The organism is Campylobacter porcelli (genome assembly GCF_002139855.1).
GTDB lineage: Bacteria > Campylobacterota > Campylobacteria > Campylobacterales > Campylobacteraceae > Campylobacter > Campylobacter porcelli.
The window spans coordinates 1-57,671 of record NZ_CP018789.1 but is presented as its reverse complement, the minus strand read 5'-3'; the positions used below and the strand labels follow the sequence as shown (position 1 = coordinate 57,671).

The following is a 57,671-nucleotide window of genomic DNA, read 5'->3' as shown; positions in this document are numbered from 1 at the left end:
TTTTCTCTAGCAAGGTTACCCCGATTTCAGGAGTAGACATTTCACGACCTTTTAAAAATACTCTAAATTTGACATATTTGCCTTCAGATAGAAACTCTTGTGCGTGTTTTACCTTGTAATTTATATCATTTTGTGCGATTTTAGCAGAGAGCTTAATCTCTTTAATCTCAATTACCTTTTGTTTCTTTTTAGCCTCTTTTTGCTTCTTTTCTTGCTGATAGCGGAACTTTCCATAGTCCATTATCTTACACACTGGCGGCTTAGCATCAGCAGCTATCAATACTAGATCTAACCCCATCTTACTAGCTATGCTTAACGCTTCATCTTTGCTAATGACACCATAAGCCGTGCCATCATCTCCTACACATCTAACCTCGCTTGCACGAATCTCTTCGTTTAGATAAACCTCTTTATCTTTACTCAAATACTCACCTCGTTTAATTTGGTTTGGACTAAGCTATAAAATTCATCTAAGCTTATATCCTTTTGCTCTCTAGCCCTACGATCTCGCAAAGCTACACCTTTATTTGCTACTTCATTATCGCCAAGCACTATTATCATAGGTACTCTTTGTTTTTCTGCATTTCTAATTTTTTTATTTAATGTCTCATTTTTGCTAAAAATTTCGCTATCTACATTCATATCAAGTAGTTTTGTATAGATCTCCTTAGCATAATCCAAATGCGTCTGATTAATTGGTATAATCACAACTTGAGTTGGTGCGATCCAAAATGGCAACTCCCCAGCTGTGTGCTCAAGCAAAATTCCAATAAATCTCTCAAAACTTCCTAAAATTGCACGATGAAGCATTACTGGCTGCTTTCTTTCGTTATTTTCATCAATATACTCTAAATTAAATCTAGCTGGTAAGTTAAAATCCACTTGTATAGTTCCGCACTGCCACTTTCTTTTTAGAGCATCAGTAATTTTAATATCGATTTTTGGACCATAAAATGCCCCGCCACCTTCATCAATGCCATATTTTAGCCCTTTTTCATCAAGGGCATCTTTTAAGGCTTTTGTAGCAATCTCCCAAACCTCATCATCGCCTACAGCCTTAGCTGGTTTAGTCGAGATCTCCATCTCATAGCTAAACCCAAAAGCCCCCATAAGCATATCAACAAAGCTTAAAATTTCATACACATTCTCTTTAATCTGGCTTGGCATACAAAATAGATGAGCATCATCTTGAGTAAATTCACGCACCCTAAAAAGCCCGTGCAAAACACCGCTTTTTTCATGTCTATGCACCACACCATACTCAAAAAATTTAAGCGGTAAATCCCGATAACTTCTAATTTCGCTTTGATAGACTTTTATATGACCTACGCAATTCATCGGTTTTATGCCATATTCTTGCTCATCAATTATCGTAAAATACATATTTTCTTTATAATTTGTATAGTGACCGCTGATTTTCCACGCATCGCTTTTTAGGATTTCAGGGCCACGAACTGGCTCATAGCCACGAAGTCTATGAGTGCGATATAATTTATGCTCCAAGCGACTTCTAAGCCTTGAGCCATTTGGTAGCCAAATAGGGAGTCCCACCCCCACGCTATCATCAAAGGTAAAAAACTTCATCTCGCTTCCAAGCTTTCTGTGATCTCGTTTTTTAGCCTCTTCTATGATCCTAATATGCTCATTTAAGCTCTCTTTATCAGCATAAGCCGTGCCGTAAATTCTAGTTAGCATTTCACGATTTTCATCACCGCCTAGATACGCCCCAGCAATTCTAGTAAGCTTAAAAAATCTAGCAAAAATCGTATTTGGGATATGAGGCCCACGGCAAATATCCTCAAATTCGCCTTGAGAATATAAACTCACATCGCCATCTGGTATGCGTTTTAAGACCTCTTGTTTTAGATCATCATCTGCATATTTGACCGCTACTTCACTTTTGGTTGAGCCGATTTTGATAATTGGCGTCTTAGCAAGAGCTAGCTCTTTCATCTTCTTTTCTATTACTGCTAAATCATCTTCGCCAAGCTTACTTCCATCGCTTTTACTTACACGCATATCGTAGTAAAAGCCATCTTCAATGGCTGGACCAACAAAAAATTTAACATCTGGATAAAGCTCTTTAATCGCCGCTGCCATCAAATGCGCACAGGAGTGGCGTATGATCTCAAGTGCCTCTTTGGAGTTATCAAATTTAATTTCGCTGCCACCGCCGGTGTAGCTTTGTGTATCTACTATTTTACCATTTACATTATATCCGATTATTTCACTCATATACTCTCTTTTCAAAAAAAAACGAAATACTAAATTTTATCTAATTGTATTTTAACTTAAACTGAATTTTAATAAAATTTAAGCTAATGCTAAAAGTTAATTTAGACTTCAATTAATCAATATTATTGCTAAATTTAATATTTTTCGATGAATTTAGATAGTCTAAATATCTGCTTAAATTTGGCTTTTGTAAGCTACTCAAAGCTATAAAATTATCATTTAATGTCTCCTTTTTAGCATAATTTAAAGGTTTTAAATCACTTAAAGATAGCATAATTCCACCACTTTGATGAAGTAAAAAATCCCCAGCAGCCGTATCCCACAAACTAGAGCCATATAGCCTGATAAATACCCCAGCAAAACCTTGAACTAGATATGGAAATTTGATAGCTGAGCTGAGTTTAATAATATCTAAATTAAAATTTTTAGCAAATTTATCTATATCGTTTTTAGATTTTCCGCTTATTAATGAGCTTTCATTCTCATTTATACTGATAATCTCGCCATTTTTATATATGCTAGAGCCTTGATAGCTACTATATATTTGATTATGAACTGGAGAGTATATCACTCCTAAAATTGGTCTAGAGCGATAAATCAACGCTATACACACACAGAATTCTCCACTCCTAGATACAAATTCCCTAGTCCCATCAAGCGGATCAACTAGCCAAAATATAGAGCTTTCATCTCTTTGATTAAATGGCAAAATACTCTCTTCAGAGCATATTGGAATTTGAGTTTTGCTTAAGATTTTATATATAGCCTCATTAGCTAATAAATCAGCCGTTGTAAGAAGTGAATTATCTTTTTTATAATAAATTTGAAACTTGCTATAAGATTTTAAGATCTCTGCCCCAGCGGCAAGCGCCGCCTTTAGGGCAATTTGATGTAGATTACTTAGGTTGAGATGCTGGTCCGACATATAGCTGTCTTGGGCGAACAATTTTGATATTATCTTGAGATTTTAGCTCCATCCATTGACTTAACCAGCCAGGAACCCTACCCATCACAAAGATAGCCGCAAACATCTCATTTGGAATTCCTAAAGCTTTTAAGATTACGCCACTATGGAAATCAACATTTGGATAGAGATTTCTTGATACGAAATACTCATCATTTAATGCTATCTCTTCAATTCTAGTAGCGACTTTTATTAGATTGCTATCGATACCGATTTCATCAATTAATTTATCTCTTAATCCTTTTAAGACTTTCGCTCTTGGGTCAAAGTTTTTATAGACTCTATGCCCAAAGCCCATTAGACGGAATGGGTCATTTTTATCTTTTGCTTTTTTGATGAATTCATCTACTCTATCTGGAGTGCCTATCATCTCAAGCTGTCTTATAACGCCCTCATTAGCACCACCATGAGCATGCCCCCAAAGCGCACCTATACCAGCACTTATACAAGAGTATGGATGAGCGTGAGTTGAACCAACAGTTCTAACTGTGGTAGTAGAGGCGTTTTGCTCGTGGTCTGCGTGTAGCATTAGTATGGTATCAAAGGCTTTTACTTCGATTGGTTTTAGATCTACTTTATCGTGCGGGAATGCTCTTAACATATATAAGAAATTCTCTGTAAATCCGCGATCCAAATCTGGATAAATCACAGGGAAGCCTCTTACATGGCGATAGTGAAATGCTATCATAGTAGGGATTTTAGCTACCATTCTTTTAGCTAATTCCATATAATCTTTCATATCATCAAAGCTCATATCCCTTTTGTAGTAGGCACTCATAGTAGCCACACTAGCTTGTAAAACTGCCATAGGATGAGCCTTATCAGGGAAACAGTCAAATAGCTTAATCATCTTCTCATTTAGATAACTTCTCTCTTTTAACTCTTGGCGAAATGCGTTTAATTCATCATCGCTTGGGAGTTTGCCGTTAAATAGTAGATATACTAAATCTAGATATTTTTTATTCTCAGCAAGCCACGCTATATCATAGCCCCTATGCATCAAAGTGCCAGCCTCGCCATCGATATATGTAATAGCTGAGCGACACATCGCAGTGCTAGTATATCCACGGTCAAATGTAAACATACCAGTATCTTTATATAAAGTAGATATATCTATAACGCTAGGCCCTAAAGTACCATCAAGAATAGGAAATTCATAACTCTTTCCATTTCTGTTGTCAGTTAATGTTACTGTGTTACTCATTTTGATCCTTTTATTAAAATTTTTTATATCTTATCTAAATTTTATTTAAATTAAATTGCCCTTAAATATCTAACTTAATTATTTAAGGCGAAATTTAAGATAATTTGTAAATTTTATTAATATCATAGACAAAATCACCTCAAAAATACTAGCAATAATAAAAGCAAAATATAGCTCTTTTGGTATATTCCCAGCATTATAAGCCACAGTAGCTACTGCCACTAAAAGCGTAAGTGGCATTGAGAGCGATAAACCAAAAAGAATGCTATCATACAATCCAAAACGCTTTATAAATATCATAGAAGCCATCACACGCACAATAATCATAAATATCATTAGTTTTACAGCATTATCAATCACTCCAGGCGTTAAAATATAGCCAAGCTCCACGGTCGTGCCAATATATACAAAAAATATAGGCACTAAAAAGCCAAACCCAAAGCTACCAAGCTTATGTGGGAGATCTTTTTTATGATTAAAAAATGTCGCTATAAAACTTCCAGCGATAAACGCACCTAAGACAATCTCTAAATTTAGATATATCATCACTGCTACAGTGCTAAAAAATAGAGCCATAGAAAGGCGAATATCCTTCTCGCTCTTATCATCGTGTGGCATTAGTAGAATTTTAAGATTTGGATACCACCAAAATAGCACTTCAAGCCCCTTAAATCCAAGCATACAAAGCACAATAAATAATATAAGATAGTATATACTGCTAAATAATTCAGCCGAGCTACCAAATTCAATATACGCCGACATAAGGGTTAAAAGAGCGATACTTACCACCTCTCCTATGCCTCCAGCTATCATAGCTGTATTTAGCCAAGGCTCATTTTTACCATACTCTTTAAACAGGGTAGATAGTATCCCAACAGACATAAGTGGCACCACCACAATAACCAAAAATGTTGGCGATATAAATGCCCCGATAATCCCAGCTATAATGTATAAAATAGCGATATAAGAAAGGACTAACTTTATAATGCTTTTTTCGATTTTAAAAAACGATTTTAGATCTATCTCTGTCCCAGCTAAAAACATAAGATAGAAAAACCCAACTTCTGCTACTATCTTAAATGGCTCACTATGCGGGATAAAACCAAAAAACCCACAAAGAATTCCCAAAATAATCTCTATAGGAGCAATTGGTATCTTTGTTATTTTGGAAATATATGGCGATATGAAAATTATAAACGCCAAAACTAATAAAATAGAAAGCTCATTAGTGGCACTGTGATGCAAACTCAAAGCCTCTTTTTCTTAGCTCAGCTATATCCTTACTAGCAACCTCGCCACTAGTAGTAAGATAATCACCAACCACGATGGCACTAGCGCCATTTTCTAAAATTTCATACTGTCTATCTCCTAGCACCACCTCTCTACCACCAGCTACCATTATTCTAGTATTTGGCAAGGCTTTGGCTGTATCTTTTAATATGCCTAAAGCCTCATCGGCACTAAGCTTTGGCTCTTTGATTTTTAATGCGGGATTTGGTATGAAAAAATTAATAGGGCTAGTAAATGGATTTAGCTCTTTGAGTGAATTTCTAAAGCTTATCCTATCTTCATTACTCTCTCCAAGCCCATAAATCCCACCGCAGCATAGCTCAAGACCAGCTTTTTTAGCATTTAAATTCGTCTCAAATCTCTCATCCCAGCTATGAGTGGAGCAAATTTTAGGGAAAAACTCGCGACTAGTTTCAAGATTGTGGTTATAGCTGAAAATTCCAGCATTTTTAAGCTCTTTTAAGCTCTCATAACTCGCACTTCCATTACAGGCTATAAGCATTAGCTCAGGCACCTCTTTTTGCAAAGTTTTAGCAGTTTGGCAGATAAACTCAAGCTTGTTATCATCAAGCCCCCTACCGCTAGTTACAAGGCAAAAGCCAAGAGCTTTATTAGCTCTAGCCATTTTGGCTTCAGTTAGAATTTGCTCTATGCTTTTTTGTTTATATCTATTTATATCAGCTTTTACATGAGCGCTTTGAGTGCAATACGCACAATCTTCAGGACAATTTCCACTACTAACATTACATATCGCACAGAGCATTACTACCTTATTTGTCATCTTTCACCTCTTCTTTAAATTTACACTGCAAACACTCGTTAAAATCGCCTTTTTTTAACTCTTTTAAGATCATAGGAGCGTTGCAACTTGGGCAATTCTTGCCAGCTGGTTTATATTTGCTTATAAAATTACATTTTGGATAGTTTAAACAGCCATAAAATTTCCCTTTTTTTCCAAATCTCTCTACCAATTCACCACCGCATTCAGGGCATTTTATACCTATTTTAGCGGGTTCTTTTTTCTCTAATTTATCAGATTTACCCAAATTTCTACTATATTTACATTTTGGGAAATTTAAACAGGCTATAAACTCGCCAAATCTACCCTTTCTCTTAACTAGCTCCCCACCGCATTCAGGGCATTTCTCGCCTATTGGTTCGGCTACTTTTTGGCTTTTTATATTTGTCTTTCCATCATTGATTTTTTGGATAAAAGGGTTATAAAAGCTAGATAGCACCTCTTGCCAATTGGCTTTATTCTCAGCAATATCATCAAGCTTTTTCTCCATTTTAGAAGTAAATTCGCTATCTACAATATCATTAAAATGCTCTTCAAGCACCGAAGTCATGGTAAATGCAATATCATTTGGTATTAGCTGCTTTTTCTCTACTTTTACATAATCACGGCTTGTTAAAAGCGAAATAGTCGGCGCATAGGTGCTAGGTCTGCCAATCCCAAGACTCTCTAGCTTTTTTACCAGTCCAGCCTCAGAGTAGCGACTAGGTGGCTCGGTAAAATGGCTACTGCTTTGCATACTTTGGACGCTTAAATCATCGCCGATATTTAAAGATGGCAAGACTATATCCTTGTCTATATCGCCATAAACCTTATAAAATCCATCAAATATCACCTTTCTGCCTGAGAGTTTAAATTTAGAATTATCGCTTTTTATGATGATATTTTGCGTTTGAGATATGCTAGGATTCATCTGGGAGGCTAAAAATCTATTATAGATAAGGGTGTAAAGCTTTAAAAGATCTTTATCTAAAAATTTAGCAGCAATATCAGGAGTAAAGCTCAAATTTGTCGGTCGAATGGCTTCATGAGCCTCTTGAGCGCCCTTGCTTTTAGTCGCATATATTTGAGCCTTTGATGGCAAGTATTTATCACCAAATTCGCTCTTTATAAGCTTCCTTGCAGCTTCTACTGCTTCTTTGGCTAAATTTAAACTATCAGTTCTCATATAGGTTATAGCACCCATAAATCCACTATTTGTCTGCACACCTTCATATAGAGTTTGGGCTAACATCATAGTCTTTTTAGGGCTAAAGCCAAGCCTATTTGACGCACTTTGCTGAAGAGTTGAAGTCATAAAAGGCGGTTGTGGGCTAGTTTTTCTCTCTTTGGATTCAATATCGCTAATTTTAAATTTATCTGCTTTTAAAATATCTAAAATATATTGAGCCCTTTGAGGGTTGGTTATAGTGAGTTTTTCTATTTTTGAGCCTTGAAATTCGATAAGCTCAGCTTCTAAATCATCTTTAAATTTAGTATCAATGCTAAAGTATTCAATGCTTTTAAATTCCCTTATCTCTCGCTCACGATCAACTAAAATTTTAAGAGCTGAGCTTTGGACGCGTCCAGCACTTAGGCCCCTTTGAATTTTGATATTTAAAAGCGGACTTAGCTTATATCCTACTATTCTATCTAGAAGTCTTCTTGCTTGTTGTGCATTTACGCTATTCATATCTAGCTCTCTAGGATTAGCTAGAGCTGCTTCAATGGCACTCTTTGTGATTTCGTGAAAGACTATTCTAGGTAGAGTTTCAGGCCTTTTACCAATTGCTGTTGCGATATGATAAGCAATCGCCTCGCCCTCTCTATCCTCATCGGTCGCAAGATAGATGGTATCAGCACTCTTAGCAAGCTCTTTAATCTCTTTTACTATAGCGGAGTGGTCGCTGCTAATCCTATACTCTGGAGTAAATTTATCCCCTTCTATCTTAATGCCAAAGCTAGATTTAGGCAAGTCTCTAATATGCCCTTTACTAGCTATAACCTTATACTCAGAACTTAAGAAATTTTTTATAGTTTTAGCTTTAGCTGGAGATTCAACTATTATTAACTTACTCATATATCGCCCCAAATTCAGTTAGGCGTAATTTTACCAAAAAACTATAAAATAGATATAAAACAGTCTAACAATAGCTAAATTTAGCCCACTATCAAAGATAAATAGCCTAAAATTGAGCTAATCCCAATCCCCTCTAAAATCACAAAAGCAATCGCTAAAATACTTAAAATTCCTATCCAGACAGCTCTACATTTTGGGATTATGATAGCTTGATTTGGCGATTTAAAATATATGCTAATTATGATTCTTAAATAGTAATATACTGATAAAATGGTATTAATGATACCAAAAATTGCCAAATACGCATTACCAGCTTCAAAAGCACTTGAGAATACATAAACCTTACCCAAAAATCCCACCGTATATGGAAATCCAATATATGAAAGGCAGATAATAGTAAATGCTAAAGCGCCAAGCGGTGAGCTATGATATAATCCTGCGATGGAGTCTATGGTAACTTGTTTATCGCCAAAGAGTGAATTTAAAAGCAAAAAGCCAAATCCAGTTGTAATAGCATAAATCGTGATATAAAACACCCCAGCAAATAGCGGATTTTCGACATTCAAACTAGCTAAATTTATAAAAATATACCCAGCATGAACGATCCCAGCGGCTATTAAAATCTTTTTGACATCAATCTCTTTTAGGCTTAAAAAGTTGCCTATAAACATACTAAATATCGCCACAACGCTAAATATAATGGCTAAAATCTCATCCCAGCCACCGCTATAAAGCAAGGCAAATTTAATCAACATTCCAAAACTAGCTAATTTAAACGCTCCGGCTAAATATCCAGTTATACTCGTGCTTGCTCCATAATACACATCAATGCTCCAGCGATAAAAGCCAAAAATCGCAATCTTAAAAAACATCATAGAGATAATTAGCATAGCGCCAATTGTAGCAATAAGTGATGGGGATATTAATCTGCTTATTATCTCATATTTTGTTGTTTGCGTATCGCCAAAAATCAGTGCTGCACCAAGCAAATAAAACGCACTCATAAATGATGAAAGCAAGAAGTATTTAAAGGCCGCTTCAATGCTTTTGGTGTTTGAATTTAAAGCTATCATAGCATATATGGATATGGAGGCAATCTCTATAAAAATCAGCGTGGTTATAATTTCGCTTGAGATTATCATACCTATCATACCAAATGAGGCTAAATTTGCTAATGCTATAAGCTCAGGCTTAAAATAGCTCTCATCATCGCTAAAATATAAAGTAGCTAAAAATATCATCATAAGAAAGGCTATAACAACGCAAAATATAAACTCAAATTGCCCAAGAATTATAAATTCATTAACAAAAAATGGTATATCACTACTAAATATCTGAACTCTAAAAGCAAAAAATGAGATTAAAATAACAGCCCAAAAAGCTAAATTTAACCCTAAAAGTAGGGCTTTATTAATCCTTGTAACGCTTAAAAATATATTAGCTATAATAGCGGCTATTGATAGTAAAAAAGGTGTTAAAGCTATCATTCTTGCCCCTTTAAATTTGATTTTATATATTTTTCATAGTGGCTTTGGATTGTGCCTTGAGATAGATCTAAAATTGGTTTAGGATATATACCCATCACAAATATCACAATCGCCACAAGGCTAAATGCTATAATTTGAGATTTTCTAAGCTCTTTAAATTTATCTGTAATTTCATTTACGCTTTGTAAAATTGCCTTGCGATAGACCACAAACATATACACAGCACCAACTATAATAGAGGTTGTAGCGATAATGCCATATATTAAATTTGTTTTAAATAGACCAACTAAGATTAAAAGCTCTGCTACAAAGCCAATTGTCGTAGGAAGTCCCACGCTTGAGAGCATCATAATGCCAAATATCGTAGCAAAAATAGGAGCCTTATGAGCTATACCACCAAGATTACTAATCTTGCGAGTACCTAGCTGAGAGCTGATAATGCCTACCATCAAAAACATCGCACCACTAGTTAAGGCATGAGCTACAATCTGATACATTGCCCCACTCATTCCCACTACATCAAGGCTAAAAACCCCAGCTAAGATTAATCCTAAATGCGAGGCTGAAGCAAATGCCAAAAGTGTTTTAAAGTCATCACACCTAAGCGCAATCACCCCAAAATATATCATAGAAAATATCCCAAGTGCCACAAAATAGCTAGAAAATTCCACAAAACTAAGAGAAAATATCGGCAATACAAATCTCAAAATCGCAAATATAGCCACCTTAGACGCAATGGCTGAGAGCATAAATGTAGCCACGCTAGGAGAATGAGTATATGCCCCACTAAGCCACATATGAAATGGAAACAAAGGAAGCTTAATCACAAAGGCTATCATAAAGCTAAAAAATAGTATTCGCTCTGCCATCAAGCTTAAATTTAAATTAGCCAAATCAGCTAAAGCAAAGCTATAAAAGCCAAATTCAAAATAGTGAGCCACGCCAAGATAGATAATCGCCCCAAGCATAATCATCGATCCAAATATCGCATAATACATCATATCAAGCATAGCCTTAGCTCGTTTAATGCTTTTACCATATAGTCCAGTCATTATAAATATCGGCAAGAGCATCATCTCCCAACCAGCATAGAAAAATATCAAATCAAGTGAGCTACAAACAGCCAAAAATCCACTCTCTATAAAAAGCAAATTCGCCCAAAAGCCCCTCTCTTGATCCCTAAGCACAAAAAACAAAAATGGCAAAAATAGAGTAATAATCAAAATAAGATAGATATTAATCCCATCAACGCCAACCATATATGTAATCCCATAGCTTTGCACTAGCGGGATAATATCTACAAACTGCAATCCACCAGCTGGGTCAAAACCAATAGTCATAATAACAGCCAAAATCGCCACAAAAACAGAGCCACTAAAAGCTATAATCTTACCCCAAAAATTATTACAAAACAGAGCTATAAAAACCCCTAATAAAAATGGTATAAATATAATCAAACTCAAGATACTACTCATAAAATAGCCTTTGAAAATATAATAATAACACAGATGAAAAATAGCATATAAAACGCATATGAACTAGCTAAGCCACTTTGAGTGTATCTAGCATAAATTTGGCTAAATGCCCTAAATGCTAAAGCACTAAGCTCAACAAGCGGATATAAAATTTTATCATCTACAATCTTGCGTAAAAAGCAGCTAATTCGTTTTAAATTTTCTACAAAAACAAAATCATATATCTCATCTATGTAGAATTTATTTGCTACGATACTCTCAAATTTACCCATTTTCTCCTCGCAGTTTTTGTAGTTATAAAATTTCTTATAAGCGATGAAAATACCAATAGCAGATACCACCATACTCACCACTCCAGCGATGATCTCCACCATCAAAGTCGGATGATTAATATCTAAAAATATAGCCATAAATCCACCACCTAAAGCAAATAAACAAAGTATATAATTCACCCCAAGCATACTAAATGGCACCTTATGCTGTTTTGGTGCTGGATTTTGTGAGTAAAATACTAAGAAAAATAGCCTAAAGCAATAATATGCCGTAAGACCTGCGGTAAATAGCAAGATGGCAAATATCGTATAATGCCCTGAGAGCAACGCCCCAAGGATAATAGCATCTTTAGAGAAAAATCCAGCAAAAGGAAATATCCCGCTAATTGCAAGCATACCAAATAGCATTGGGTAATATAGAGATTTATTATCCTTTAAATTCCCCATTTTAAAGATATTTTGCTCATGATGAAGTGCTATGATTATAGCTCCAGCACTCAAAAATAAAAGTGCTTTAAAAAATCCATGGGTAAATAGATGATACATAGCAGCCCCAGAGCTATAGCTAAGTGCGGCAAACATATATCCTAATTGGCTCATTGTAGAGTAGGCTAAAATCTTTTTAATATCAGTAGCCTTTGTCGCAATAATCCCAGCAAACAACGCTCCAGCCGCACCAATCCCTGCTAAAACCTCCACTGGCAAACTAAGCCCAGCAAATAAAAACTCAAACCTAACCACCATATAAACCCCAGCTGTAACCATAGTCGCAGCGTGGATTAGGGCTGAAATCGGCGTTGGACCAGCCATCGCATCAGGTAGCCAAGTGTATAGCGGAATTTGAGCCGATTTAGCCAAAGCTCCAGCGATAAAACAAAATGCGATAAATATCGCCACACTAGGGCTAAAGCTAACTTCATTTAAGCCAATATAATCAAATTTAACCCCACTACTAGCAAGATATAAAGCAATAAGCCCAATCAAAAAGCCAAAATCACCAATTCTATTTAAGATAAAGGCTTTATTACCAGCTTTTACATTATCTTTATCATTAAAATAAAAGGCGATTAATAGATATGAGCATACGCCCACACCCTCCCAGCCAACAAACATTAAAATAGGATTATTAGCCAAAACCAAAATCAGCATTGAAGCTAAGAATAAATTCATATAACAAAAAAACTTACCAAAGCCCTCATCGCCATCCATATATCCTATAGAATAAAAATGGATAAGCATACCCAAAAATGCTACAAATATCGCCATCACAAGGCTAAGGCTATCAAGGTAAAATCCCACATTTATGCTAAATCCAGCAATATCTAGCCAGTTAAATAGCTCTAAATTTAGGCTATTTCCATAGCTATTAGCAAACAATAAAGCCATAGCTACAAAGCTAACTACAGGTCCAGCCATACCCAAAAAGGCAAAAAACCCTTGAGATAAGCCAAGAACTCTTCTAGAAAGATATAAAATTCCAAGCAAAAAACTACCGATAATTGGTGCTAAAATTACGATATTAACTAGCATTACCATCCTTTAACTCTTTAAAGCTATCTATATTTAGAGTCTGTTTAGACTTATGCAATAGCGTAATGAGCGCTAGACCAAAGCTAGCCTCAGCTGCGGCTATAGCGATAACTAGCATTACGATGACTTGACCATCTAAATTTAAATTAACCCTAGCAAATATCGCAAAAAGCAAAGCAACAGCATTTAACATCAGCTCAATAGACATAAAAATAGTAAAGATATTCTTACGCAAAATAACACCGCAAATCCCAATCACAAAGAGCAAAATCGCTACAAATATATAGTTCTCAACCATTATTTTTGCCTTTTAAAATCGCCACAACCCCCACTAAAGCAGCAGTTAAAAGTAGCGAAATCATCTCAAAACTAAATCCCCAGTTAAAAAATAGATATTTTCCAAGTAGAGCAATATCCCCAAACCCATCAGGCACAATCTCAAAGCTACTAGGCATTAACGAAAGCCAGTAAGCCAAAAAGCCAAAAACAACTAATGGCAAAGCGACTTGGAGCATTTGAATAAAGCTAAATTTAGCCCATAAACTATCAGATTTTATATTAAAAAACATCATCACAAATACCGATAAAACCATAATCGCCCCAGCATATACTACTATTTGGATTAAAAATAGAGTTTTAGCATATAATAAAAGATATAACCCAGCTATAGCCACAAGAGAGACAATCATAGATAATGCCCCATGGATTGGCGCTTTAAAGCTAATTAGCCCCAAAGCTCCTAAAATAGCTAAAAATGAGAAGTTAATAAACAAAAAATTCTCCATCAAAACTCTCCCCTTTTTCTACTACTAAGCTCATTTATATCGCTAATAAAGCTATCTTTGCTACCTTCAACCTTAGTAAATATCCCACTATCCATTCTAATGGCATCTTTAGGACAAGCCTCCACGCAAAGCCCACAAAATACACACTCCAAAAGATCTATATTAAAAACCTTTGGAGCTTTTTCTTTGCTATTAGGTACTTCACAAGCTTCTATAAATATACACTTAGCAGGACAAGCCGTAGCACACATATCGCACGCAACGCACTTTAGCTCTCCATTATCATATTTTGTTAGCCTATGAAGACCACGATACCTAGGGCTAATATCCTCTGGCTTTTGCTCTGGATACTCTAGAAATTCAATATTTTTTGTATTTAGCAAATTTCTAATAAAATGCTTAAAAGTCCTAGCCATTCCAGCGATGATATAAAATATATAAATTCGCTCTAAAAATGGCATTTTCTTACGCTCAATCTTCTTAATCTTAATTGCCATAAACCACCACCAATGCTGTAATAATAATATTTAAAATTGCCAATGGCATGAGCTTTTCCCAGCCTAAGCGTTGAATTTGGTCATATCTAAATCTAGGCAAAGTCCATCTTACCCATATAAATACAAGTAGCACAATAAAAGTTTTTAAGGCAAATACTATTAAATTCACCGCAGTAGCCACAATCTCAGCACCAAATTCACCCAAATTTCCATAAAAATATAAGCTTATAATATCTATAATCGCCACTATCACAATAGTCAAAGCGTAGTATATGATATTCTCTTTTTTTCTATGATCTTTATTTATTTTATATCTTGTAACATTATTTTTACTAACCCACCAGATAAATAATAGACCAAAAATAGTCGCCACTCCAGCTATGCTAAGTAACACAATCTCATAATTAGCAGCCAAACTAGCTTGTGAGAGATATGGCAAGGAGTATCCACCAAAAAATATCGTAACTATAAGCGCACTCATAGCTGTCATAGCGATATATTCAGCCATAAAAAACATAGCAAAGCTCATCGCACTATACTCTAGATGATACCCAGCTACTATCTCACTCTCCCCTTCAGCTAGGTCAAATGGAGCCCTATTAGTCTCAGCAAAAGCACAGATGATAAATATTATCGCCGCTAATGGCTGAATAAATATCCCCCACGAAGGAAGCCCTAAAAATGAGCCTTGCTGTGCTATCACAAAATCATTTAAACTAATTGAATTATATGTAATTATCATACTAACAACAGCAAGTCCTAGCGGAATTTCATAGCTTATAGCTCCACTAGCAGCACGCAAAGAGCCTAAAAGAGAGTATTTATTATTTGAGCTCCAACCAGCTAGCATAATACCATAAATGCTAAGACTAGCAAACCCCAAATACCATAGCATACCACCATCAAATGGGATTGCTTGCATAAGGTGCTTTACTCCATCAATGGTAAAATACTCACTAAAAGGAATTACAGCTATAGTAAGTGTGCTCATCAAAAATAGCACCATAGGAGCGATGGTAAATAGTGCTTTAGATCTAATGGCTGCTGGGGTAAAATCCTCTTTTATAGCTAGTTTCAAAGCATCAGCCAAGGCTTGAACTAACCCACCAAGCCTTATCCCAGCGATATTTGCTCTATTTGGGCCTGGGCGGTCTTGGATAAAGGCTGAAATTTTACGCTCTAAAAGCACCAAAACAGGTATCAAAGCCAAAATAAATATAAGAATAAACGCAATTCTAAATATAATTAGCCAAATCTCACTCATGCAAACGCCTTTAATATACTCATATCAAACTCCACCCTATCTCCCATAAGCTCACTTACAATATCGCAAATTCTAGGGCTAAGTGGCTCAAACGCACCCTTGCTAAATCGCAATTTGCCATCTATATTTAAGGTATGTCCATCTCTGTGATAGCTACTAGCACAAACTATATCCGCATCACTGTTTGAGCCGATTTTGATTAAGCTTTCAAACTCAAATTTATTAAGAAATTCAAAATCCTTGCCAAGGTGGAAGACTATTAAATTCTTAGATTTTTTATCTAAATTTTTATCTAGTCCAAGCCTATTTAATCCAACTCGATTAGCAGTTTTATTAGGCACTCTAAGCTTTAATCCAATCTCATCTTTAAAGCTCTTGTCCCTAAAATCGCTAAATCCATATAAACCCATATTAAATTTACTAGCCAAAATCTTAATAGCACTCATCTCTTCTATACTCAAAGAGCTTGAGATTAAAATATCATATTTATCGCCATTTGTCCTAATATCTAAGACCAAAGATGAGATCTTAGCACTATCATCACGCTTGATTACTTGCTCATTTTTGTAGCTATAGCGACCATAATCACAGATAAAATAGCCATTTACGCTACTCTCTCTAGGTCTAAATCTATAAATTTTACTATCTTGATATTTTGCCTTATTGCTATCAATCCATATAGCACAGCCCCTTTCGCACCCTTGGCAAATAGCTGGGGTCTTTTGAAGGTGCCAGACTCGCTTTTTAAATCTAAAATCAGCTGAAGTCATCGCTCCAACAGGACAAACATCTACTATATTACCAGCATATGGATTGTCTATTTTCTTGCCATTCATAAGCATTATATGGCTATGCTCACCACGCCCACCTACGGCTAACTCATAGCTTTGAGTGCATATTTGAGTAAATCTTACGCATCTTCTACAAAGCACGCATCTCTCTTCATCATGGACTACCAAAGAGCCAAAATCCTCTCTTTTGCCCTTTCTTACCTTATCAGCTAAGCTTACCTTGGAGTCTTGTAAATCAAATTTCATATAATAATCTTGTAAATCGCACTCTCCAGCTTGATCGCAAACTGGACAATCAAGCGGATGATTGATAAACTCAAGCTCCAAAATTCCACGCTGAACTGCCCTTGTAAGATCGCTATTTATCTTAATCTCCATACCATCTTTTATCGGCGTATCACAAGCGATTTGCGGACGCTTTTGCCCCACCACTTCTATTAAGCACATTCTACAATTGCCACTAACTCCAAGTGCTTCGTGGTAGCAAAAGTGCGGAATCTCGATATTGTGTTTTTTTAGCTCAGTAATTAGGTTGCCCTTCTCATCTACGCTAAATTTCTCTCCATCAACTATAATCTCTACCATATATTAATCCTTACAAAGCGCTAAAAACTCATCTTCAAATTTAGTTATAAATCCCATAATCACATCTTTGACCGCTGGAGCAAATACGCAAATTGTCTTACCATCAAGCATAAAGCAAATATCTTTTAAAGTAGCTAGATCTTTTTTACTCCCTTCGCCTTTACAAATTCTCTCTACCACTCGCATTCCCCAGCCACAGCCCTCACGGCATGGAGTGCATTGTCCACAGCTCTCTTCGGTATAAAACTCAAGCAAATTCAAAAGCACCTTAGGCATACTAACCGTATCGTCAAAAACCATCATACCGCCAGTTCCAAGAGCGCTTTTATACTCCCATAAATTCTCATAATCTAAGGTAGCTTTCATAACCTCATCTTTGGTAAGCACCGCAGCAGATGACCCACCAGGGATAACAGCCTTTAGCTCTCTATTTTTCCATACTCCACCGCCAAATTCATTGATAAAATCAATCATTTTAGTCCCAAATGGCATCTCTTTAACACACGGAGTATTTACGCACCCAGTAACGGCAAAAAGCAGAGTTCCAGGGGATTTTTGCGTTCCTACACTTCTATATTTTTCCCAACCATTTTTAACTATAAAAGGCACGCTAGCGATGGTTTCTACATTATTTACCACACACGCACTACCAAATAAAAAATCCGGCTCAGCTCTATTATGTGGCTTTAATCTTGGGTGGCCTCTTTTTCCTTCAATGCTTTCTAAAAGTGCGCTTTTCTCCCCACAAATATAAGCTCCAGCACCCTTACAAACGATAATATCCAAGCCACGCCTCTCATCTTTGGATTCATCAATTGCTCTTTTAATGCTTTGAAATTCTCTCTCATACTCACCCCTAATATAGATATATGCTCTACACGCACTAAGAGCGTAAGCTGAGATTATGATCCCTTCAATAAGCAGATGTGGATCAAGATTGAAAATATACTTATCCTTACAAGTTCCAGGCTCACTCTCATCGCCATTTACCACCAAATAGCGTTTATCGCTAGGCCAAGCTACCATATTCTTCCACTTAGTTCCGCAGTGACCGCCACCACCGCCCTTGCCCCTTAATCCGCTTTTATCAATGGCATCTACTATATCCATTCTTGGCATTTTTAGAATTTCATCTAAATTCGCATATGCCCCATGGGCTTTAGCAACCTCTATTTTATTGGCATTAGGTATATCAAATCTAGCACTAACGACCTTCATTTTCTCTCCTTAGCCTTTCTATTAACTCTATGATACTCTCCTTGGTTAGATCGCCGATTTGATCTAAATTTGATAGCATACAAGGCGCCTTCTCACAATACCCCAAGCACTCGCTCTCCCCAAGGCTAAAAAGCCCATCTTTAGTAGTTTCGCCCATCTTAATCCCAAGAAGATCGCTAGCGGCTTTTATCACTTCATCGCCACCTCTTAATTTACAAGTGATGGTCTTACAAAATTTAAGCTCATATTTACCCTTTTTGCTCTCATTAAACATAGAGTAAAAGCCCATAACTTCAGCAAAAAATATAGCCTTAATCCCAAGAGTTTTTTCTAAATACAATATATCTTCAGAGCTGATAAATCCTTGTCTTCTTTGTAAAATCCAAAGAGCTGGTAATACTAACGCCCTATCATCATCTACTTTGGTGCGAAGATTATTTAAGCCTTCTAGCTCATCTTTTGTGAATTCAAAACTCATCTATCTAGCTCCCCAGCAATTATATTTATACTACCTAAATTCAATATACTATCAGCGATCAGCCCACCTCTAACCATATCGCTAAATGCGTTTAAAGCGTAAAAGCAAGGCGGTCTAAGCTTTAAGCGGTATGGCATATTTTTCCCATCGCTAACGATGAAAAATCCTAGCTCACCATTACCCCCTTCACTCGCACCATAAAAATGCCCCACAGGAAGCTTAACTCCATCAAAAATTAGTTTAAAATGATTTATCAAAGCCTCGATATTGCCATATACTTCACTCTTTGGTGGGAGAATTATATCTTTATCTTTGATACAAATATCGCCACTTGGTATTTTCTTAATCGCTTGACGAATTATAGAGACACTCTCTTTCATCTCATAAAATCGCACAAACATTCTATCATATATATCCCCACAGCTACCAACAGGAACATTAAAATCAAAGCTATCATAATAGTAATATGGCTTATCTTTTCTTAAATCATAATCCACACCACTAGCTCTTAAATTTGGTCCAGTAAATCCATAGCTTAAGGCATCTTTAGCACTAATTTTACAAATATTTTGAACCCTATCTAGGAAAATTCTATTTTTCTCCACAAGGGTTAAGGTATCATCAATACCCTTTTGAACCTCTTTTAAATAGCCCAAAAGCTCATCTTCCCAACCATCATAAAAGTCATGCGCCATACCGCCAATTCTAGCAAATGAATTTGTAAATCTAGCTCCAGTTAAACAAGATAAGAAATTATAAATTTTCTCTCTAGGATTATATAGATACCAATAATTTGTAAGCGCCCCCATATCCACAAACATCGCCCCAAGGCAGACCTCATGATCGATAATACGAGCTAACTCACCTAAAATCACACGCATAAAAATCGCTCTATCAGGCAAATTCACACCTAAAATATCCTCTACAGCCTTAGCGTATGCGACATTATTTAGCATTGCTGAGCAGTAGTTTAATCTATCAGTATATGGAATGATTTGAGCATAAGTGTGGGTCTCACAGGACTTTTCAAATCCTCTATGCAAATAGCCAATCTCCGTTACACAAGCAGCGATTTTCTCCCCATCAAGCGCCATAAAATTGCGTATCGTTCCATGCGTAGCTGGGTGCGATGGACCTATATTTAAAAATGTATATTTGATCTTAAATTCATCATTTTCTTCACTAGCAAGACCAAGACTTAAGAGCTGATCTCTCATCTCATCAACCAAGCTATCGCTTTGAGTTAAAATTTGGTATTTATCAATTGGATAATCCTTTCTCAAAGGGTATCCCACAAACTCCTTATGATTTAAGATGCGTCTAAGGTTTGGATGATTATCAAATTTAACCCCATATTGATCATAGCACTCTCTCTCAGCCCAATTAGCACTTTTGTAAATTTGACTAACACTTTGAAGGCTCTGACCTTCATCTAAATCAGTTTGTATTATAAAATTCCCACCCCGTAAAGAGCTAAAAATATAGTATAAGCTAAATCTTTTTGGATTATTTAAATTTAGATTATCCACACAAGCAATATCTGCTAAAATCTCATATTTCATCTCATCACGAGCAAATTTAACCGCATTAAAAATATCATCACTAGCTACTATTGCGGTGGTAATGCCATTATATTCCGAGATTTTAGAACTAAATTTGGATATAAAACTACTAAGCATCTAAAAGCCCCTTAAAATCTCTATGGCGATCTTTTATACTACCAGCTTTTATCTTTTGCTGAATGGCTAAAATCGCATCAATTATCGCCTCTGGTCTTGGCGGACAACCGCTGATATAGGCGTCTACTGGTATTATCTGATCTATTCCTTGAAGGGTTGTATAATTATCATAAAATCCACCACTACTAGCACACGCCCCCATACTCACAACCCACTTTGGCTCACACATTTGATCATATATCTCTTTTAAAATTGGAGCTTGTTTAAACGATATTGTCCCAGCTACTATCATTAAATCAGCTTGACGCGGCGAAAACCGCATAACCTCAGCACCAAAACGGCTCAAATCATGCTTAGATGATACAGCACTCATAAACTCAATCGCACAGCACGCCGTCCCAAAAATCATAGGCCAAAGCGAATTTGACCTCCCCCAGTTAAAAAGTGCGTCTAATCTAGTTAAAATTAGATCATTTTTGACTAAATTTTCTATTCCCATCTTAAAATCTTCTTTTTATAAATATAGTATAAGCCAACAAGCAAAATAGCCATAAATACAAACATCTCTACCAAAGCATAAAGCCCAAGCTCCCTAAGGCTTACCGCCCACGGATACATAAAAACAGCCTCAATATCAAATATCACAAAGACAATTGCCACAAGGTAGTATTTGACATTTATGCTTGAGTTTATTCCACCATAAAAATTGACAATCCCACTTTCGTAAATTCTATCTTTTGAGCTATTGCTTTTGCCAGTTGGACCGATTTTTTTAGTGAAATAAAAAGCCACACAAAGTGCTAAAATGATGAATACATAGAGATATAAACTCCATACAAGATTACTATCCAAAGCCTTTTCCTTGAAATTTTACTTGAATTAACTAAGCAGAATTCTATCAAAACACTGCCATCCAATCAATATTATAATAAAATTAATTTTTTGTTTAAGAAATTGATGAATAAAATTTATTATTTATTAAATTTAATTCTAAATTTCTAAATTTGTATAGTTTAAAATATAAATTTAAAAGCCATAAATTAGCTATTTAAAGCTTATATTATAATTAACTTAAATAAATATATTAAATTTTAAAATTTTGATTTACAACTTGATATATGATTAAATTTAAATTTCATCTTAAAAATTAGCCAAAATTATAATCTAAAAATTAAATCTAAAGCCAAAATCTTATCAAATATGCCAAATTTCTTTATAATTTACCCTTAATGTGTAAAATCGTAACATAATTTAAATTTATATTTCTATTTTATACACTTTAGCCTATATTTTGCTCTCAAATATGCTAAAATCTGAAAATCCAAAAAATAATTTAGCGGAGGCAATATGAATAAAAAAGTGCTAAGCATAGTTATCTGGGCTACGGTTGTATTTTTCGCAGTGCTTGGATTTGCTAAGCTAACTATCGATAGGGGCGAAACGGTTAATGCCCTGTGGTTTGTGGTAGCTGCTGTGTGTATCTACTCAATAGCGTATAGATTTTACGCTAAATACATAGCTCAAAGGGTCTTAGGCCTTGATGATAAAAGAGCCACTCCAGCAGTTGTGAAAAATGATGGACGAGACTTTGTCCCAACTAACAAAATTGTTCTATTTGGCCACCACTTTGCAGCCATTGCTGGGGCTGGACCGCTAGTAGGGCCGATTTTAGCAGCTCAAATGGGCTATTTGCCTGGTATGATTTGGCTTGTTGTGGGGGTTGTTATTGCTGGGGCGGTTCATGACTTTGTGGTTTTATGGCTATCTACTAGAAGAGATGGTAAAAGTCTTGGTGAGATGATAAAAATGGAGCTTGGCAAAGGCGTTGGAACTGTAGCTATGATTGGAATTTTAGGCATTATGATGCTTATTGTAGCCATTCTTGCTTTGGTTGTTGTAAATGCTTTGGCTGAGTCTCCGTGGGGATTATTTACCATTGCTATGACCTTGCCAATTGCTGTTATTATGGGAATTTGGATGAGATTTGTGCGTCCTGGTAGAATCGGAGAGGCTTCGATTTTTGGCTTTATTATGTTGCTACTTTCACTTTGGGGCGGACACTATGTAGCAGCTGATTCATACTGGGCAGATATATTTACCATCACTCCAGTAAATTTAGCATTTATCACTATTGGCTATGGTTTTGTAGCAGCGATCTTGCCAGTATGGCTACTTCTAGCTCCTAGGGATTACCTATCTACTTTCCTTAAAATTGGCGTTATATTTGCAATGGCGTTAGTTATAGTCTATCTTGGTTTAGGAGATTTTGCTGGAAACCAAAATATCCAAGTAGCAATGCCTATGGTAACTAAATTCACAGATGGCACTGGGCCAGTGTTTGCTGGTAAATTATTTCCATTTTTATTCATAACTATCGCTTGTGGTGCAATTAGCGGATTTCACGCTCTAATCTCTAGCGGAACAACTCCAAAAATGCTAGAAAAGGAAAGCCACGCTAAGATGGTAGGATATGGCTCAATGCTTATGGAGTCAGCAGTTGGCGTAATGGCGTTAATCGCAGCTATTATCATAACTCCAGATCTATACTTTGCTATCAATGTCGCACCAGCTGGTCTAGGAACAAATGAAGCTATATCAGCAGCTAGAGGCGCTGGGGAGGTCTTTGGGGTATTCCAAGGCGAGGCAAGCCAAAGCTATCTAGCTGGCATTAAAGCAGCAGCAGCTAGTATAAATTCATTTGCTGGAGATATTATCAAAATCACCCCAGAGATGATAGAGCAAAATATCTTAGCCTTTACTAAAGATGTTGGCGAACCAAGTATTCTAAGTAGAACTGGCGGCGCTCCTACCTTTGCTCTTGGCTTTGCTGTATTAATCTCTAAAATGCCAAGCTTAGAAGGTACAATGGCATTTTGGTATCACTTTGCTATTTTATTTGAAGCCCTATTTATCCTAACAGCCGTTGATGCAGGCACTAGGGCTGGAAGATTTATGGTTCAAGATGTTTTAGGCAATTTCTATAAACCAATGGCAAATATCAGCTCAGTGCCAATGGGCTTAATAGCAACTCTTCTATGCGTGGCTGGCTGGGGCTCAATATTATATATGGGTATTACTGACCCAACAGGTGGCGTAAAAGCACTATGGACGCTATTTGGTGTAAGTAATCAACTTCTAGCTGGTATTGCCTTGCTTTTAGCAGTTAGTGTATTGTTTAAAATGAATCGTGGCAAACTAGCTTGGGTTGTGATACTCCCAGTTGCGTGGGTATTAATATCAACTATGAGTGCAGGCGTTCAAAAGCTACTTCCAGCTAATGGGGAGAGAGTTCACGACTCAGTAAGCCATGTCGCAGCATACCAAAATAATAGCAAAAAAGCCGCTGATTTAATGGCTAAAATAGAGTCTGGCACCCTTGATGATGCGCAGCTAGTAGCGGCTGAAAAAGCGTATAAATCAGCAAGTCAAATAGCTAGAAATAACCTAATTAACGCTATTTTATGTGCGGTATTTATGGGTATTACCATCATTGTCCTAATCGCTACTTTAAGAGTGATTGCTAGAGCAATAAGTGGCAAAGAGCCATTAATCCCACTAGCAGAATCTCCATATCTAAAAGCTGAGGATTACGAAGGCAAGGCTGGTTGCAATACGCATCACTGCGGATGTGCTCACTAAGGGGCTAATATGCAAATTTTAAGCAAAATCGCAGCATTTTACAAAAAAATAGATAGGTTTTCCCACTTGCTAGTGGGAATGCCTAGCTATGATAAATATGTGGAGTATATGCATAAATTTCATCCAAATCAAACTCCAAAAAGCCAAAGGGAGTTTTTCAAAGAGGCTTTAGAGAAAAAGTATGGAGCAGGTAGCTCAAGGTGCTGCTAATTTAATTTTATACACCCCGCATATAGCGATAATAAAGCGGGGTAAATGATAGGTTAAATTATTTTTTAATATTCCCAAATAGCTCCATCCACTGCTTCATCACAACTTCTTTGCTAAATTTACTTTTAACTATCTCTTTGCTTTTTGCTCCCATTTTAGCCCTTAAACTCTCATCTTTCATTAATGCTTTTAGCTTATTAGCATACTCATTTAGATTATTATCTTCTATTAAATATCCACTCTTGCCATCTTCTATTATATCTCTTGGGCCTGTGGCAATATCAAATGATATGGTTGGCAAGGCGTAAGACTGCGCTTCTATTAATACCATTCCAAATCCTTCAAAATGGCTTGTCATAGCATATATGCTAGAGCTTAGATACTCACTTTCTACATCTTTAGTAAATGGTTTTAACACTATAGAGTTAGTTAAATTTAGATTATCTATCTTAGTTTTTATCTGCTCTTTTAACTCTCCATCTCCTACAATGTGGAGCTTCCAATCGCTAAATTCCTTGCCATCTTGGATTAATTTCCAAATATCAATTAGGCGTAAAAAGCCTTTTTCATCTATATTTGTCATACGACCCATTGAAAGCACGACTTTTTGAGAGTAATCTGTGTTTAAATTTGAGATATTTGGGATAAAATTTGGGATAATATAGATATTTTTATGATGGCTTTGCCAAAAGTCAATCTCTTTAGAGGCTATAAGTACTATAGAATCAAAATAGTTATATCTAGCCAGGTAGCGTCCTTTTGAAGCTGTGTGGATGATTTTTAGATATTTTGTATTTTTATTTTTAAATAGCGGAAAATGCGGAGAGTTATTAAATATAATAAAATCCCTATCCTTAAAATCCCGCTTTAAAATATAGCTTTCAATAAATTTATAAAAGAGCTTATAAAGCAAATTTTTACGCTTTGTATCAAATGATTTATTGTGTAGATATTTTAATTTCACTCTACTATCAAGCTCAAAAGCTTCATTTATCCCTCCTTTATAAAAGCTTAAAATCTCCACATCTAGCCCAGAGGTCGCGTAAGCGTTTGCTAGATTAGTTACAACTCTTTCAGCGCCGCCTTTTATAGTGATATCGCCTATTGTTAGCAATACTTTTATCGCCATTTGACTCTCTTTTCTTTGATGGTGTTTAGGTAAATTTGGTGGTTTGATTCTAGCATTTTTCTGCTGTTTTCAGCGTGATAGAGATGATATGCAATCCCAAAAAATTTAAGCCTTCTAAGTTCTCCACCACTAAACAAAAATCTCGCCACAAACTCAGAATCCTCCCTACCCCAGCCGATGAAATTCTCATTAAATCCGCCGATCTCATCGCAATCAATTTTATAAAAGCTCATATTACAACCTCTAATTCCTTTGATGAAATCTCGCTTTTTAAAGAAATTTGCTTTAATGGCTGAGCTTTTATAGATGAGATTTGCCAGTAAAATATTGCGTTTAGATTTAAAGTTTTTAATCTCGCTTGTATCACCGCCTTGTATTATAAAGCCTGTTTGGCTCTCATCTAGCACTACTCTTGAGCCTTGTAAAAACTGCTTTTTCTTAGCAAATTTAAGATGGTCTAAGATAAAATTTGGCTCTAAAACCATATCCCCATCAATAAGGATAATATACTCACCCACCGCACTATTAATGGCTTTGTTGCGAATTTGGCTTAATCTAAACCCCTTATCTTCTTGCCAAATATGTCTTAACTTACAAGGGAAATTACTCTTAAATCTCTCGATTAAATTCTTTGTAGCCACGCCACTTCCATCATCAGCTATCAAAACCTCCATAGGCAAATAGTCCAAATTTTGAACGCTTTTTAAAACCTGCTCTAAATATTTTTCACTATTATAAGTGGTGATGATAAGGCTCACACTTGGCTTTTTGCTGTTTAATTCATAGAGTTTTGTATACTTAAAAAACGCCCCAAGAGCATTACAAAGGCTAATCACAAAGCCCTTATAACCATACAAAAATCCATTTTTAAAGGTGTAATCACGGATAAATTTCCACACGCTATGTAGCACGGCTTTGCTGATATTGCTCTTTTTGGCTCTATTTTGTATCGCATAAAGGGTGGAGTATTTTTGCATCTTTTCTATAAGTGTGCTGATATCATCATAAGCGTAGTGTCTTAATCCATTTTTAAGTTTTATTATATTTAAATTTTTGGCTTCCAAGCTCTCATGGACGAAATTGGAATTAAATTTGGTTTGAGTTTTATTAAATAGCCTTAGGACATAGTCTGGATACCATCCACACGCCTTTATCCACTCGCCTTTATAGAGATTTTTTCTAGGTAGGGCGTAGATATTTTGAGGATTTAGATCTAAATTTGCTATCTCATTAAGAGCTTGAAATTCTAAAACCTCATCGCTATCAATGCTAAATATCCAATCATTACTAGCGTAATTTATCGCTAAATTTTTAAGCGGCCCAAAACCGATAAATTCACTAGAATAAATTTTCAAATTATTAAATTTGGCCTTAAATTCATTAGCGATTTTTAAGGTATCATCGCTACTTTGATTATCAAGCAAGATAATCTCATCAAAGCTTTTTAGGGATTCTAAGCACTCTTTAATGGTATTTTGGGCGTTTTTGACTAGAATACAAACGCTAATCTTGGTACTAAGTTTCATATATTCCTCTAAATATTTAGGGTTTTGTATCTGCTTTTTAGTGCCGATATGAACTTATCAATTTGCAAATTTAGATGTTTCATATCTGAACTATTATCAATTACGAAATTAGCTAGACGGAGCTTCTCGTCGATTGATATTTGTGAATTTAATCTAGCCTTAGCCTCATTTAAACTAATCCCATCTCGTAGCATTATGCGTTTTAAGCATATTTGCTCTGGCGCATAAACCACGCAAACACTTTGAAATTCATCATAAACTGGCGACTTCTCAAAATACAAAGGTAGATCTATAAAATATGGATAGTTACTACTCTCAAGCTTATTTGCCTTGCTAAATATTTGCTCTTTGATCCTATCATGAAGGATATTTTCAAGCTCCTTTTTAGCCTTAGAATCGCTAAAAATCAATTTACCAAGGCTCTTTCTATCAACCCTATTATCGCTTACAAATTCACTCCCAAATTTACTTGCGATAATGCTAGAAGACTCATCAAGCACCTTATGAGCGATCTCATCAGCGTCAATTATGCTAAATCCATAAACTCTTAATAGATTTACAACTGTGCTTTTACCACTTCCTATAACGCCTGTTATAACTATAGCATTTTTAAACTCACTCAATTGAAGCTATAACCTCGATTTCTACTTTTACACCCCTTGGCAATTCTTTTACTGCTACAGCACTTCTAGCTGGATATGGCTCACTGAAAAACTCAGCATAAATTTCATTCATTTGAGCAAATTCAGATATATCAGTTAAAAATACAACTGTTTTAATAATATTTTTATAGCTTAAATTTAGCTCTTCTAAGATCCCGCCTACATTTTTCAAAGCTTGGGTTGTTTGGGCTTTGATATCGCTTCCTACTACCTCTCCACTATCTGGATCTAGAGGGATTTGACCGCTACAATATACTAAATTTCCAACCATTCTATAAGCGCTATATGGACCAATTGCTTTTGGATAGTTTGCCATCTTATTTTCCTTAAATAAAGTTTGGCTATATTAGCATAAAATAAGTTCAAATTTGCTAAAATCAGTCAAATTTTAGCTACAAAAGGATCTATTATGCAAGATTATGAAGGGTTTTATAAGGCCGCTTTTAAGCTCTTTGATGGTAGAGTTTATAAAGATTATTTACGTCGATTTTGCTATGGTGTGGAGGCCTCTTGCTACTCATATATACCAAAGCTAGTTTTAATGCTAAAAAGCGAAAAAGAGATTATAAAGGCTTTTGAGCTATCTCGTAAATTTAACACTCCACTATGTTTTAGGGGTGCTGGGACTAGCCTAAGCGGTCAAAGCTCGTGCGATACGGTGCTAGTTTGTTTGGATTTTAGATGGGATCATATGAAGGTTAGTAGAGATGCTAACTCTATAAATTTAGGTTGTGGGGTTATCGGCGAAAATGCTAATAAAGCCCTAAAACCGCTAGGCAAAAAGATCGGCCCCGATCCTGCTACTATCGCTGCGGCACAAATCGGCGGAATTGTCAATAACAATTCAAGCGGAATGTGCTGTGGGGTCAAGCAAAACTCATATAACACGCTAAAATCCATTAGAGTAATTTTAGGCGATGGAACTATCCTTGATAGCTCTGATGCCCTAAGTGTGGCTAGTTTTAGAAATAGCCATAAAGAGTTAATAGAGCAAATTTTAAATTTACGCTCTACTATCTTATCTGACCCTGAGCTTTGTGAGCTAATAAGGCGAAAATATAAGATCAAAAACACAACTGGTTATAGCATTAATGCCCTTTTAGATTATAGCGATCCAATTGATATTATCACTCATCTATTTATCGGTAGTGAGGGGACTTTGGGTTTTGTAAGTAGCGTAGAATTAGAGTGCGTGGATGATGAGAAATTCAAAGCTTGTGCGCTTTTATTTTATGATGATATCTTAAAAGCGGCTAAGGTTGTGGAGATTTTGGCTAAATTTGAACATGAGATTTCTAGTGCTGAAATAATGGATTATGGCTCACTTAAGGCCGCTTCTAAATTCAAAGGCGTGAGCGAGATTTTGCCTGATATTAAAGATGGTGAAGTCTGTATCTTGATCCAGAGCCAAAACAACTCTCAAGATAGATTAAATGAGCAAATTCAAAAGATAAAAGATGCGATAAAAGACTATCCAACCAGTCAAGAGATGAAATTTAGCTTTGATGAGAGTGAATTTGCTAATTGGTGGAAGATTAGAAAAGGGATATTTCCTATCGCTGCTACAGCTAAAAGGCCTGGAAGTAGCGTAATCACAGAAGATATATGCTTTGAGATTAAAGATCTTGGAGAGGGGATTAAAAGCCTTCAAGAGCTATTTAAAAAGCATGGATTTGAAGATAGCGCTATAATTTTTGGCCACGCATTAGCGGGTAATTTACACTTTATAATTACGCCTGATTTAAACCAAAATAGCGAATTTGAGAGTTTTGCGAATTTGGTTGAAGATATGTCTTTGATGGTTTCAAATTTCGGTGGAAGTATCAAGGCCGAGCATGGCACCGGTAGGATGGTAGCGCCATTTGTAGAGCTAGAGTGGGGAGCAAAAGCTTATGCCATAAATAGAAAAATCAAAGAGATTTTTGACCCACACACCCTAATCAATCCAGATGTGATAATCACAAATGACAAAGAGATATACAAGAAAAATATCAAGCAATCAGCCATTATAGGAAATGAATTTGATGATTGCGTGGAGTGTGGATTTTGTGAGAAAAACTGCCCATCTAATAAGCTAACTCTAAGCCCACGCCAAAGAATAGCCCTAAAAAGAGAGATGCAAAGACTAGGGGCTTTGAGCGATAAAGCTAGTAAAAAGCTATTAAAAGAGCTAAAAGATGGAGCTAAATACTTCTTAAATGAGAGTTGCGCGGCCTGTTCTATGTGCGAAGAGCTATGCCCTGTTGGGCTAAATACGGCCAATTTAGCCCTAAATGAGAGAATAGCATACGCAAGCGATACAAGCAAAAAGATCGCTCAAATAGCAAATTCCAATTTCACCACCACGCTAAATGGCGCTAAATTTGCTCTTACAGCGGCGAATTTATTAAACACAAATATGGTAAGAAAGCTATCATTTAAAGCAAATGAGATTATCAAAACTCCTGTTTTAAGAGAGTATCTCCCACGCAAAAATAGCTATAAATTGATGGATAAAAACTATGGATTTAATGAAAGTGTGGTATATTTTTCAAGCTGCTTAAATAGATCTTTTGCCCCAAATCAAAATTTAAATGACAAACGCCCTATCCAAGAGATATTTGAGTCTTTGTGTAAAAAAGCTAAGATAAATGTGATCTATCCAAATGAGATTAATGATATGTGCTGTGGGAAAGTCTTTACCAATTATCCAGATACAAAAGAGCTAAATAGAGCCAAAAATATCGATATCTTAAAAGTCGCTACAAATGATGGCAAATACCCTGTGGTGATAGATCACGGCGCTTGCTCTTATGAGCTGATAAAATCGCTTAAAGATAGATTTGAAATTTATGATTTGAGCGAGTATTTGCTTAAATTTATTGCGCCAAAAATATCTATTTCTAAAGCAAATAACGCAATTGGACTATACACAATGTGCGCTAGTAAAAAGCTAGGTCTTAATAGCGTTATGACTAGCCTAGCTAAGCTTTGTACTAATGGGCAAATTTGTATAGATGAGAATACGGCTTGTTGTGGTTTTGCTGGGTATAAAGGGTTTTTTACGCCTAAATTAAATTTACACGCCACTACTAAATTTAAGAGATTTTATCAAAATAGTGCGGTAAATATAGGATTTAGCAACTCTAGCACCTGTGAAATCGGGCTAAGCCAGGCAAGTGGGTTTAGCTGGCAGCATATAGCCTATTTACTAGATAGCGTTAGTCAAAAATAAGTTCAAATTTGCTAAAATGATGAAATTCAAAAGAGGTGAAAAATGATAAGTTATAAAGAAGCAGGCGTGGATATAGATGCTGGTAATAGCTTTGTAGATGGTATTAAGCCATTTGTCAAATCAACTCTAACGCCAAATGTCATAGGCGGTATAGGCTCATTCTCTGGAGCCTTTAGATTTCCTAGCGGATACAAAAAGCCAACTCTTCTAGCAGCTACTGATGGGGTCGGCACGAAGCTACGCCTAGCCATAGATAGCGGTAAGCTAGGTAGCGTGGGTATTGATTTAGTAGCGATGTGCGTTAATGATTTAATATGCAATTTTGCTACTCCTATGTTTTTTTTAGATTACTATGCAACTGGAAAATTAGATATAAACTCAGCAAAAGAGGTAGTAAGCGGAATTGCCAAAGGCTGCGTAATAGCTAGATGCGCCCTAATCGGCGGAGAGACTGCTGAAATGCCTAGTATGTATAGCTCAGGGGATTTTGATCTAGCTGGTTTTGCTGTGGGAGTGGCTGAAGAAGATGAGATTGATAGAACTAAATTTGTAAATGAAGGCGATATTTTAATAGCACTTCCAAGCTCTGGGCTACACTCTAATGGATACTCCCTAGCTCGTGCAGTTATCAAAAAAGAGAAGTTAAATTTAGGTGGCGAATTTGAGGGCAAGACACTTTTAGAAACTCTTTTAGAGCCTACTAGAATTTATGTAGATGAGTTTTTGCGTCTTAAAGATAGCATAAACGCAATGGCCCATATCACTGGTGGCGGAATAGTCGAAAATCTCCCTAGAGTTTTACCTAAAGGGCTTGGGGCAAAAGTGCAAAGAAGCTCTATAAAAACACCAAATATATTTAATCTAATCGCTAAAAGCGTAGAGCAAAGTGAGATGGATAGGACATTTAACTGCGGTGTTGGAATGGTGCTAGTAGTATCAAAGGATAAGGTAGATCACATCTTAGCAAATAGCGATGGATACATTATTGGAGAGATTATCAAAAGCGATGGGGTCGTGATGGCTTGATAAAGCTATTTTAGCCACTCAATTGGCGTTTTGGCGTGAGCTAATAGATAGTCATTACACTTGCTAAAATGCCTAGAGCCAAAGAATGCTCCCCTTGCTAATGGACTTGGATGGGCAGCTTGTAAGATTAGATGGGATTTTGGGTCTATTAGTGGAGCCAAAGCTCTTGCGTGATTGCCCCAAAGCATAAAAACGCAGTTGGTAAATTTAGAATTTATAGTACTGATAACTCCATTTATAAAGCTTTGCCAACCAATCTTAGAGTGCGATGCGGGGCGGCCTTTCTCTACTGTTAAAGCACTATTTAAGAGTAAAACCCCTTGCCTAGCCCAGCTAGATAGATCGCTACTTCTACTACTTAATATATCAGCATCTAAGTCATCTATAAGCTCTTTAAATATATTTTTTAAACTTGGCGGAATTTTTATACCATCAGGGACGCTAAAGGCTAATCCCATCGCCTCATTAGGATTATGATATGGATCTTGAGCGATTATTATTACCTTTAAATTCTCTATTTTACATAGATTAAAAGCGTTAAATATAAGCTCTTTTGGTGGGTAGATTATGGCGGTTTGCGAATTTAAAAACTCAATTATACTAGCAAAATTTTGGATATTTAGCTCATCTTTTAAAAGCTCTTGCCAACTAGGATCTAAATAGGATATTAAATCTGAATACATTAAAAAGCCTAGCTTTTGCTAGGCGAAGATTATAAAGCTTTTTTAACTTCTGCTACAATGCTAGCAAATGCTGCTGAGTCATTCATAGCTAGATTTGCCAAGACTTTTCTATCTAATTCGATATTTGCTTTTTTAAGACCATTTATAAATCTTGAGTAGCTTATATCATTTAATCTGCACGCTGCATTAATGCGGATAATCCACAATCTGCGGAAATCACGCTTTTTTGCACGTCTATCACGATATGCATATACTAAACTTCTTTCTAATTGCTCTTTAGCTTTTCTAAAGTGCTTATGTCTAGCACTATAAAATCCACGAGCTAGTTTTAGAACTTTTTTATGTCTGCGGCGTCTTACAACACCTGTTTTAACTCTTGCCATATTTATCCTTTACAAATTGGCGTCCAAATTCGGAACTTGCCCCATAATAAGGGAGGTTAGAATGACTTAAATTGTCAAAAACTTATATACAAAGCATCTTTTTAACAGCTGAGACATTTGTGCTATCTACATATTGAGATTGTCTTAAGTCTCTTTTACGCTTAGGTGACATTTTAGTTAAGATATGGCTTCTAAATGCTGAGCCTCTTTTTATCTTATTTTTGCCAACTTTAAAGCGTTTAGCTGCACCGCGAACAGATTTCATCTTTGGCATACGCTTTTCCTTTACTTTAAAATAGGCTGGGATTATATCAAATTTGAATTTAAAACTAATTGAATTTGATATTTTTCTCAAATTCATCAAGCCTTTTATGTATGCTTCTAAGCTCTGTAATGGTCGTCCAATTATCTATAAATACGCTAAAGCTACTGCGAACTTGGCTAAATGCATTGCTAACTTGGATTAAAACTCCAAGCGTAATAACCCCACTAAATAGCCCATTTCCCATAATTATAAATGGCACAATTACCATAAATTGCGAAAATGAAATAAGCCAAACATTAAAGTATCCATAGTGTAAAAATAATCTATAATAGTTAAATCTAAGACCAGTAAATAGGCTCAATACACTCTCAAAACTAGCATAATTAATCTTATCATCTTCAGCATAAACTAGCTCTTTTCTAAATGCGGCTTCGCTTTTTTGGATATTATACTCTAGTTTTGGTAGCTTAATCCCTACAAACCAAGATACTATAAGCCCACCTATGCTAACAGCTAAGGCTATCCAGACTAAAGAGCCTGGAATATCCCTTAAATATGGCAAATCCACCCCACTACTAAGCCCCCACAAGACTGGAATAAACGCTATTAATATCATTAAAGCTTTTAATACTTGTAGCCCTAAGGTTTCAGTAATCTTAGCAAATCTATAGACATCTTCTTGCATTCTTTGGCTAGAGCCTTCTATATCATACTCACACTCTCGCCATTTATTAAGATAGCCAAATGTCATAGCCTCTCTCCACCTAAAAACCCAATGACTAGCAAAAAAAGTAGTAATAGTAGCGATAATCACATATGGCATAGCAATTAATAAAAATCTATAAATTTGCTCCCAAAATTCATCTACGCTATGCTCTTTGACATTTTGCATAATGTCGTAAAAGTCCTTATACCAATCATTTATAGCCACATTTAACCTAGTTTGAAATATCAAAGATATGATAATAACCAAAAGTCCGCCATAAGCCCAAAAAGCCCATTTTTTACTCTTAAAAAAGCTTGAAAACATATATTTACCTTAAATAAAATGGCTGATTATACAAAATAATTCTTAATTTCATTATTTTAAATATTGAATTTAAGTTAAATATAATATTAATATTATAAAATTTTGCCCATTTAAAAATTTACAAAAAAGAATAGTAAAATTACTTGCGATCGCTTGGCCTTAACTCGGGTATTTATATCTTGCGTGTTTGGATATATTTATCACATTTGCTGGGTATCTAATCAAGCTGATTTATAATCTTTATAATCTCTTTTATATTATCCATAGCACTTTTGTAGCTAATATTTAGAGGTGTTTTCAAATTTGCTACTATGGTATCAGCGTCTGTATGAATATATAAGCTCAAATAGCCATCATCTATAAAATAGCTACTTTTATAGCCCAATAAACTCTCTTTAGGCTCTATATTTTTACTAATTTTTCCGCTGATTAATATACCATAAAATAGCATTTCATCTGTGCTTTTTACGCATATATCACGCACACTAAAGCCACTTAAACTAAACAATCCAAACTCGCTAACACTACTTACAATATGGTTAAAATGGCTATTTATAGATGGTAGATTATCATCTACTTTATTTAAATTTAGCTCTTTGATTATCTCATCTCTTAATCTATCTTTTAATCCTAGTTCAAATTTAGCAAAAAATTTAAATTTAAACCAAAAATATATCCAAAGCCCCGCCAAAAGTCCGCCGATTATAGCCAAAAAAGGATCAAAAAGCCAAAGGGCTAAGGTGATTATAAAATCCACAAAAGCTGCTAAAATCAATATAAAAATAAGCTTATAACGGATAGATTTTCGCTCTTTTTCTAAATTCTCCATTAGCTATTAAAATACCTTTTAGCTGGGCTTTGATAATTTAACTCTCTTAATCTATCCACTCTTTGCTTAGTTGTAGGATGAGTGCGAAAGAGATTAGATATTCCACTTGCGATACCCCCACTAAATGGACTTATTATAAACATATGAGCAGTTTGCTCGTTAGCGTTTCTTACTACTGCTTTTTGGTTGCTATTTTCTAGCTTTAAAAGAGCGCTAGCTAGATCATTTGGACTAGTTATTAAAGCTGAGAATTTATCTGCTTCAAACTCCCTTGAGCGTGAGATACTCATCTGAATTATAGTAGCTGCTAGTGGCATTATTATAGCTAGAGCAATTATCAAAAGCGGATTTTGGCGATTTTGATTACTTCCTAGCATGGCTCCAAATTGAGCGAAATTTGCTAAAATCGCTATCGCCCCAGCAAAAACTGCCGCAATAGAGCCAGTCAAAATATCATAATGCCTTATATGACCTAGCTCGTGAGCTATAACTGATGCGATCTCATCGCTATTTAGCATATCAACTAGCCCAGTAGTCAAGGCTACAGCCGCATTTGAAGGGTTGCGTCCAGTGGCAAATGCGTTTGGAGTTGGGTCATTAATAATATATAGCTTTGGTAGCTCTAAACCAGCTTTTAAGCATAGTTTGCGAGTGATATAATATAGCTGATGAGATGGGTCAATCTCCATAGCATTATATCTTTTTAAAATGAGCTTATCACTATAAAAATAGCTGAAAAAATTCATAGCTACAGCGATACAAAATGCTATCATCATCCCGCCAACTCCGCCGATCATCCCACCGATAAAGACAAAAAGCAACATAAGCGCCACCATAAAAAACGCCGTCTTAAATAGCTCCATCTTATCCCCTTATCGCACTTTTATAAATAACTGCGTCAATTCTCTTTTTGGCTGCTTTTTGTAGCTCTTCATCGCTATTTATGATTAAGGCAATTTTGCTATCAAATAGATAATCATCAGCTAATTTTTGTAGTTTTTTGGCTAATTTTAAGCTATCGCAAACTATAAATTTAACCCCATTAGCATTAGCTATCAAGGCTTGTTTGATATCTGAAACTAAGATAAAATTTGATTTTAAGCTCAAGCTTTTTGGCTCAAATTTACTTAAAAATACAGGCTCATAACTTATCAACTCGCTACCAATTATAATCATTTTAAACACTCCTTACAGATATATTTTCCATCTTTTAGCACACTATCTTTTAACTCTATAAATGTATTACACTTACTACACTCGACAAAGCTTTCACCACTATCACTAGGCTTTTTACTCCTAAATTTAGGAATTATAAAATAGTAAATTACTCCTATAATCAAAACAAATATTATGATTTTAGCTATCATTTTAACCCCTTTAATACTACATAATTTCGCTCATTTTGGCAATAAATTTGCTTATCACATTTTAACTCTTCAATCTCAAATTTCGCATTTGAGCCTTTGTATAGTAAAAATGTCGTATTCTCATCATAAAATCCTTGGCAAATTTCGATCAAATCAGCCGTTTTCATCAATGCCCTAGATGTGATTAAATCAGCTTTAATCTTTTTGGAATTTTCTAATTTTTGGCTATGTATAGTGATATTTTGAAGTTTCAAATACCCACTCACATAGGATAAAAAGCTTGATTTTTTCGCAATTGGCTCATATAGATGAAACTCACACTCTCTTAAAATCATAGCCAAAAATATCGCCGGAAATCCAGCCCCACTGCCTACATCTACACAAACTTTAGGCTCAAAGCCTAGAAATTTAATCGGCTCTATGCTATCAAGGGCTACTGGCTTGATATCTTTATAATTTGTAAGACTATGAATTTTATTAAATTTCTTTAAAATTTCATCAAATTTGGCTACGATTTGCCAAATTTCATCACTCATAGCATATGCCCCATCTGCTCTTTTTTGATATTTAGATAATCTTTATTATACTTATTTGGCGCTATTTGGATTGGAATTCGGCTTATGATTTTGGTTTTTATGCTTGTGAGCTTTAATGGGTTGTTTGTTAGTAAATTCACCCCCTTAATCCCAAAATCATTTAAGATAAAATCAACCATCTCATATGTCCTCTCATCAGCCTTAAATCCTAGCTGATGATTTGCCTGTATGGTATCTAATCCAGAGTCTTGGAGATTATAAGCATTTACTTTATTTAATAATCCTATATTTCTACCTTCTTGACGCAGGTAAATAACCATACCACCATTATTTGCGATATACTTTAATGCAGATTCTAGCTGCTCACCACAATCGCACTTTTTACTCCCTAGAGCATCGCCTGTAAGGCACTCTGAATGGACACGTAAATTTACTATCTCGCCTAAATTTGAAGTAAATATAGCTAGATGCTCTTTATGATTTTCTTTATACGCTTTTATTTTAAAATTACCAAATTTAGTTGGCAAATTTGCAATTTGTGATACCTCTATATTCATTTTTTACCTCTGTTTTTTATTTTAATTGTAACATTTGCGATTAAATTTAAACAAAATCAATTATTTTTGATTAAATTAAATTTTGCTATAATGACCGAATTTATAGGAGAATTATAATGTTTAAAAGATATAGAAGATTAAGATTAGATGAGTCTTTAAGGGCAATGGTAAGAGAGAATAAAATATCTATTGATGATTTTATATATCCGCTTTTTGTAGTTGAGGGCATAGGGATAAAAAATGAGATAAGCTCTATGCCTGGCGTGTTTCAGATGAGTTTAGATGAGATTTTAAAAGAGTGCCAAGAGATTATAAATTTAGGGATAAAATCGATAATTTTATTTGGAATTCCAAATTTAAAAGATAGCATAGGTAGCGATGCTTTAGATGAAAATGGGATAATTGCTAGATCGCTAAGAGCTATTAAGGAGAAATTTCCAAAGCTTTTTGTGATTACTGATCTATGCTTTTGTGAATATACAGATCATGGGCATTGCGGGATTTTGGATTATAAATGTGGCTCTGTGGATAATGATGCTACGCTTGAAATTTCAGCCAAACAAGCCCTTATCCACGCAAAAGCTGGAGCTGATATGATAGCACCTAGTGGAATGATGGATGGGATAATCTACACTTTGCGTAAAGCTTTAGATGAGAATGGTTATGTGAATTTGCCTATTATGTCCTATTCAACTAAATTCGCCTCAGCATATTATGGACCATTTAGAGATGTTGCACAAAGCGCTCCAAGCTTTGGCGATAGAAAAAGCTACCAAATGGATCCAGCAAATAGGCTTGAGGCAATTGGTGAGAGCTTAGAAGATGAGGCTCAAGGTGCTGATATTTTGATGGTTAAACCAGCTTTAGCATATCTAGATATTATAAGAGATATAAAAGAGCGAACTAAACTACCGCTTTGCGTGTATAATGTAAGTGGCGAGTATGCACTCTTAAAGGCTGGAGCTAAGGCTGGAGTGATTGATTATGAGCGTGTGATGATGGAGACGATGATAGCATTTAAAAGAGCTGGGGCTAATCTAATTATCAGCTATCATGCCAAAGAGGTTGCTAAGATATTAAATTCAAACAAGGGATAGATATGAGACACTTTTTGACTCTAAATGATATAAGCAAAGATGAAATTTTAGATATTTTAAACATTGCTAAAGATATTAAAAAAGAGGCGTTAAATAAGGATTATAAACCATATTTAAAAGATCAATTTTTGGCTATGATTTTTGAGAAAAGCTCAACTAGAACTAGAGTGAGCTTTGAAGTTGGGATACAACAACTCGGCGGAAAAGCGCTGTTTTTAAGTAGTCGTGATATACAACTTGGCCGTGGCGAGCCTATCAAAGATACCGCTAGAGTGCTTGGGGGAATGGTGGATATGATTATGGCTAGGGTTTATAAACAAAGCGATTTAGTGGAGCTTGCTAAATTTAGCGGTATTCCTGTGATAAATGGACTTAGCGATGATTTTCACCCTGTTCAATTGATGGCCGATTTGCTAACCTTAGACGAGCTTGGCTTAAATATCCAAAATATGAAAGTCGCATATGTAGGTGATGGCAATAACATGACAAACTCATGGCTTATGGCTGCTTCTAAGCTTGGTTTTGAGCTTAGAATCGCTACGCCAAAAGGCTATGAAGTCCCACAATGGGTAAAAAGCATAGCCTTAGAAAATGCCAAATCAAGTGGCGCTATAATCCAAATAGGCAATGACCCAAAAGAGGCTATAAGTGGCGTAGATGTCGTTACTACTGATACTTGGGTCTCTATGGGTCAAGAGGATGAAAAGGCTAAAAAAGTAGCTGATTTTGCTGGATTTTGCGTAGATGAGGGCATGATGAGCTTAGCCAAAGATAAAGCCGTGTTTTTACACTGCTTGCCAGCTTATAGGGGATATGAAGTAAGCGATGGCGTGTTTGAAGCTCACGCTGATGAGATATTTAAAGAAGCTCACAATAGACTTCACGCTCAAAAAGGAGTTATGGTCTGGTGCGATAGGATGAGATATGAATAGCCACTTAGAAAATATTAGTCAAACTCTAGGAATTAGCAAAAGGCGTCGCACAACCTTTGAATTAGAGCCAATGGAAGATAATCAAATGAAGCTAAGCTATAAAGGCAGGGCAAATTTCGATGCGCCATGGTTTGGTATGAATGGCAATAAGCCTTGCGCTCTTGTCCCAGCTGAGCTATTTGAAGCATTGATAAATGCGTTAAAAAACGCACAAAAAGAGAATTTCGAGCTAAAGCTTGAGCGATCAATTTTACAAAATTTACCAATTGATTTTGGCGATGTTTGGAGCGTAGCAATCGAAGAGATAAAAAGAGCCAACTACAAAAAAGAGCCAAATTTAGATAAGCTCATAGCAAAGATTAAAAAAGAGCACCCAAATCTATTTTTAGATATGCGCTCACTTGTTAATAAGGAGTAATTATGGTAGATTTTGAAGCTTTTGTGAAGTATTCTAAGCCAGGACCTAGATACACAAGCTACCCTACGGCTTTGGAATTTAGCGATGAGTTTGATTATGATGAGTATATTAAGCGTTTAAAAGAGTGCGATAAGCCACTTTCGCTATATTTTCATCTACCATTTTGCCGTTCGGCGTGCTATTTTTGTGGCTGTAATGTTATCTACACTAGCAAAAGCGATAAGATGAGTCGCTACTTGGATTATTTAGAGCGTGAGCTTGAAATTTTAGCTACCATCATAGATACTAAAAAAAGCGTTGTCCAGATGCATTTTGGCGGTGGGACGCCGACTTTTTATAGCGCTAGCGAGCTTGATAGGCTTATAAAATCCATAAAAAAATATTTTAAAAACTTTACAAATGATGCTGAGATAAGCTGTGAGATAGACCCAAGATTTTTAAATCAAGAGCAGCTAGAAGTGCTTAGCAAACATGGATTTAATAGAGTAAGCTTTGGAGTTCAAGATTTTGATGAAAAGGTTCAAAAAGAGATCCATAGAATTCAGCCATTTAATATAACTCAAAATGCGGTAAATTTGGCTAGAAAATATGGAATGCTAAGCGTGAATACAGATCTCATCTATGGTCTGCCATATCAAAATCTAGAGAGTTTTAAACGCACTTTAGAGCTAGGAGTTAGCCTAAATCCAGATAGATTTGCTATATTTAATTACGCTCATGTGCCTTGGATCAAAAAAAGTATGAGAAAATTTGATGAAGCCACGCTCCCAAGCCCAAAAACTAAGCTTGAAATTCTAAAATACACTATGGATTATCTACCAAAAAATGGTTATAAAATGATCGGTATGGATCACTACGCTAAGCCTAGCGATGAGCTATTTAAAGCTCTTAGCAATGGCTCCTTACATAGGAATTTCCAAGGATACACTACAAAAGGCGGAGCTCAACTAATTGGCGTGGGGCTTACTAGTATCGGCGAAGGCGATGACTACTACGCACAAAATCACAAAGATATGGTTAATTACGAAGCTGCTATTGATGCTGGGAGATTACCAAATTCAAAAGGAATTTATCTAAGCAATCAAGATAAGCTTAGAAAATTTGTAATAATGGAGCTGATGGCGAATTTCTCTTTAGATATTAAAAGGGTTGAGAGCGAATTTGGCATTAGCTTTTTTGACTATTTTAAAGCTGAGTTAGATGAGCTAGGCGAGCTAAAGCAGTTTATGAATATTAGTAATCAAAAAATTGAGATAAACCAAACTGGAACGCTATTAATACGAAATATCGCTATGTGCTTTGATGAGTATATGGCTAAATTTAAAGGCGTTAATAATAGCTTTTCAAAGACTGTTTAAAGGAGACTTTGTGAGTATAAATATAGGATTTGGAATAGCTGGAAACTTCGCTTTACATCTTGAACAAGCTGGTGAGGCTAGTGATTTTGCCTTAGTAAAAACTGATGATGAATACGCACCAAAGGGGATTTTCCCATTTTATATAAAGGGCAGTAGTGGCTTTTTAGGCAGAAATTGCATAGATAATAGCTATCTATATCTACCTAGCAATGAGAATTTAAATGTGCAAATGGAGCCAGAAATCGCCCTAAGATGCGAATTAGAGTATGAAAATGGCAAGGTCAAAAGCGTTAAGCCACTGAAATTTGCTGCATTTAATGACGCTTCTGTTAGAAATGATAAAACCGCTACTAAAATCTCTCAAAAGAAAAACTTCAGCACCGGCTCAAAAGGGCTTGGCAATGAGATTGAGATAGATAAATTTAGCATTGGTGGGATCTGCGATAACTATAGCTTGGTTTCATTTTTAAAAAGCTCAAATGAATTTATCAGATATGGAGAGTGTGCCAAGCTAAGTGGCTACTCATATTTTTATGAAAAATTGCTTGAGTGGATTAAAGATAAATTAAATACTCAACAAGATTACGCTGTGCTAGAGAATTTATCCAAAATTTTAAGCGACGCAAACTACCCAAATGAGATGATAATCACAATTGGCGCTACAAGATATGAAGAAGATGGAAAAGATAGGTATCTAAAATCTGGCGATATATGCTATGTAGTCGCATTTGACCATACTAAATTTGATTTACAAAGCATAACAAACGCTATAAAAGATGGCTTAAAATTACCAAGTAGCGTCTCTATTTTAAGACAGGAAGTAAGATGAAAATTACCATAATTGGTGCTGGAAATATGGGGCTAGCCATGGCTAATGGGCTAAAATCAGCTGGATTTGAGGTTGTATTAGCTGGGAGATTTAGTGGTAGATTAGAGGCTTTGCGTGGCGAATTTAATATAGAAATTATCGATAAAAATTATGATATAAATGACAAAAATATCATATTAGCCATTAAGCCAAATGCACTTGAGTGGTTTAAAAATATAGCAAATGGCAAAGCAAATTCGATAATTAGCGTGTTAGCTCGCACTAGCTTAGAGCAAATCCAAGCTATAAACGCCATAAATCACGCTATTTGTTTGCCAAATATCGCCGCTAAAGATAGAGCTAGTATAAATCCATATATGGCAAGTGGAGATATAGAGATAATAGAGCAAATTTTAAATGGATTTGGCAAGGCGGTTAAATTTGACTCAAAAGCTACTTTTGACGCAGCAAGTATCATTAGCGGATGCGCCCCAGCATACCTAGCCTTAGTAGCTGATGCTATCAATAGTGCCGCAGTTCGCTCAGGGCTAAATCTTAGCGACGCTCAGGCTATGACAAGTGGGCTATTTAATAGCTTTGCTACACTGATTGAAAATAGACACCCAGCCTTAATAAGAGATAGTATCTGCTCACCTGCTGGGACGACTATTGAAGGGGTGTGTAAGTTAGAAGAAGCCGGAGTTAGAACCGCCTTTATAGAAGCTATAAAAGCAAGTTTAATAAAACAAAGAGGATAAATGAGTAACTATAATTTTAGTGCGATTAGCGATGCATGTGTAAAATGTGGAAAGTGTAAGCCAAATTGCACAATATACAAAATTAGCCACGATGAAGTTAGAAGTCCAAGGGGATTTTTAGATCTATTAGGAGCGTATAATAGAGGTGAAATCGAGCTTGATAAGAATTTAAAAGATATATTTGAGAGCTGTTTTTTATGTACAAATTGCGTTCAAGACTGCCCAGTATCATTACCAACTGATACTATGATAGAAAATGCTAGAGCCGATATAGCGGCTAAATTTGGGATTTCGTGGTATAAAAGAGTGTTTTTTTGGCTACTTAGAAATAGAAAAATTATGGATATAGCAGCTAGATTTGGCTATGTATTTCAAAGTTGTGGATTTAAGATAAAAGATGGCAATATGAGCCCAAGATTTAATCTACCAATGCTAAAAAAAGAGCGTCTTTTACCAACTGCATCTAAAAAGAGCTTTTTAAACTCACACACTGAATTTATAGATAATGGATCAGATAAAACCATTGGAATATTCATTGGCTGTATGGGAAACTACGCATATACATCAGTAGGAGAAGGACTACTTAAGATATTAAAAGAGCTTAAAATCAACGCCCATTTGATGAAATCTCAAGGCTGTTGCTCGGCTCCAGCTTATTTTACTGGAGATTTTAACACTGTAGATTATCTAGCAAAAAAGAATATTGAGTATTTTGAAACGCTCTTAAATAGCGGTAAAATAGACGCCATCATCATACCAGAAGCTACCTGTTCGGCGATGATAAAGGTCGATTATGAACACTATTTTCATAGCGATCCGCAGTGGAAAAAAAGAGCTAAAGAGATAAGCAAATATATATATTTAGCTACTGAGTATTTTGCGAAATTTACAAATTTAGCCCAAATTTTACAAGAGCGAAATAGAGATAAAAAGATAGCTAAAATCACATATCACGACCCATGCCACGCTAAGAAAATGCAAGGAATTTGGAAAGAGCCAAGAGAGCTTTTAAAACAAGCTTATATCTTAAATGAGATGAGCGATACTAATAGTTGTTGTGGATTTGGCGGGGTAACAATGCAAAGTGAAAAATACCACCTAAGTCGCCAAGCTGGTCAAAGTAGAGCCGCACAAATAAACGCCGTAGATGCTAGTTGCGTAGGTAGCGAGTGTAGTGCGTGTAAAATGCAGCTAAATAACGCTCTACACATTCATGGTAGCAGCGCAAAATGTATTAATCCAATCGAGCTAATTGCAAATGCCCTATAGAGGAGTTTAATACTCTTCTAGCATTAGGGTATTTATAAGTGAAAGCTTGATAGTCTCAACCGCATTTTTGAAATACTCATTTTGCTCTTTTGGGCTTTTTAATAATATAGTTTTGCCATCTTTTTGAACAGTTGGGATTAATTTCTCTTTTTCAAATTTAGCTTTTATATGATCTTGAATATCTTTTATAGTGTGATTTCCATCAAACATTAATGTAAGCTCTAGCGTGTGTTTATCAGCATTTAATTTATCATTAGATGGAGTTGCTATGCCAATTGATGAGTTATCATTATCTAAAAAATATCTTAAATATGGCTCATAAGCTTTTTTTAATCTAGTTTTGCCAGGCGTGTATAATAGCTTCTTATGTGGCTCACAAGCTATGCTTAGAGCGTTATTTGTAACCGTTCTAATATCATAATACCTAAATACAATATCATCTTTTTGATACACAGCCTTAATCTCATCAAAACTCATAGTCGCTGGAAAAGCCTCATTTAAAGCTTTAGCCAAAGGCTCGATATATGTATCTTTAGCTGAATTTAATAGCTCAGGTGAGGGCTTAATGAGCTTAAAATATAAATTTGGAGCGAACTTCGCCTTATCATAATCGCTTGTTGCTAGTTTGCTTTGATTTTGCGATTTAGTAAGGATTGAGCTTCTAAATCTAATAGAGTATAGAAAATCATAAGCTTGATTAGCCGAGATATAATCATCAAATGATAGCTTAAAATACTCACTTATAGCACCATCTGGCAAAAATGATGGGTCAAAATGATAGGTCGCATCTGCTATATAGCAAAGCCCATTATCACCAGCATCAGCTACAAAATCTAAAAAATAAAACGGCTGATTACAAATCTCCATATATTCGTGTGCGACATAGCTTTTAGGGTATTTTTGAATGTGATTTATATACTCTAAATTTAAGCTCTTAATATGAGTAGCGCTTGATTCATTTGGAATATACTTAGCATAGAAGGCTTTTTGAAATTTAATAGCATTTAATCCAGACTCAAGATCAGCTACATTCCCGCTATTTTTAACCGCACTAAATCGCATAAAATCACGCAAAGGCTCTACATATTTCCACCCTGGATAGCAGTTATAGCTAATAAATGCCACGCCATTTGGACTTAATAACTTTTGACAACTTTGTAAAATCGCACTTCTTACAAAATCAGGCACCCAGCTATAAATTCCATGACAGATGATATAATCAAACTCAATCTTACCGCCAAATTCACTCACAAGATTACAAATATCCATCTCAATTAGCTCTATATTTTTACAGCCTATGCCTTGGGTGGCTGCTTTGCCAATGGCAATTTGTTCGCTACTTAGATCGATCCCTATAAAAGTTGAATTTGGGTGATTGATGGCTTGACCGATGATATTGCCACCCATCGCACATCCTATCTCTAGCACCTTAGCATTATATGGATCAGTAGCGGCTAAACCATGAAATCTAGCCACCGCACAAAGATAATCTACACTAGTTTGAGCATATGAGTATGAGTTGTAAGTATGCTCATCATAAGTGGATTTAATATCGCTATTTATCATTGTTCTAAGAGCTTATAACTATCCATAAATCCACTAGCTGCGTCAGCTAACTTGCCTAAAGTCGCATCAATGCTACCAGCTAAGCTAAAAATCCAGTAGCTCTGACAAGATACCCACTCAAATAATTTATCATTTTTCTCCTCTTCACTATCTGCTCTACGAGCTGAGATAACGGCAAGTTCAAGCTCTTGGCTATTTAGCATAGCCCCGCAAATTCCATAAAATGATGACATAAATATCCTATCTTTAAACACATACTCTTTTAACTTATCAATCTCAAATGATAGCTTTTGAAGTTTGTCATAATTGATTTTATCTTTCTTATCTTTCTCTTTTAATTTTTTAGATTTTTCTATCTCTTTGGCGATTTGAAGATATAATCGTTCGCATTTTTTTTGAATTTTATGACCGGTTTTAAAAATTCCAGTAATATTTTTAATAGCTTTTTTTAGGTGTTGCTCTTGTTTTTCCTTGCTTATTGGTAAAATCGGTTTAAAACTCTTCTTTTTACCCTTAGCGATAATCTTATCAGCCATCTCTTTAAATGGAATTTCAGTCGTTCCTTCTATTCTAGCTCCACCTTCGGTGCAGTTATAAAGCTTATAATTTGGATCACTTCTTTGTAGCATTGCGATATTATGTTCAAAATATTGCCTAAATAAATTCCATATAAATGTAGTTTGAATTTCGCCTTTACCACCATATTTTTGTGTCATGATAGGCACCTCTTCTACAGGTATCTCAGTCTCTTTAAATATATGCCCTTTGGAGTGGCTAGTGCCATCTTCACCATAGGCTAAATCCTGACCTATTAGCATTACATCTTTACACTCTAGGGCTTGAGCGATATTCCACGCCATATGAGCAGCACTCTGTCCACCGCCGATATAGCCAAATTTAAAATCCTTAAAGCTCATCTCATAATTTAATGGTCTTAAAGCATAACATACATCTTTATCATGTAAATTCTCAACCGATTCATGATGAGTAAGAGAGGCCACAACAAAGATAATCCCATCATCAAATTTAGTCCTAGTAGGCTTGAAAAAGTCTGGAGTAGGAGGAATTCTCTCTATTGATGTTACATAATCAGGCTTAATCCCATGCTCTTTTAAAATTGGATAACTCGCATCAACGGCTATTATAATTGTATATGGAGCAAGTTTTTTAAGTATTGGTAGCTGCTTATGAAGCGATGGGCCAGTAGATACGACTACGGCTGAGTCTATCTTGCCTTTGCGTCTATTTATAATATCTCTAAGAGGTATAGCACCAAATACATCTGGGAGATGCTGGGTGGTTTGAATCATTCCTAAAAGACAATCTTTAGAGTCATTGCCACGCTCATATAGGGTTTGGACGATTGCTTTTTGCATAGTTTTATTTAATTCTAAGATATTCTCTTGATACTTTTCATTATTATAATAATCATCGATAATATGCAAATTATAAAGCCTAAAGCTATGAAATACATCAGGCATTTTGCAGATGATATAAAATTGCAAAAATGTAACCTTGTGCGAATCTAAAATAACAAGCCTATCAGTAAAAATATCCCTAGAAAAGTCAATCAAGCTAAGTGCGGCATATAAAATTTCAATCTCTGGCTCGAAGACAAATATCTTTTTATGCGTTGGATTAGCCAAGATAGATTTTAAGAAAACGCCATTGCCAATTCCATAGATAAAAAGCGCTCTATGCCTAGCATACTCCTCTTCAAATTCTATAATTTTTTTCTCTACATCTTTGGCTGGACTCTCATATAAATACTCTTTGGTATCAAGATTTACGATATTTAAATCTAGTGGATCCTTACCCATAAAAACGCCAAATTTCTTATTCTCTTCAAGCCCAAATAGAGTAAGCGAAGTATCGATAGCATAAGGCATCATCGCAGTTATATTTTTATCTAAAGTGGTAATCTCTTCTTCATTTTTGATTTTTTGAGCTATTTTTGAATCTAACTCTTTAAATTTTTTCTCATCTTCAGTTAAATCTCTCTCATCTTTTTTTGATATATCATTTTTTAGCTCATCAATATCTTTTTTTCTACCATTTTGCATAATTTTTCCTTTTAAATTTAGCCTTATATCGGCATTTTTGAACTTTATTATAGTAAAATTTGGCTTAATTTAAAGAATAAATATATAATTAACTTAGGGCTAATGAATTTAAAATAAACTAAAAAAATATTGAGAAATGAAATATAAAAAAGATTTATAAAATAAGAATATAGGTGGTGACCCCTACGAGACTCGAACTCGTGTTACCGCCGTGAAAGGGCGATGTCCTAACCGCTAGACGAAGGGGCCACTGCGGTTGCGTGAGTGGAATTATATAGAAATCTTACTTAAATGCTACTTAAAAATATTAAAGATTTACAAAATAGATATATAATTTAACAAATTTGAAAAAGGCTTACTTTGAGTATATATAAATTTAGCTTTAAAATCTCTATTTTGTCAGCATTTGCTACACTATTTTTAGGATGTTTTGCCTATCAGCCGCAGCACTCTAGTAGCGTTTTATTTAGTTTTATTACGCCTAATTTGCGTATTAGCGATGCTGGATTTATACATAAATATACTAATCAAACTCAAATTCAAATCTACAATAGCGGGGCGTTAGTTTTAAATTTAAAACTAGCTGAAAATATCTGTATTAATGGGGTTTGTAGTGATTATCAAAGCTTTAATATAAAATATCTAAGATCAACTCACTATGATGAGATCTTAGATAATATCATATCTAAAATTCCAATCTATGATGGGGCAAATCTTCAAAAAACTAATTGCGGATTTGAGCAAAATATAGCTAATAAAATGATAAAATATGAAGTTTGCGATAATTTAGTTAAATTTATTGATAGTAAAAATATGGTAAAAATCATAATAAGAGAGTTACAATGAAGCGTATCGGAGCCCATGTAAGTGCAAGTGGTGGAGTGGCAAATGCGGTGCAAAATGCCGTAAATATCGGAGCGGATGCCTTTGCTTTGTTTGTTAAAAATCAAAGACAATGGAGTGCAAAGCCACTAACCCAAAGCGATATTAATGAGTTTAAATCAAATTTAAATAAATCCAATATAAAGCCAGAGTATATCCTAGCTCATAATAGCTATTTGGTAAATTTAGGTCATCCAGATCCACAAGCTAGGACTAAGAGTTTTGACTCATTTTTAGATGAGATTAAAAGGTGCGAAGCCTTAGGGATTGAGCTTATTAACTTTCATCCAGGCTCACATCTAAAGCAAATAAGCGAAGATGAGTGCTTGGAGTTAATAGCACAACAGATGAATGCTCTACTTCAAAACTCATCAAATATCAAGCTAGTTATCGAAAATACCGCCGGTCAAGGTAGCAATCTAGGATATAAATTTGAGCATCTAGCAGCATTGATCGCTATGAGTAAGGATAGCAGTCGTGTAGGCGTGTGTATCGATACTTGCCATCTATTTGCTAGTGGTTATGATATTAGAGATGATGAGAGTTATGCTAAAACTATGAGCGAATTTGATAAGATAGTTGGGTATAAATACCTTAGCGGAATGCATGTAAATGATAGCAAAGGAGCTCTTGGCTCACGCAAAGATCGCCACGATAGCTTAGGAGTGGGGCTAATTGGTAAGCAAGCCTTTAAATCCATTATGAATGATCCTAAAATCGATGAAATTCCTTTGATTTTAGAGACTATTGATGAGAGTATTTGGGCTGATGAGATTAAGATGCTTAGAGATTTTATAGATTAATTTTTGGAGGTGTATGATGAGCTTAGGGGGGGGTACAAACCTTAATAGAAATTTAAAAATCGGCTACTTCGCTGATGGGATTTGGTCTCATAATGCTTTTAAAATAATCATTAAAGACCCAAATATGCAAATTGCTTTTATCTGCGTTAGAAATGGCTCAGATGATGAAATTTTAGCTAAATTTGCCAAAGATTATGGGATTGAGATTTTAAAACATAAAGATATAAATTCGCTTGAGTTTATATCCAAAATTGCTAAATTTAAGTGTGATATTTTGGTCTCTATGTCATTTGACCAAATTTTTAAACGCCAAGTTATAGATCTAACACCACTTGGTGCGATCAACTGTCACGCTGGTGCTTTGCCATTTTATCGTGGTAGAAATATCTTAAATTGGGCTTTGATAAATGATGAAAAGAGCTTTGGTATCACTGTGCATTATATAGATGAAGGAATTGATACAGGCGATATAATTTTACAAAAGCACTATGAGATTAACGATAGTGATGACTACTCCACACTGCTACAAACGGCTCACAACCAGTGTGGGTATGTTTTATATGAGGCTTTAAAGATGATTTTAGGTGGAGATTTTAAGCCAATTAAGCAATCAAATATCGATAAATACGGCTTTTACTGCACACAAAGAAAATTTGGCGATGAGATGATTGATTGGAATCAAAATAGCCGTGATGTGTTTAACTTTATCCGTGCGATCACTCATCCAGCTCCACTAGCAAGGGCTATAATAAATGATAAAGAGATGAAAATAATAAAAGCAATATATCATCAAAATGCTCCAACATATAAGTGCGTAAATGGCGCTATAGTGGGAATTAGCAAAAATGGATTTTGGGTAAAATGCGCTGATAAGGCGCTAGAGATTACTGAATTTGAGTATGAAGGTAGGATTAAAATCGGCGATAGATTTAAAATTTCTTAATATTTTAGCGATTGTGATTTTAATTATGTGAGTAAATTCTAACCTCATTTAGGAAAAATTCATACACCTGCTGTTGAAAAACAGCATCAGTCTCATCGCTATTAATCATCAATCTTCTAAGATGTTCAAAATCAATCTTTTTGACATATCTTTTAATTGATTTTAACTCATAATCTATATCTTTTAATAAAATATCCAAATTTAGCTTACTGCCTTGAGTTGCCTTATCTACATACTCTTTTATCGTTTGGACTAAGATGTGGATTCTCTTCTCATCATTGCCATATATATCTTTTGCTATATCTTCTACTTCGTAATAATCACTATCTGATATACTCTTTTTAGCAATTAGCATGGCAGTTAAAATTTTAGCTCTAAACTCTAAAGAGCGGTAATGTGGGACAAAAAGCTCACGAAAAATAGATAAAAAATTTAATTTATAACTCATCATAATCCTACTTTAAGTAAAATATGGATATAATTTCATCCGCCTTTCCTTAGACCTGTGCAATGCTTTTAAAAAGCACCGCTTCAGGATGGGAACATAGCAGAGCACTTTTTACAGGTGTGTGCCGCAGTCATCTGGGGAGAGGTTTTCTATACCTAAATACTCCATAAAATCTATACAAATTTGATTAAAATCCACCCCTTCGATCTTTGGATTTCTTTTAAATTTAGCTCTTATATTTTGAAAACCTTGGACTAAATCTTTACTCTTTACACCATAGCTTATAGATAGCCCAGCCTCCACAAAAGCAGCTAGATTATCACAATATTTAAGTGCTTTTCCATCAATGCTACTAAATTCATCACCATTTACATTATCCATACTTCCATGATATGGCTGCGGAGTTGTGCGGCAAATTCTATTTTCAAATTCATGTTTTTTAAGCACTCCATTATCATTTCTAACGCCTAAAATATAGCTAAATTCATCTCTAAAGCTTTGTGGGACATATGGGAGAATTTTATCTTCAATCAGTCTCATCTCATACTCGCTAATTATCTCATTTAACCCATCAATGCCATATTTAACAGGGCTTATAATATCACGAGTTAGGCTCTCTGGTAAATCGTGGAATAAAGCACAATAAAAATTATTTTCTAATCTTTTTGAATTTGCCCCAACTTTAAGTGAATAAAAATAACCAAATATCGCCACAACAAGCATATGCCCTAAAACTGCAGTTTCTGGAATTCTACTAGTTTGTGCCCAGCGCTTTTGAAATCTCAATCTTCCGCTTAAATCAACAATACGAGCTAATTTTTGATTCATCGCAATTTTCCTAACACCAATTAGCTCATAATAATCCTCTAACTCCTCATCTACTTGCTGTTTTAACTCATCGATATTATTTAAAAATTTACTAGTTTGATATACGATACTAAATTCCCATTTTGTAGCTAGATAGCTAGCAGCTTTTAAGATTAATTTCTCTTTTAGATGAGATTTATCATCTATAAAATTCCTAAATCTTTCTAGAAATTTACCCCCATCTATATCATCTATTAATGGCTCTAAATTCGTTAAAACCCAGCTATTTATCTGAGAAGCTTTGGTCTTTTGAATGTGATGAAAGACATCTGGGCGAATATCAGTAACCACAACTCTACTTAAAAACTCAAACACCCCACCTTCGATTATATATCGCATATCTATATTATTTTCAAGCTTAGCGATAAAATAGGCAATGATAAATTTATGAGCTTGTTTATCTAATTCTAATAAATCAACCATTTTAGGGTAGTCATTCCACCTTGAGATATTGGCCGCTTTAAAAATATGCTCAATAAGCCTTGGGTTTATCATTAGTTAAATTTCCTAGTACTTTGGAATTCAATAGAGCTTGTATCATATTTTTGCTCTCTTATCATATTACTATCTACTTCTATGATTGTATGGACATTGCCCCTTGGATTAAAATCACCCACAACTCTTAAATATTTTGGTTTTAACTTACTATCTAATGTATCATAAATTTCATTTATACTAGCTTCGTGGCTGATATGGCGATTTAAAAAGCTATTGATATATAGTTTTAAAGCTTTTAACTCTACTACAAATTTATCAGGAACATATGTAAGATAAATTGTAGCAAAATCTGGATAGCCACTCCTTGGACAAAAACAAGCAAACTCAGGTAGTGTAATTTTAATAGCGTAATCTTTATTAGCACTATTTGGCCATATCTCAAAATCCTTATCAAGGTCAAATTGGGCTATGATTTTTTCACCATATTTTAAATTTTGCATACCTATCCTTATACATCTAAATGCTTAACATCTTTAGCATGAGCTTGGATATACTCTCGCCTTGGCTCGACCTCATCACCCATAAATAGCTCAAATATATCACTTGCACTTTGCATATCTTTGACATCTATTTTAAGCAAACGGCGATTTTCTGGATTCATAGTAGTCTCCCAAAGTTGCTCTGGATTCATCTCACCTAAACCTTTGTAACGCTGGATATAAGCACCTTTTTTCGCACTTTTTTCGATATTTTCTAAGATTTCTAAAGGATCCCCATTAAGATCGATCTCACGCTCTTTCATCTTAGAGTATATATGAACTGCCTCAATGTATAAAGGATTGACAAATAAAGAGTCATCTATAACTAACTCTTCAAGTCCGCTTGGTGTTTGGACATAAATTCTAATCTCATTTTCATTGACATATGAGTTTAAAATATTATAGTTTTGACTATCTAGCTCAACTTTTATAATCTCAAATAACTCTTTGAAATCTTTACTTATAATATCTGGATTTTCTATCATATATCTAATCGCACTTAGGACATTAAAACGCTTTTTAAGCTCATTTAAAACCGTTCTATATGTGCTAATTAATTTTAGATAATCTATCAAATCATTACTACCAACTCCTTGGAAATCTTCGCTCTCAATGCCAGTTTCTATAAGGAATTCATTTAAGGCTTTTTCATCTTTTAAATAAATTTCTTTTTTGCCTTTTTTATATCTATAAAGTGGTGGCTGAGCTAAATAGACATTTCCATTTTCGATAATTGGTGTAAGAAATCTAAAGAAAAATGTAAGAAGTAGGGTTTGGATATGGCTTCCATCGACATCAGCATCAGTCATAATGATGATTTTATGGTATCTTAGCTTACTAGCATCAAACTCATCACCGATACCACAACCAAATGCGGTTATCATATTTTTTATCTCTTCGGATTTTAAAATTTTATCAAGCCTACTCTTTTCTACATTTAAAATTTTACCACGAAGTGGCAAAATAGCTTGAAATACTCTATCACGACCTTGCTTTGCTGAGCCTCCAGCAGAATCGCCCTCAACAAGGTAAATTTCGCTCTCACTTGGGTCTTTGCTTTGACAATCAGCTAATTTACCAGGCAATGTTCCAACGCTATTTAAACTATCTTTTTTGCGTGTTAAATCTCTTGCTTTTTTAGCTGCTTCCCTACCACGAGCTGCCATTAGAGCTTTATTCATAATGGCTTTTGCTTCGTTTGGATTTTCTTCAAAATATTTACAAAGCACTTCAAAAGTCATCTTTTGGACTATTGGTTTTACATAGCTTGAGCCAAGTTTGCCTTTAGTTTGCCCTTCAAATTGTGGCTCTGGAACCTTGACACTTACAACAGCTATAAGACCTTCTCTTATATCATCTCCAGTGATTTTAGTATCTTTTTCACGAGTAGCGGCATTTGCTGCTATGTAGTTTGTAATAGCTCTAGTAAGCCCAGCTCTAAATCCAGCTTCGTGAGTTCCGCCATCAGGGGTTTTAATATTATTTACAAAGCTTAATAAATTTTCGCTATATGTATCATTATATAAAAGAGCAAAATCAACTATAACATCATCTTCCCCACCGCTAAAGCTCACAGCTTTGCTTACTGGATTGCTCTTATTCATATCAGTTACAAAGCTCTCAAGTCCGCCATCAAAGTGATAACTCTCTTTAAATCCATCTCTTTGGTCTTTGAAATTTATAGTAATTTTTGGATTTAAATATGCTAATTCTCTAAATCTTTTGGCTAAAATTTCTCTATCAAATTTAGTTATTTCAAAGATAGTATCATCAGGCCAAAACTCTACGCTAGTTCCAGTTCTATTTGTAGTTTTGATAACTTCTAAATCGCTTTGAGGTATGCCTTCGGCGAATTCTTGGCGATGAAGTTTGCCATCTCTTTTTATATTTAAAACTAATTTTTTAGATAGAGCATTGACAACTGATACACCAACTCCATGAAGTCCGCCTGATACTTTATATGTATCTTTATCAAATTTACCCCCAGCGTGCAGAACGGTTAAAACCACAGTCGCAGCTGAAATTTTCTCAGTTGGATGAATATCTACTGGAATTCCCCTACCATTATCTGTGATTATAGCTGAGCCTTCATTTGTAAGCTCAATATCGATAGTATCGCAATATCCAGCCATTGCTTCATCTATGGAGTTATCTACTACTTCATAGATCATATGATGAAGACCATTTATATTAGTATCGCCTATATACATTCCAGGGCGTTTTCTAACGGCTTCAAGACCTTTTAAAACCTTGATATTTCCAGCGCCATAATCTTTTTTTTCTAAATTTTCCATCTTAATCCTTAAATATTTATAGGCATTATTATTGTTTTTAACTCTTCGCAGCTAAGCACAAATGGAAGTCCTATATCATTGTATGATAAGGTAAATTCACTATCTTCTATACTTGATAAGAAATCAAGAATAAATCTATTTTTTACTCCTAGTATTATATTTTCTTCTATATTAAATTTTTGTTCTATTATGGTTTTTGCTTCGCTATTATCATTATTGATACTTTCAAATGATATATTTTCTGGAGTTATTGTAATTTTTATAATTTCAGATAGCATTGATATTGTTTTAATGCCTTCTATCATTTTTTCACGATTTAGTGTTATATTTATTTTAGACTCTTTTGGTATTACTCTTGCGTAGTCTGGATAGCGTCCATTTATCAATTTTGTGAAAAATTCGAAATTTTGGCTAATTGAGATAAATATATTTTCATCATAGTAAATTTCGATATTTTCATAGAATATTTTTTGAATTTCAACTATAGCTTTTTTAGGAATTATTATACTAAATGGTTCATTTTCTGATTTTATATCTAGTGTGTATATGCTAAGTCTTTTTGTATCTGTCCCGACTAAATTTATATTTTCATTTTTAATATCTATTAATGCACCTGTTAATTCTATTTTGGAATTAGTATTTTCTATTGAATTTGTGATTTTCTTTAAACTTTTGCTTAGATTTGCTGCGTTTATATTAAATCTTTTTTTATTTTCAATTGTTGGGAAATCTGGGAAATCATCAGCTTTTTGCATAGGTAGGCGATATTTAGAGTTATTTTGTTTTATATATAGATGGTTTTGAACTGTCTCTAGCATAATTTCGCCATCTTTTAAGCTTTTTATAATATCAAGAAGTTTTTTACCATTTGCAGTAGCTATACCTTCATCAATTATATTTACATTTGAAGCTTTATAGCTTAGTCCAATCTCATTATCTGTAGCTTTGATTGTTAAAAGAGAGTCTTTAGCACTTATGAATATATGAGATGTGATTGAGCTTAGATCTTTTTTATCAAGATATGAATTTGTGTTTATTATTATTGTTTCTAAGATATTTTTTTTGATTAAAACTTTCATTTTTTGCCTTTATTTTTAAATTTATTTTTTTATTTTTAGTTAGTTTGTTGATTTTGTGAATAACTACACAAAACGCCGTAAATTTGGTTAAATTTTATTGAATAACTCGCAATATAATTTTCACACATATTCACTATTCCTTTGATAATATTTTATTTTTTAACTCTTCTAATCTAGCTTTAAAATAGCTATCATTTTCTATTAAATTATTAATTTTTTTGATATTATGGCTTACAGCACTATGGTCTTTTAACCCAAAATGTGAAGCTAGTTGTGGCATTGAATTTGGGGTTAAGGTTTTAGCTAAGTATATACAAATTCTACGAGCTTCTACAATGTTTTTTGTGCGATTTTTGCTCTTTATATCACTTGGTTTTATATTCATCTCATAAGATACATATTGTATTATATTTTCTAAGCTTATGGCTTCTTTTTTCTCTTTTATCTGATCTTTTATGACATTTTTGGCAAATTCAAGTGTGATATTTTGACGCATAATATTAGCAAAAGCATTGATATTGATTATAGCGCTTTCTATCTCTCTTATATTATCGCCCATATTTGAAGCGATATATTCTATTATATCATCGCTTAATTCTATTTTGTCAAATTCGCATTTAGTCTTGATAATTCTAATTTTGGTATCTAGCTCTGGTGGAGTAATATCAGCCATAAGTCCCCACTCAAAACGACTTTTTAATCTCTCTTCAAAGCCTTTTAGCATTTTTGGAGGTTTGTCTGAGGTCATAACTATTTGACCATTTTTAGAGTGAATTTCATTAAAAGTATGGAAAAACTCCTCTTGAGTTTTTTCTGATTTATGGAAAAATTGAACATCATCGATTAATAAAACATCGCAATTACGATATTTTTCTTTAAATTTATTCATAGTTCTATTTTCTACATTTCTTATAAAATCACTTGTAAATTGCTCACTTGTAATGCAAATAACGGTTTTGCCATTTTCTAAGCATTCATTTCCTATGGATTGTAAAAGATGAGTTTTACCAAGACCAGTTGGACCATAGATAAATAGTGGATTATAGGCTTTTCCAGGGTTTGTGGCTACTTGCTTTGAGCTGATAAAAGCAAATTGATTAGAGTCTCCAACGACAAAATTATCAAATGTATAGCTAGGATTTAATAGTGAGCTTTGGCTCTTTATCTCTTTTACATTTACATCTTTTAACTTAATATTTAAGTCTGCTTTTTGCGTTGTGATGATAACTTGAGGTTTTAAACCTGTGTGAATTTCATAGATACTAGCTAATTTATTAGAATATTTTGTCTGGATAAATCTAGCTATAAGTTCATTTGGAGCGATGAAGACTACCCTTTGAGAATTTGAGCTTTTTTCATTAAATTTAATCTGTGAAATGTAGTTATCCATCTCACTTTTTGATATTTCTTGGCTCAAAATTTCAATCGCTTCTACACCTAGCAA

Annotated in this window: 55 protein-coding genes, 1 tRNA gene, 1 other RNA gene and 1 pseudogene (1 of these 58 running past the window's edge); 15 read left to right on the top strand and 43 right to left on the bottom strand. The window is 34.9% G+C overall.

What is annotated here, in order from left to right; all coding sequences use genetic code 11:
* From infC to CSUIS_RS00195, 20 genes are all read right to left on the bottom strand, one after another.
* A protein-coding gene (gene infC, locus CSUIS_RS00290) for a translation initiation factor IF-3 (protein ID WP_086237586.1) crosses the window boundary here: on the bottom strand, positions 1-424 show its 5' portion. The gene continues 92 nt to the left of window position 1, outside the view; 424 of the gene's 516 nt are visible here — the first part of the coding sequence; the start codon lies at positions 422-424; its stop codon lies beyond the left edge, outside the window.
* On the bottom strand, positions 421-2,235 hold the full coding sequence (gene thrS / locus CSUIS_RS00285) for a threonine--tRNA ligase (protein WP_086296671.1): 1,815 nt from the start codon (positions 2,233-2,235) through the stop codon (positions 421-423). The genes infC and thrS overlap by 4 nt, the downstream gene beginning before the upstream one ends.
* Before the next feature lie 112 nt (positions 2,236-2,347).
* Positions 2,348-3,160: a 3'(2'),5'-bisphosphate nucleotidase CysQ family protein gene (locus CSUIS_RS00280; protein WP_086296670.1), complete on the bottom strand. Its 813-nt coding sequence runs from the start codon at positions 3,158-3,160 to the stop codon at positions 2,348-2,350.
* Positions 3,132-4,403, bottom strand: a complete 1,272-nt coding sequence (locus CSUIS_RS00275) for a citrate synthase (RefSeq protein WP_086237583.1) — start codon at positions 4,401-4,403, stop codon at positions 3,132-3,134. Before CSUIS_RS00275 ends, CSUIS_RS00280 begins: the two co-directional genes overlap by 29 nt.
* A gap of 78 nt (positions 4,404-4,481) precedes the next feature.
* Positions 4,482-5,648 (bottom strand): cation:proton antiporter, encoded by a 1,167-nt coding sequence (locus tag CSUIS_RS00270; protein ID WP_086296669.1) that lies wholly within the window; start codon positions 5,646-5,648, stop codon positions 4,482-4,484.
* Positions 5,629-6,474, bottom strand: a complete 846-nt coding sequence (locus tag CSUIS_RS00265) for a biotin synthase (protein WP_236845286.1) — start codon at positions 6,472-6,474, stop codon at positions 5,629-5,631. The genes CSUIS_RS00270 and CSUIS_RS00265 overlap by 20 nt, the downstream gene beginning before the upstream one ends.
* Entirely contained in the window at positions 6,464-8,548 is a 2,085-nt protein-coding gene (gene topA / locus CSUIS_RS00260; RefSeq protein ID WP_086296668.1) for a type I DNA topoisomerase, read from the bottom strand. The genes CSUIS_RS00265 and topA overlap by 11 nt, the downstream gene beginning before the upstream one ends.
* 80 nt (positions 8,549-8,628) lie before the next feature.
* Positions 8,629-10,035, bottom strand: coding sequence for an NADH-quinone oxidoreductase subunit N (locus CSUIS_RS00255; RefSeq protein WP_086296667.1), 1,407 nt, complete (start codon positions 10,033-10,035; stop codon positions 8,629-8,631).
* Positions 10,032-11,510: a complex I subunit 4 family protein gene (locus tag CSUIS_RS00250; protein WP_086296666.1), complete on the bottom strand. Its 1,479-nt coding sequence runs from the start codon at positions 11,508-11,510 to the stop codon at positions 10,032-10,034. Before CSUIS_RS00250 ends, CSUIS_RS00255 begins: the two co-directional genes overlap by 4 nt.
* Positions 11,507-13,312: an NADH-quinone oxidoreductase subunit L gene (gene nuoL / locus CSUIS_RS00245; protein WP_086296665.1), complete on the bottom strand. Its 1,806-nt coding sequence runs from the start codon at positions 13,310-13,312 to the stop codon at positions 11,507-11,509. Before nuoL ends, CSUIS_RS00250 begins: the two co-directional genes overlap by 4 nt.
* The gene (gene nuoK, locus CSUIS_RS00240) at positions 13,302-13,610 is read right to left on the bottom strand and encodes an NADH-quinone oxidoreductase subunit NuoK (RefSeq protein ID WP_086296664.1); all 309 of its coding nucleotides are present in this window, start codon (positions 13,608-13,610) and stop codon (positions 13,302-13,304) included. The genes nuoL and nuoK overlap by 11 nt, the downstream gene beginning before the upstream one ends.
* A complete protein-coding gene (locus tag CSUIS_RS00235; RefSeq protein ID WP_086296663.1) occupies positions 13,603-14,097 on the bottom strand; it encodes an NADH-quinone oxidoreductase subunit J family protein in 495 nt (164 codons plus the stop codon). The genes nuoK and CSUIS_RS00235 overlap by 8 nt, the downstream gene beginning before the upstream one ends.
* Positions 14,097-14,594 carry a NuoI/complex I 23 kDa subunit family protein gene (locus tag CSUIS_RS00230; RefSeq protein ID WP_192940189.1) on the bottom strand — a complete coding sequence of 166 codons (498 nt, stop codon included), beginning with the start codon at positions 14,592-14,594 and terminating at the stop codon, positions 14,097-14,099. Before CSUIS_RS00230 ends, CSUIS_RS00235 begins: the two co-directional genes overlap by 1 nt.
* Complete coding sequence (locus tag CSUIS_RS00225; RefSeq protein WP_086296662.1) at positions 14,584-15,858, bottom strand: complex I subunit 1/NuoH family protein; 1,275 nt, start codon at positions 15,856-15,858, stop codon at positions 14,584-14,586. The genes CSUIS_RS00230 and CSUIS_RS00225 overlap by 11 nt, the downstream gene beginning before the upstream one ends.
* Positions 15,855-17,234: an NADH-quinone oxidoreductase subunit G gene (locus CSUIS_RS00220; protein WP_086296661.1), complete on the bottom strand. Its 1,380-nt coding sequence runs from the start codon at positions 17,232-17,234 to the stop codon at positions 15,855-15,857. Before CSUIS_RS00220 ends, CSUIS_RS00225 begins: the two co-directional genes overlap by 4 nt.
* A gap of 3 nt (positions 17,235-17,237) precedes the next feature.
* A complete protein-coding gene (nuoF, locus tag CSUIS_RS00215) occupies positions 17,238-18,452 on the bottom strand; it encodes an NADH-quinone oxidoreductase subunit NuoF (RefSeq protein ID WP_086296660.1) in 1,215 nt (404 codons plus the stop codon).
* Entirely contained in the window at positions 18,439-18,930 is a 492-nt protein-coding gene (locus tag CSUIS_RS00210) for an NADH-quinone oxidoreductase subunit NuoE family protein (RefSeq protein ID WP_086296659.1), read from the bottom strand. The genes nuoF and CSUIS_RS00210 overlap by 14 nt, the downstream gene beginning before the upstream one ends.
* Positions 18,927-20,609, bottom strand: a complete 1,683-nt coding sequence (locus CSUIS_RS00205) for an NADH-quinone oxidoreductase subunit D (RefSeq protein WP_086296658.1) — start codon at positions 20,607-20,609, stop codon at positions 18,927-18,929. The genes CSUIS_RS00210 and CSUIS_RS00205 overlap by 4 nt, the downstream gene beginning before the upstream one ends.
* The gene (locus CSUIS_RS00200; protein WP_086242429.1) at positions 20,602-21,108 is read right to left on the bottom strand and encodes an NADH-quinone oxidoreductase subunit B; all 507 of its coding nucleotides are present in this window, start codon (positions 21,106-21,108) and stop codon (positions 20,602-20,604) included. Before CSUIS_RS00200 ends, CSUIS_RS00205 begins: the two co-directional genes overlap by 8 nt.
* Entirely contained in the window at positions 21,099-21,461 is a 363-nt protein-coding gene (locus CSUIS_RS00195) for an NADH-quinone oxidoreductase subunit A (protein WP_086242428.1), read from the bottom strand. Before CSUIS_RS00195 ends, CSUIS_RS00200 begins: the two co-directional genes overlap by 10 nt.
* A 495-nt stretch (positions 21,462-21,956) precedes the next feature.
* Between CSUIS_RS00195 and CSUIS_RS00190 the strand changes: the two genes are divergently transcribed.
* The gene (locus CSUIS_RS00190) at positions 21,957-24,248 is read left to right on the top strand and encodes a carbon starvation CstA family protein (RefSeq protein ID WP_086296657.1); all 2,292 of its coding nucleotides are present in this window, start codon (positions 21,957-21,959) and stop codon (positions 24,246-24,248) included.
* Between the two features lie 9 nt (positions 24,249-24,257).
* The gene (gene kcuS, locus CSUIS_RS00185; RefSeq protein ID WP_086296656.1) at positions 24,258-24,458 is read left to right on the top strand and encodes a KCU-star family selenoprotein; all 201 of its coding nucleotides are present in this window, start codon (positions 24,258-24,260) and stop codon (positions 24,456-24,458) included.
* Between the two features lie 58 nt (positions 24,459-24,516).
* Here kcuS and CSUIS_RS00180 read toward each other — a convergent pair whose 3' ends face one another.
* Genes CSUIS_RS00180 through CSUIS_RS00165 form a run of 4 tightly spaced genes read right to left on the bottom strand, consistent with a single transcriptional unit; the run spans position 24,517 to position 28,091 of the window.
* Positions 24,517-25,581: a glycosyltransferase family 4 protein gene (locus CSUIS_RS00180; RefSeq protein ID WP_086298525.1), complete on the bottom strand. Its 1,065-nt coding sequence runs from the start codon at positions 25,579-25,581 to the stop codon at positions 24,517-24,519.
* Complete coding sequence (locus tag CSUIS_RS00175) at positions 25,578-27,113, bottom strand: glycosyltransferase family 2 protein (protein ID WP_086296655.1); 1,536 nt, start codon at positions 27,111-27,113, stop codon at positions 25,578-25,580. The genes CSUIS_RS00180 and CSUIS_RS00175 overlap by 4 nt, the downstream gene beginning before the upstream one ends.
* An 8-nt stretch (positions 27,114-27,121) precedes the next feature.
* Entirely contained in the window at positions 27,122-27,736 is a 615-nt protein-coding gene (gene coaE / locus CSUIS_RS00170; protein WP_086296654.1) for a dephospho-CoA kinase, read from the bottom strand.
* Positions 27,729-28,091: a RidA family protein gene (locus tag CSUIS_RS00165; protein WP_086296653.1), complete on the bottom strand. Its 363-nt coding sequence runs from the start codon at positions 28,089-28,091 to the stop codon at positions 27,729-27,731. The genes coaE and CSUIS_RS00165 overlap by 8 nt, the downstream gene beginning before the upstream one ends.
* A 93-nt stretch (positions 28,092-28,184) precedes the next feature.
* Here CSUIS_RS00165 and CSUIS_RS00160 point away from each other — a divergent pair, with 93 nt between their 5' ends.
* Together CSUIS_RS00160 and purM are read left to right on the top strand one after the other, a co-directional pair.
* Entirely contained in the window at positions 28,185-30,989 is a 2,805-nt protein-coding gene (locus CSUIS_RS00160) for an FAD-binding and (Fe-S)-binding domain-containing protein (protein WP_086296652.1), read from the top strand.
* A gap of 42 nt (positions 30,990-31,031) precedes the next feature.
* Positions 31,032-32,015: a phosphoribosylformylglycinamidine cyclo-ligase gene (gene purM / locus CSUIS_RS00155; RefSeq protein ID WP_086296651.1), complete on the top strand. Its 984-nt coding sequence runs from the start codon at positions 31,032-31,034 to the stop codon at positions 32,013-32,015.
* Between the two features lie 5 nt (positions 32,016-32,020).
* Here purM and ung read toward each other — a convergent pair whose 3' ends face one another.
* The 10 genes from ung to ribA form a co-directional block, all read right to left on the bottom strand.
* On the bottom strand, positions 32,021-32,698 hold the full coding sequence (gene ung, locus CSUIS_RS00150; RefSeq protein ID WP_086296650.1) for a uracil-DNA glycosylase: 678 nt from the start codon (positions 32,696-32,698) through the stop codon (positions 32,021-32,023).
* A gap of 29 nt (positions 32,699-32,727) precedes the next feature.
* Positions 32,728-33,081, bottom strand: coding sequence for a 50S ribosomal protein L20 (gene rplT / locus CSUIS_RS00145; RefSeq protein WP_086237563.1), 354 nt, complete (start codon positions 33,079-33,081; stop codon positions 32,728-32,730).
* Between the two features lie 82 nt (positions 33,082-33,163).
* Positions 33,164-33,355 (bottom strand): 50S ribosomal protein L35, encoded by a 192-nt coding sequence (rpmI, locus tag CSUIS_RS00140; RefSeq protein ID WP_086225205.1) that lies wholly within the window; start codon positions 33,353-33,355, stop codon positions 33,164-33,166.
* A 55-nt stretch (positions 33,356-33,410) separates the two neighbouring features.
* A complete protein-coding gene (locus CSUIS_RS00135) occupies positions 33,411-34,376 on the bottom strand; it encodes a putative transporter (RefSeq protein ID WP_086237562.1) in 966 nt (321 codons plus the stop codon).
* 217 nt (positions 34,377-34,593) lie between these two features.
* Positions 34,594-35,205, bottom strand: a complete 612-nt coding sequence (locus tag CSUIS_RS00130; protein WP_086237561.1) for a hypothetical protein — start codon at positions 35,203-35,205, stop codon at positions 34,594-34,596.
* On the bottom strand, positions 35,205-36,068 hold the full coding sequence (htpX, locus tag CSUIS_RS00125; protein WP_086296649.1) for a zinc metalloprotease HtpX: 864 nt from the start codon (positions 36,066-36,068) through the stop codon (positions 35,205-35,207). Before htpX ends, CSUIS_RS00130 begins: the two co-directional genes overlap by 1 nt.
* A 1-nt stretch (position 36,069) precedes the next feature.
* Positions 36,070-36,381: a hypothetical protein gene (locus CSUIS_RS00120; RefSeq protein ID WP_086296648.1), complete on the bottom strand. Its 312-nt coding sequence runs from the start codon at positions 36,379-36,381 to the stop codon at positions 36,070-36,072.
* A complete protein-coding gene (locus tag CSUIS_RS00115) occupies positions 36,378-36,572 on the bottom strand; it encodes a hypothetical protein (RefSeq protein ID WP_086289567.1) in 195 nt (64 codons plus the stop codon). Before CSUIS_RS00115 ends, CSUIS_RS00120 begins: the two co-directional genes overlap by 4 nt.
* A complete protein-coding gene (gene rsmG / locus CSUIS_RS00110) occupies positions 36,569-37,108 on the bottom strand; it encodes a 16S rRNA (guanine(527)-N(7))-methyltransferase RsmG (RefSeq protein ID WP_086296647.1) in 540 nt (179 codons plus the stop codon). The genes CSUIS_RS00115 and rsmG overlap by 4 nt, the downstream gene beginning before the upstream one ends.
* Positions 37,105-37,665 (bottom strand): GTP cyclohydrolase II, encoded by a 561-nt coding sequence (gene ribA, locus CSUIS_RS00105; RefSeq protein ID WP_086296646.1) that lies wholly within the window; start codon positions 37,663-37,665, stop codon positions 37,105-37,107. The genes rsmG and ribA overlap by 4 nt, the downstream gene beginning before the upstream one ends.
* Before the next feature lie 116 nt (positions 37,666-37,781).
* Here ribA and hemB point away from each other — a divergent pair, with 116 nt between their 5' ends.
* Genes hemB through CSUIS_RS00070 form a run of 7 tightly spaced genes read left to right on the top strand, consistent with a single transcriptional unit; the run spans position 37,782 to position 44,305 of the window.
* Entirely contained in the window at positions 37,782-38,762 is a 981-nt protein-coding gene (hemB, locus tag CSUIS_RS00100) for a porphobilinogen synthase (protein ID WP_086296645.1), read from the top strand.
* 2 nt (positions 38,763-38,764) lie between these two features.
* Complete coding sequence (argF, locus tag CSUIS_RS00095) at positions 38,765-39,694, top strand: ornithine carbamoyltransferase (RefSeq protein ID WP_086296644.1); 930 nt, start codon at positions 38,765-38,767, stop codon at positions 39,692-39,694.
* Complete coding sequence (locus CSUIS_RS00090; RefSeq protein ID WP_086237553.1) at positions 39,687-40,112, top strand: DUF2603 domain-containing protein; 426 nt, start codon at positions 39,687-39,689, stop codon at positions 40,110-40,112. The genes argF and CSUIS_RS00090 overlap by 8 nt, the downstream gene beginning before the upstream one ends.
* A 2-nt stretch (positions 40,113-40,114) precedes the next feature.
* Positions 40,115-41,470, top strand: coding sequence for an oxygen-independent coproporphyrinogen III oxidase (gene hemN / locus CSUIS_RS00085; protein WP_086296643.1), 1,356 nt, complete (start codon positions 40,115-40,117; stop codon positions 41,468-41,470).
* 10 nt (positions 41,471-41,480) lie between these two features.
* A complete protein-coding gene (locus CSUIS_RS00080) occupies positions 41,481-42,299 on the top strand; it encodes a DUF5718 family protein (RefSeq protein WP_086242421.1) in 819 nt (272 codons plus the stop codon).
* A complete protein-coding gene (locus tag CSUIS_RS00075) occupies positions 42,296-43,036 on the top strand; it encodes a pyrroline-5-carboxylate reductase (RefSeq protein WP_086296642.1) in 741 nt (246 codons plus the stop codon). The genes CSUIS_RS00080 and CSUIS_RS00075 overlap by 4 nt, the downstream gene beginning before the upstream one ends.
* Positions 43,037-44,305, top strand: a complete 1,269-nt coding sequence (locus tag CSUIS_RS00070) for a (Fe-S)-binding protein (protein WP_086296641.1) — start codon at positions 43,037-43,039, stop codon at positions 44,303-44,305.
* 6 nt (positions 44,306-44,311) lie between these two features.
* On the opposite strand, the gene CSUIS_RS00065 is transcribed toward CSUIS_RS00070, so the two are convergent.
* The 3 genes from CSUIS_RS00065 to CSUIS_RS00055 form a co-directional block, all read right to left on the bottom strand.
* Positions 44,312-45,871 carry a methyltransferase regulatory domain-containing protein gene (locus tag CSUIS_RS00065; protein ID WP_086296640.1) on the bottom strand — a complete coding sequence of 520 codons (1,560 nt, stop codon included), beginning with the start codon at positions 45,869-45,871 and terminating at the stop codon, positions 44,312-44,314.
* Complete coding sequence (locus CSUIS_RS00060) at positions 45,868-47,934, bottom strand: motility associated factor glycosyltransferase family protein (protein WP_086296639.1); 2,067 nt, start codon at positions 47,932-47,934, stop codon at positions 45,868-45,870. The genes CSUIS_RS00065 and CSUIS_RS00060 overlap by 4 nt, the downstream gene beginning before the upstream one ends.
* A 174-nt stretch (positions 47,935-48,108) precedes the next feature.
* Positions 48,109-48,183: transfer RNA gene (locus CSUIS_RS00055), tRNA-Glu, on the bottom strand.
* 111 nt (positions 48,184-48,294) lie between these two features.
* Here CSUIS_RS00055 and CSUIS_RS00050 point away from each other — a divergent pair.
* The 3 genes from CSUIS_RS00050 to CSUIS_RS00040 are packed head-to-tail and all read left to right on the top strand — an operon-like array spanning position 48,295 to position 50,562.
* The gene (locus tag CSUIS_RS00050) at positions 48,295-48,780 is read left to right on the top strand and encodes a hypothetical protein (RefSeq protein WP_086237546.1); all 486 of its coding nucleotides are present in this window, start codon (positions 48,295-48,297) and stop codon (positions 48,778-48,780) included.
* Positions 48,777-49,619 (top strand): deoxyribonuclease IV, encoded by an 843-nt coding sequence (gene nfo / locus CSUIS_RS00045; protein WP_086296638.1) that lies wholly within the window; start codon positions 48,777-48,779, stop codon positions 49,617-49,619. Before CSUIS_RS00050 ends, nfo begins: the two co-directional genes overlap by 4 nt.
* 16 nt (positions 49,620-49,635) lie before the next feature.
* Positions 49,636-50,562, top strand: a complete 927-nt coding sequence (locus CSUIS_RS00040; protein ID WP_086298523.1) for a methionyl-tRNA formyltransferase — start codon at positions 49,636-49,638, stop codon at positions 50,560-50,562.
* 19 nt (positions 50,563-50,581) lie between these two features.
* Here the strand turns inward: CSUIS_RS00040 and CSUIS_RS00035 are convergent, their stop codons facing one another.
* A complete protein-coding gene (locus tag CSUIS_RS00035; RefSeq protein WP_086237544.1) occupies positions 50,582-51,010 on the bottom strand; it encodes a hypothetical protein in 429 nt (142 codons plus the stop codon).
* 46 nt (positions 51,011-51,056) lie between these two features.
* Here CSUIS_RS00035 and ffs point away from each other — a divergent pair.
* An RNA gene (gene ffs / locus CSUIS_RS00030) (signal recognition particle sRNA small type) lies at positions 51,057-51,154 on the top strand.
* 6 nt (positions 51,155-51,160) lie between these two features.
* On the opposite strand, the pseudogene CSUIS_RS00025 reads toward ffs, so the two are convergent.
* The 5 genes and pseudogenes from CSUIS_RS00025 to dnaA all read right to left on the bottom strand — a co-directional run.
* Positions 51,161-52,372, bottom strand: a pseudogene (locus CSUIS_RS00025) (HD domain-containing protein); the annotation flags it as partial.
* Positions 52,372-52,815: a preQ(1) synthase gene (queF, locus tag CSUIS_RS00020; protein ID WP_086237543.1), complete on the bottom strand. Its 444-nt coding sequence runs from the start codon at positions 52,813-52,815 to the stop codon at positions 52,372-52,374. The pseudogene CSUIS_RS00025 and the gene queF, both read right to left, overlap by 1 nt.
* An 8-nt stretch (positions 52,816-52,823) precedes the next feature.
* The gene (gyrB, locus tag CSUIS_RS00015; RefSeq protein WP_086242414.1) at positions 52,824-55,148 is read right to left on the bottom strand and encodes a DNA topoisomerase (ATP-hydrolyzing) subunit B; all 2,325 of its coding nucleotides are present in this window, start codon (positions 55,146-55,148) and stop codon (positions 52,824-52,826) included.
* Positions 55,149-55,156: 8 nt separating this feature from the next.
* Positions 55,157-56,227 (bottom strand): DNA polymerase III subunit beta, encoded by a 1,071-nt coding sequence (dnaN, locus tag CSUIS_RS00010; RefSeq protein WP_086296637.1) that lies wholly within the window; start codon positions 56,225-56,227, stop codon positions 55,157-55,159.
* A 133-nt stretch (positions 56,228-56,360) separates the two neighbouring features.
* Complete coding sequence (gene dnaA / locus CSUIS_RS00005; protein ID WP_086296636.1) at positions 56,361-57,671, bottom strand: chromosomal replication initiator protein DnaA; 1,311 nt, start codon at positions 57,669-57,671, stop codon at positions 56,361-56,363.

Excerpts from the sequence above, each read along its gene's own strand:
- thrS (WP_086296671.1), bottom strand. The coding sequence starts at position 2,235 with ATGAGTGAAATAATCGGATATAATGTAAATGGTAAAATAGTAGATACA.
- CSUIS_RS00280 (WP_086296670.1), bottom strand. The coding sequence starts at position 3,160 with ATGTCGGACCAGCATCTCAACCTAAGTAATCTACATCAAATTGCCCTA.
- CSUIS_RS00275 (WP_086237583.1), bottom strand. The coding sequence starts at position 4,403 with ATGAGTAACACAGTAACATTAACTGACAACAGAAATGGAAAGAGTTAT.
- CSUIS_RS00265 (WP_236845286.1), bottom strand. The coding sequence starts at position 6,474 with ATGACAAATAAGGTAGTAATGCTCTGTGCGATATGTAATGTTAGTAGT.
- topA (WP_086296668.1), bottom strand. The coding sequence starts at position 8,548 with ATGAGTAAGTTAATAATAGTTGAATCTCCAGCTAAAGCTAAAACTATA.
- CSUIS_RS00255 (WP_086296667.1), bottom strand. The coding sequence starts at position 10,035 with ATGATAGCTTTAACACCTTTTTTACTATCAATAGCCGCTATTATAGCT.
- CSUIS_RS00250 (WP_086296666.1), bottom strand. The coding sequence starts at position 11,510 with ATGAGTAGTATCTTGAGTTTGATTATATTTATACCATTTTTATTAGGG.
- nuoL (WP_086296665.1), bottom strand. The coding sequence starts at position 13,312 with ATGCTAGTTAATATCGTAATTTTAGCACCAATTATCGGTAGTTTTTTG.
- nuoK (WP_086296664.1), bottom strand. The coding sequence starts at position 13,610 with ATGGTTGAGAACTATATATTTGTAGCGATTTTGCTCTTTGTGATTGGG.
- CSUIS_RS00235 (WP_086296663.1), bottom strand. The coding sequence starts at position 14,097 with ATGGAGAATTTTTTGTTTATTAACTTCTCATTTTTAGCTATTTTAGGA.
- CSUIS_RS00230 (WP_192940189.1), bottom strand. The coding sequence starts at position 14,594 with ATGGCAATTAAGATTAAGAAGATTGAGCGTAAGAAAATGCCATTTTTA.
- CSUIS_RS00225 (WP_086296662.1), bottom strand. The coding sequence starts at position 15,858 with ATGAGTGAGATTTGGCTAATTATATTTAGAATTGCGTTTATTCTTATA.
- CSUIS_RS00220 (WP_086296661.1), bottom strand. The coding sequence starts at position 17,234 with ATGGTAGAGATTATAGTTGATGGAGAGAAATTTAGCGTAGATGAGAAG.
- nuoF (WP_086296660.1), bottom strand. The coding sequence starts at position 18,452 with ATGAAGGTCGTTAGTGCTAGATTTGATATACCTAATGCCAATAAAATA.
- CSUIS_RS00210 (WP_086296659.1), bottom strand. The coding sequence starts at position 18,930 with ATGAGTTTTGAATTCACAAAAGATGAGCTAGAAGGCTTAAATAATCTT.
- CSUIS_RS00205 (WP_086296658.1), bottom strand. The coding sequence starts at position 20,609 with ATGCTTAGTAGTTTTATATCCAAATTTAGTTCTAAAATCTCGGAATAT.
- CSUIS_RS00200 (WP_086242429.1), bottom strand. The coding sequence starts at position 21,108 with ATGGGAATAGAAAATTTAGTCAAAAATGATCTAATTTTAACTAGATTA.
- CSUIS_RS00190 (WP_086296657.1), top strand. The coding sequence starts at position 21,957 with ATGAATAAAAAAGTGCTAAGCATAGTTATCTGGGCTACGGTTGTATTT.
- kcuS (WP_086296656.1), top strand. The coding sequence starts at position 24,258 with ATGCAAATTTTAAGCAAAATCGCAGCATTTTACAAAAAAATAGATAGG.
- CSUIS_RS00175 (WP_086296655.1), bottom strand. The coding sequence starts at position 27,113 with ATGAAACTTAGTACCAAGATTAGCGTTTGTATTCTAGTCAAAAACGCC.
- CSUIS_RS00165 (WP_086296653.1), bottom strand. The coding sequence starts at position 28,091 with ATGGCAAACTATCCAAAAGCAATTGGTCCATATAGCGCTTATAGAATG.
- CSUIS_RS00160 (WP_086296652.1), top strand. The coding sequence starts at position 28,185 with ATGCAAGATTATGAAGGGTTTTATAAGGCCGCTTTTAAGCTCTTTGAT.
- purM (WP_086296651.1), top strand. The coding sequence starts at position 31,032 with ATGATAAGTTATAAAGAAGCAGGCGTGGATATAGATGCTGGTAATAGC.
- ung (WP_086296650.1), bottom strand. The coding sequence starts at position 32,698 with ATGTATTCAGATTTAATATCCTATTTAGATCCTAGTTGGCAAGAGCTT.
- rplT (WP_086237563.1), bottom strand. The coding sequence starts at position 33,081 with ATGGCAAGAGTTAAAACAGGTGTTGTAAGACGCCGCAGACATAAAAAA.
- rpmI (WP_086225205.1), bottom strand. The coding sequence starts at position 33,355 with ATGCCAAAGATGAAATCTGTTCGCGGTGCAGCTAAACGCTTTAAAGTT.
- CSUIS_RS00135 (WP_086237562.1), bottom strand. The coding sequence starts at position 34,376 with ATGTTTTCAAGCTTTTTTAAGAGTAAAAAATGGGCTTTTTGGGCTTAT.
- CSUIS_RS00130 (WP_086237561.1), bottom strand. The coding sequence starts at position 35,205 with ATGGAGAATTTAGAAAAAGAGCGAAAATCTATCCGTTATAAGCTTATT.
- htpX (WP_086296649.1), bottom strand. The coding sequence starts at position 36,068 with ATGGAGCTATTTAAGACGGCGTTTTTTATGGTGGCGCTTATGTTGCTT.
- CSUIS_RS00120 (WP_086296648.1), bottom strand. The coding sequence starts at position 36,381 with ATGATTATAATTGGTAGCGAGTTGATAAGTTATGAGCCTGTATTTTTA.
- CSUIS_RS00115 (WP_086289567.1), bottom strand. The coding sequence starts at position 36,572 with ATGATAGCTAAAATCATAATATTTGTTTTGATTATAGGAGTAATTTAC.
- rsmG (WP_086296647.1), bottom strand. The coding sequence starts at position 37,108 with ATGAGTGATGAAATTTGGCAAATCGTAGCCAAATTTGATGAAATTTTA.
- ribA (WP_086296646.1), bottom strand. The coding sequence starts at position 37,665 with ATGAATATAGAGGTATCACAAATTGCAAATTTGCCAACTAAATTTGGT.
- hemB (WP_086296645.1), top strand. The coding sequence starts at position 37,782 with ATGTTTAAAAGATATAGAAGATTAAGATTAGATGAGTCTTTAAGGGCA.
- argF (WP_086296644.1), top strand. The coding sequence starts at position 38,765 with ATGAGACACTTTTTGACTCTAAATGATATAAGCAAAGATGAAATTTTA.
- CSUIS_RS00090 (WP_086237553.1), top strand. The coding sequence starts at position 39,687 with ATGAATAGCCACTTAGAAAATATTAGTCAAACTCTAGGAATTAGCAAA.
- hemN (WP_086296643.1), top strand. The coding sequence starts at position 40,115 with ATGGTAGATTTTGAAGCTTTTGTGAAGTATTCTAAGCCAGGACCTAGA.
- CSUIS_RS00075 (WP_086296642.1), top strand. The coding sequence starts at position 42,296 with ATGAAAATTACCATAATTGGTGCTGGAAATATGGGGCTAGCCATGGCT.
- CSUIS_RS00070 (WP_086296641.1), top strand. The coding sequence starts at position 43,037 with ATGAGTAACTATAATTTTAGTGCGATTAGCGATGCATGTGTAAAATGT.
- CSUIS_RS00065 (WP_086296640.1), bottom strand. The coding sequence starts at position 45,871 with ATGATAAATAGCGATATTAAATCCACTTATGATGAGCATACTTACAAC.
- CSUIS_RS00060 (WP_086296639.1), bottom strand. The coding sequence starts at position 47,934 with ATGCAAAATGGTAGAAAAAAAGATATTGATGAGCTAAAAAATGATATA.
- nfo (WP_086296638.1), top strand. The coding sequence starts at position 48,777 with ATGAAGCGTATCGGAGCCCATGTAAGTGCAAGTGGTGGAGTGGCAAAT.
- CSUIS_RS00040 (WP_086298523.1), top strand. The coding sequence starts at position 49,636 with ATGAGCTTAGGGGGGGGTACAAACCTTAATAGAAATTTAAAAATCGGC.
- CSUIS_RS00035 (WP_086237544.1), bottom strand. The coding sequence starts at position 51,010 with ATGAGTTATAAATTAAATTTTTTATCTATTTTTCGTGAGCTTTTTGTC.
- queF (WP_086237543.1), bottom strand. The coding sequence starts at position 52,815 with ATGCAAAATTTAAAATATGGTGAAAAAATCATAGCCCAATTTGACCTT.
- gyrB (WP_086242414.1), bottom strand. The coding sequence starts at position 55,148 with ATGGAAAATTTAGAAAAAAAAGATTATGGCGCTGGAAATATCAAGGTT.
- dnaN (WP_086296637.1), bottom strand. The coding sequence starts at position 56,227 with ATGAAAGTTTTAATCAAAAAAAATATCTTAGAAACAATAATAATAAAC.